General features: G+C 29.6%; 40 protein-coding genes (2 of these 40 cut by a window edge). 29 read left to right on the forward strand and 11 right to left on the reverse strand.

Going from position 1 to position 57,671, the window contains the following annotated elements; all coding sequences use genetic code 11:
• The 3 genes from mnmG to Lupro_RS08640 all read left to right on the forward strand — a co-directional run.
• A protein-coding gene (gene mnmG, locus Lupro_RS08630) for a tRNA uridine-5-carboxymethylaminomethyl(34) synthesis enzyme MnmG (RefSeq protein WP_068208776.1) crosses the window boundary here: on the forward strand, positions 1-493 show its 3' portion. It extends 1,379 nt beyond the left edge of the window; only the last 493 of its 1,872 coding nucleotides appear in the window; the start codon falls outside the window, past its left edge; it ends in the stop codon at positions 491-493.
• A gap of 54 nt (positions 494-547) precedes the next feature.
• On the forward strand, positions 548-1,408 hold the full coding sequence (locus Lupro_RS08635; RefSeq protein ID WP_068208790.1) for a class I SAM-dependent methyltransferase: 861 nt from the start codon (positions 548-550) through the stop codon (positions 1,406-1,408).
• A 226-nt stretch (positions 1,409-1,634) separates the two neighbouring features.
• A complete protein-coding gene (locus Lupro_RS08640; RefSeq protein WP_068208798.1) occupies positions 1,635-2,141 on the forward strand; it encodes an OmpH/Skp family outer membrane protein in 507 nt (168 codons plus the stop codon).
• A 221-nt stretch (positions 2,142-2,362) separates the two neighbouring features.
• On the opposite strand, the gene Lupro_RS08645 is transcribed toward Lupro_RS08640, so the two are convergent.
• From Lupro_RS08645 to Lupro_RS08660, 4 genes are all read right to left on the reverse strand, one after another.
• On the reverse strand, positions 2,363-2,692 hold the full coding sequence (locus Lupro_RS08645; protein WP_068208801.1) for a hypothetical protein: 330 nt from the start codon (positions 2,690-2,692) through the stop codon (positions 2,363-2,365).
• 13 nt (positions 2,693-2,705) lie between these two features.
• Complete coding sequence (locus tag Lupro_RS08650; RefSeq protein WP_068208803.1) at positions 2,706-3,254, reverse strand: HdeD family acid-resistance protein; 549 nt, start codon at positions 3,252-3,254, stop codon at positions 2,706-2,708.
• Positions 3,255-3,532: 278 nt separating this feature from the next.
• Complete coding sequence (locus Lupro_RS08655; protein WP_068208805.1) at positions 3,533-3,928, reverse strand: DoxX family protein; 396 nt, start codon at positions 3,926-3,928, stop codon at positions 3,533-3,535.
• Between the two features lie 10 nt (positions 3,929-3,938).
• Positions 3,939-5,081 (reverse strand): DNA polymerase III subunit, encoded by a 1,143-nt coding sequence (locus Lupro_RS08660; protein ID WP_068208808.1) that lies wholly within the window; start codon positions 5,079-5,081, stop codon positions 3,939-3,941.
• Positions 5,082-5,210: 129 nt separating this feature from the next.
• On the opposite strand from Lupro_RS08660, the gene Lupro_RS08665 reads away from it, so the two are divergent.
• The 3 genes from Lupro_RS08665 (at position 5,211) to dcm (ending at position 9,100) form a co-directional block, all read left to right on the forward strand.
• A complete protein-coding gene (locus tag Lupro_RS08665) occupies positions 5,211-6,398 on the forward strand; it encodes a phosphoglycerate kinase (protein WP_068208810.1) in 1,188 nt (395 codons plus the stop codon).
• 160 nt (positions 6,399-6,558) lie between these two features.
• Positions 6,559-7,596 carry an aldo/keto reductase gene (locus tag Lupro_RS08670; RefSeq protein WP_068208813.1) on the forward strand — a complete coding sequence of 346 codons (1,038 nt, stop codon included), beginning with the start codon at positions 6,559-6,561 and terminating at the stop codon, positions 7,594-7,596.
• 232 nt (positions 7,597-7,828) lie between these two features.
• Positions 7,829-9,100 carry a DNA (cytosine-5-)-methyltransferase gene (gene dcm, locus Lupro_RS08675; protein WP_068208819.1) on the forward strand — a complete coding sequence of 424 codons (1,272 nt, stop codon included), beginning with the start codon at positions 7,829-7,831 and terminating at the stop codon, positions 9,098-9,100.
• Here the strand turns inward: dcm and Lupro_RS08680 are convergent.
• The gene (locus tag Lupro_RS08680) at positions 9,046-9,756 is read right to left on the reverse strand and encodes a PmeII family type II restriction endonuclease (RefSeq protein WP_068208821.1); all 711 of its coding nucleotides are present in this window, start codon (positions 9,754-9,756) and stop codon (positions 9,046-9,048) included. The genes dcm and Lupro_RS08680 overlap by 55 nt on opposite strands.
• A gap of 19 nt (positions 9,757-9,775) precedes the next feature.
• Complete coding sequence (trpS, locus tag Lupro_RS08685) at positions 9,776-10,744, reverse strand: tryptophan--tRNA ligase (protein WP_068208823.1); 969 nt, start codon at positions 10,742-10,744, stop codon at positions 9,776-9,778.
• A gap of 79 nt (positions 10,745-10,823) precedes the next feature.
• Between trpS and Lupro_RS08690 the strand changes: the two genes are divergently transcribed.
• From Lupro_RS08690 to Lupro_RS08745, 12 genes are all read left to right on the forward strand, one after another.
• Positions 10,824-11,579, forward strand: a complete 756-nt coding sequence (locus tag Lupro_RS08690; protein ID WP_068208824.1) for a lysophospholipid acyltransferase family protein — start codon at positions 10,824-10,826, stop codon at positions 11,577-11,579.
• Between the two features lie 26 nt (positions 11,580-11,605).
• On the forward strand, positions 11,606-12,262 hold the full coding sequence (gene trhA, locus Lupro_RS08695) for a PAQR family membrane homeostasis protein TrhA (RefSeq protein ID WP_068208829.1): 657 nt from the start codon (positions 11,606-11,608) through the stop codon (positions 12,260-12,262).
• An 83-nt stretch (positions 12,263-12,345) separates the two neighbouring features.
• Positions 12,346-17,904 (forward strand): Ig-like domain-containing alpha-2-macroglobulin family protein, encoded by a 5,559-nt coding sequence (locus Lupro_RS08700; protein ID WP_068208831.1) that lies wholly within the window; start codon positions 12,346-12,348, stop codon positions 17,902-17,904.
• Between the two features lie 144 nt (positions 17,905-18,048).
• The gene (pbpC, locus tag Lupro_RS08705) at positions 18,049-20,388 is read left to right on the forward strand and encodes a penicillin-binding protein 1C (protein WP_068208832.1); all 2,340 of its coding nucleotides are present in this window, start codon (positions 18,049-18,051) and stop codon (positions 20,386-20,388) included.
• A gap of 67 nt (positions 20,389-20,455) precedes the next feature.
• Positions 20,456-21,199 carry a LytR/AlgR family response regulator transcription factor gene (locus tag Lupro_RS08710; RefSeq protein ID WP_068208835.1) on the forward strand — a complete coding sequence of 248 codons (744 nt, stop codon included), beginning with the start codon at positions 20,456-20,458 and terminating at the stop codon, positions 21,197-21,199.
• On the forward strand, positions 21,199-22,524 hold the full coding sequence (locus Lupro_RS08715) for a sensor histidine kinase (RefSeq protein WP_068208837.1): 1,326 nt from the start codon (positions 21,199-21,201) through the stop codon (positions 22,522-22,524). The genes Lupro_RS08710 and Lupro_RS08715 overlap by 1 nt, the downstream gene beginning before the upstream one ends.
• A 127-nt stretch (positions 22,525-22,651) precedes the next feature.
• Positions 22,652-22,882: a hypothetical protein gene (locus Lupro_RS13450; protein WP_144439124.1), complete on the forward strand. Its 231-nt coding sequence runs from the start codon at positions 22,652-22,654 to the stop codon at positions 22,880-22,882.
• Positions 22,883-23,214: 332 nt separating this feature from the next.
• Entirely contained in the window at positions 23,215-25,515 is a 2,301-nt protein-coding gene (gene porZ / locus Lupro_RS08725; protein WP_068208841.1) for a type IX secretion system anionic LPS delivery protein PorZ, read from the forward strand.
• On the forward strand, positions 25,516-26,232 hold the full coding sequence (gene recO, locus Lupro_RS08730) for a DNA repair protein RecO (RefSeq protein ID WP_068208843.1): 717 nt from the start codon (positions 25,516-25,518) through the stop codon (positions 26,230-26,232).
• Between the two features lie 2 nt (positions 26,233-26,234).
• Positions 26,235-28,688 carry a TonB-dependent receptor plug domain-containing protein gene (locus tag Lupro_RS08735; RefSeq protein WP_068208846.1) on the forward strand — a complete coding sequence of 818 codons (2,454 nt, stop codon included), beginning with the start codon at positions 26,235-26,237 and terminating at the stop codon, positions 28,686-28,688.
• Positions 28,689-28,823: 135 nt separating this feature from the next.
• Positions 28,824-34,553, forward strand: coding sequence for a DUF8202 domain-containing protein (locus Lupro_RS08740; RefSeq protein WP_068208848.1), 5,730 nt, complete (start codon positions 28,824-28,826; stop codon positions 34,551-34,553).
• A gap of 31 nt (positions 34,554-34,584) precedes the next feature.
• Positions 34,585-37,098, forward strand: coding sequence for a M14 family zinc carboxypeptidase (locus Lupro_RS08745; protein ID WP_068208850.1), 2,514 nt, complete (start codon positions 34,585-34,587; stop codon positions 37,096-37,098).
• 97 nt (positions 37,099-37,195) lie between these two features.
• Here Lupro_RS08745 and Lupro_RS08750 read toward each other — a convergent pair whose 3' ends face one another.
• The gene (locus tag Lupro_RS08750; protein ID WP_068208852.1) at positions 37,196-38,374 is read right to left on the reverse strand and encodes an acyl-CoA dehydrogenase family protein; all 1,179 of its coding nucleotides are present in this window, start codon (positions 38,372-38,374) and stop codon (positions 37,196-37,198) included.
• Between the two features lie 91 nt (positions 38,375-38,465).
• Here Lupro_RS08750 and rnpA point away from each other — a divergent pair, with 91 nt between their 5' ends.
• The 6 genes from rnpA to Lupro_RS13710 all read left to right on the forward strand — a co-directional run bounded on the left by rnpA (position 38,466) and on the right by Lupro_RS13710 (position 45,167).
• A complete protein-coding gene (gene rnpA, locus Lupro_RS08755; protein ID WP_068208854.1) occupies positions 38,466-38,846 on the forward strand; it encodes a ribonuclease P protein component in 381 nt (126 codons plus the stop codon).
• The gene (locus Lupro_RS08760; protein WP_068208856.1) at positions 38,839-40,476 is read left to right on the forward strand and encodes a S41 family peptidase; all 1,638 of its coding nucleotides are present in this window, start codon (positions 38,839-38,841) and stop codon (positions 40,474-40,476) included. The genes rnpA and Lupro_RS08760 overlap by 8 nt, the downstream gene beginning before the upstream one ends.
• A gap of 64 nt (positions 40,477-40,540) precedes the next feature.
• On the forward strand, positions 40,541-42,229 hold the full coding sequence (locus tag Lupro_RS08765) for a DUF6909 family protein (protein ID WP_068208866.1): 1,689 nt from the start codon (positions 40,541-40,543) through the stop codon (positions 42,227-42,229).
• Positions 42,229-42,834, forward strand: a complete 606-nt coding sequence (locus Lupro_RS08770) for a sugar transferase (RefSeq protein ID WP_068208873.1) — start codon at positions 42,229-42,231, stop codon at positions 42,832-42,834. Before Lupro_RS08765 ends, Lupro_RS08770 begins: the two co-directional genes overlap by 1 nt.
• A gap of 14 nt (positions 42,835-42,848) precedes the next feature.
• Positions 42,849-44,120 (forward strand): phosphoribosylamine--glycine ligase, encoded by a 1,272-nt coding sequence (gene purD / locus Lupro_RS08775; RefSeq protein WP_068208874.1) that lies wholly within the window; start codon positions 42,849-42,851, stop codon positions 44,118-44,120.
• 594 nt (positions 44,121-44,714) lie between these two features.
• Positions 44,715-45,167 carry a glycosyltransferase gene (locus tag Lupro_RS13710; RefSeq protein ID WP_227807435.1) on the forward strand — a complete coding sequence of 151 codons (453 nt, stop codon included), beginning with the start codon at positions 44,715-44,717 and terminating at the stop codon, positions 45,165-45,167.
• Here Lupro_RS13710 and Lupro_RS08785 read toward each other — a convergent pair.
• Both Lupro_RS08785 and Lupro_RS08790 read right to left on the reverse strand, forming a co-directional pair.
• Complete coding sequence (locus Lupro_RS08785) at positions 45,135-46,184, reverse strand: sensor histidine kinase (RefSeq protein WP_068208876.1); 1,050 nt, start codon at positions 46,182-46,184, stop codon at positions 45,135-45,137. The two genes, Lupro_RS13710 and Lupro_RS08785, sit on opposite strands and share 33 nt — an antisense overlap.
• Positions 46,174-46,875 carry a response regulator transcription factor gene (locus Lupro_RS08790; RefSeq protein ID WP_068208877.1) on the reverse strand — a complete coding sequence of 234 codons (702 nt, stop codon included), beginning with the start codon at positions 46,873-46,875 and terminating at the stop codon, positions 46,174-46,176. The genes Lupro_RS08785 and Lupro_RS08790 overlap by 11 nt, the downstream gene beginning before the upstream one ends.
• A 257-nt stretch (positions 46,876-47,132) precedes the next feature.
• Here Lupro_RS08790 and Lupro_RS08795 point away from each other — a divergent pair, with 257 nt between their 5' ends.
• Positions 47,133-47,924 carry a T9SS type A sorting domain-containing protein gene (locus Lupro_RS08795; RefSeq protein WP_158499559.1) on the forward strand — a complete coding sequence of 264 codons (792 nt, stop codon included), beginning with the start codon at positions 47,133-47,135 and terminating at the stop codon, positions 47,922-47,924.
• A gap of 74 nt (positions 47,925-47,998) precedes the next feature.
• Positions 47,999-48,715 (forward strand): 3'-5' exonuclease, encoded by a 717-nt coding sequence (locus Lupro_RS08800; protein ID WP_068208881.1) that lies wholly within the window; start codon positions 47,999-48,001, stop codon positions 48,713-48,715.
• Here the strand turns inward: Lupro_RS08800 and Lupro_RS08805 are convergent.
• A complete protein-coding gene (locus Lupro_RS08805) occupies positions 48,712-50,571 on the reverse strand; it encodes an ABC-F family ATP-binding cassette domain-containing protein (protein ID WP_068208886.1) in 1,860 nt (619 codons plus the stop codon). The two genes, Lupro_RS08800 and Lupro_RS08805, sit on opposite strands and share 4 nt — an antisense overlap.
• Before the next feature lie 82 nt (positions 50,572-50,653).
• Positions 50,654-55,066 (reverse strand): GEVED domain-containing protein, encoded by a 4,413-nt coding sequence (locus Lupro_RS13715; protein WP_068208889.1) that lies wholly within the window; start codon positions 55,064-55,066, stop codon positions 50,654-50,656.
• Positions 55,067-55,462: 396 nt separating this feature from the next.
• On the opposite strand from Lupro_RS13715, the gene Lupro_RS08815 reads away from it, so the two are divergent.
• The 3 genes in view from Lupro_RS08815 to Lupro_RS08825 are tightly spaced (each overlapping or abutting the next) and all read left to right on the forward strand, a layout consistent with a single transcriptional unit that may run on beyond the window.
• Positions 55,463-56,482 (forward strand): tetratricopeptide repeat protein, encoded by a 1,020-nt coding sequence (locus Lupro_RS08815; protein ID WP_068208891.1) that lies wholly within the window; start codon positions 55,463-55,465, stop codon positions 56,480-56,482.
• Positions 56,483-57,259: a lipoprotein insertase outer membrane protein LolB1 gene (gene lolB1 / locus Lupro_RS08820; RefSeq protein WP_068208894.1), complete on the forward strand. Its 777-nt coding sequence runs from the start codon at positions 56,483-56,485 to the stop codon at positions 57,257-57,259. It begins immediately after the preceding gene.
• A protein-coding gene (locus Lupro_RS08825; RefSeq protein WP_068208896.1) for a murein hydrolase activator EnvC family protein crosses the window boundary here: on the forward strand, positions 57,259-57,671 show its 5' portion. The gene runs 808 nt beyond the window's last position; the window shows 413 of its 1,221 coding nt (coding positions 1-413); the start codon lies at positions 57,259-57,261; the stop codon falls past the right edge of the window. The genes lolB1 and Lupro_RS08825 overlap by 1 nt, the downstream gene beginning before the upstream one ends.

Consider the following 57,671-nt stretch of genomic DNA (forward strand, 5'->3'; position numbering starts at 1 on the left):
GAGAATGGATAGGGTTATAGAAAAACAACAAAAAACAGATTTATTTGTAAAATATTTAACAGATACTAGTATTAAACCAGCCGAGATAAATCCAATTTTAGAAGATAAAAATACTGCTAAAATTTCTCAATCTATGAAGTTATTTAAGATAGCTGCTAGGCCACAATTAAATTTTAATGACCTTAGAAAATTAACCAAAGTTGAAGCTTTTATTGAGGAAAATAACATTGATAACGAAATAGTTGAACAAACAGAAATTCATGTAAAATATGCGGGTTATATTGCAAAAGAAAAAAATCAGGCAGATAAGTTAAACAGATTAGAAAATGTTGTTATACCATCAACTTTTGATTATTCTAAAGTAAAATCATTATCCATTGAAGCTCGTCAAAAGCTTACAAAAATAAAACCCGTAACTATTTCACAAGCAAGTAGAATTAGTGGAGTTTCCCCAAGTGATATTTCTGTTTTGTTGGTTTATATGGGAAGATAAGTTTTGATGTTCCACGTGGAACAGATTAATGATTTTTAAATTAAAGTTTATTAAATGATTACCCAAGAAAAAATTTATTTAACATGTGAAGACTACACTGTATCAAACAAAAAATTTGATTTGTTATACAATTCAGAATTTGAAATGCTTGAAACTTTTCCAAAACCTGTAGGTAAAGAATTAGCTTCTTACTATGAAAGCGAAAACTATATTTCACATACTGATTCTAAAAAATCTTTTATAGATAAGTTATATCAAATTATAAAAGGATACACTTTAACTAAAAAGTTAAACTTGATAAATTCTTTCAAAACAAAGCAAAAAAACTTATTAGATGTTGGATGCGGAACAGGTGATTTTTTATTGAATTGTAAAAATAACGGATGGAATGTAGTAGGAGTAGAACCAAACGAAAACGCGAAACGTTTAGCAGAAACCAAATTAAGCTTTCATAATATTTCAAAGATATATACAGATTTAACAGAAATCAAAACTAAAAAGTTTGACGTAATAACTTTATGGCACGTGTTAGAACATGTTCCAAATTTAGAAACATATCTTTTAAAAATAAAAGCAATGTTAAAACCCAATGGAATTTTAATTGTAGCAGTTCCAAATTTTAAAAGTTATGATGCACTTTATTATAAACAATTTTGGGCGGCTTTTGATGTGCCAAGACATTTGTGGCATTTTTCTAAAACAGCTATTCAAAAATTATTTTTTAAACAACAAATGCGTGTTGTAAACATACTTCCAATGAAATTTGATTCTTTTTATGTTTCTTTATTAAGTGAAAAATATAAAACAGGAAAAAGCAATTTTATGAAAGCTTTTTATGTGGGGTTTGTATCAAATTTAAAAGCATTAAAAACAAAAGAGTATTCTTCGTTAATTTACATCATAAAAAACAACTAAAAACTATTTTAAAGAGATTTAAGAGTGTTTTTACAGATTTTTATAGAGAACTATTGTAAACCCTTAAAATTATCTTTAACGCGTTATTATAAAGCCGTTTTTTATAAAAAAATATTATTACATCAAGGTAAATAATAAAAAATTCCAATAGTAGTAAATATTAAACTAAACTTGGATTTTTGTTTATATATTCGCAGAAATTTTTATCAATTTCAAAACACAAAATATGAAAAAATTATTAATTGTAATTGTTGCATTTGTATTTGCATCGTGTAATCAAACCAAAATAGCTTATATAGATATTGAAGTTTTAATGAAAGATTATGAAGCAACAAAAACATTAGAAATACAAATAAAGGAGAAACAAGAGAAAATGACTAAAGAATTAGATAGTATTGCAATGCCCTTTAAATTAAAAGTACAACAGTATTATCAAAAAGCTCAAAACATGTCTGCTCAAAAAAGAGCTCAAATTGAGCAAGCATTGCAACAAGAACAACAAATTATACAAGCACAACAACAACAAGCATCACAAGTATTGCAACAAGAAAATCAAGAAAACTACAAATCAATTACTAAAAAAGTTGATAGCTTGGTTGAAAGTTATGCAAAATCCAATGGTTATCAATTGATTTTTGGAACTTCAGGAAAAGGTACTGTTATGTATGGAGACGAAGCACTAAACGTTACAAAGGACGTTTTAAAAGTTTTAAACTCAGAATTTTCTAAATAATTTTATAACCTGTTAATACACAGGTGATTAAAGAGGATGTCTAAAAAGTGTCATTCTGAATGTAAATGAAGAATCTCCTTGAAATTAAACACTTATATATCAAGATGTTGAGATTTTTCACTTTGTTCAAAATGACAAGTATAATTGCTTTTCAGACAGCCTCTTTTTTTACGCCAATTTAATTTTAAAACATAGCAATTTAGTGAAAGAATAAATTTCTTTTATCTTTTTCTTTTATATTCGTAATCTTTACGTTCTAGCTCGTATCGCCTTTTAACTGTTTTTTTAAATTCATTGAGTAATTTTGTTACAATGGTAAGAATATCTTTTCCCTCTTCGGCAACTATAATTTTCTTACTTTTTAAATTAATTGAAGCACTTACTTTATAGGTAGATGATGAATGATCAAAAATAATTTCAAGTACTAAATCTTTATTATATTTTTTAAATAATTCATGAAAATAGGCACTTTTTTCTTCACAAATTTGTTCTACTTCATTGCGATAGCTATCTTCAACTTCTTTTAAATTTTTAAGTTTTAATTCAATCATAATAGTTAAATTTTTAGTAGTTAATATTAACTTTTCTAATTCGAAATCCGAACAGTATGGCTACAACTCCTAGGATTCCCATAGGAATACTTACGAGATATACAATACTAGCAATGGCAAAAACAGGATTTATTATAATTAACACGCTAAAAATAAGCATAATAACACCAAAAAAAAGTATTAACCACCACTCTTTTATTGCCATTTTTTTTAGTATCCATGAAAAAGTTATTTTTGAAATTGCACTAAACATAAGCCAAAAGCCAGTAAAAAATATCAATGCTTCAGCTGATAAATGTGGCTGTAGTATAAGAATAACACCTAAAATAGTTTCTAAAATGGCAAACATTAAATTCAATTTCCAGTCCTCAAAAAAATTTCGATTACGAACAGCAAAAACAATGTTTGATACCCCGTTAAAAGCAATAAGCCAGCCAAAAAATAATGTTAAAGTAATAAAAGTAGCAACTGGCTGAGATGCTATATAAAAAGAACTTGTAACCAATAATGCGCCCAAAAGAACAGGTATCCACCAATGTTTAATTTTAGTTGTTAATTCCATAATTTTTAAATTTTTAAATTATTATTATTTGTTTCCATTCAATTTTTATTCCACATAAAAAACAAGAAATATTTTCATTAGCCAATTAAAAAAGTAATGACAAATTGTCATTTAAAGTAACAAACAATTGTTAAAAATAATTAAATATAACAAATACAAATGTATTGACCTGAAATTTAGCGATATAACAATATTAATGGTATTTATTTCATTGTAGATGTTATCTTCCTTTATGGAGTAAGCATCATTTTATAACACAAGAAGAAATATTAAGTACATTAAGTTAATAAATAAATACCAATACTATTTAAAATAAAGTAAACGGTAATATTCATAGCGCCTTGATAATCTTTTGTTAAACGCTGACCAATTAAAAATTGTAATAATGTAATTGCAGAAATTTCTAAACCAATTTTTGCTATGGTTAAAGAGTTCTCATTAACTAAAAAATAAAGCCCAACTACTAATAAAATTAGAGCTATAATTTCAAATATTAAGATATTTAATAATAAGAGAGGTATTATTTTTCGAAGTACCGTTTTTTTAAAATGATTTGTATAGTATATAATAGTTCCTTTCCAATCACTTAATTTTTCAGTTACAGATAAGAAATAAGTGATAATAAAAAATAATAAAATTAATATTTCTACCGAATGACTATTAAAAAGAGACATTTATTAAGAGTTAAGATTCTTCTTTTACGTGTAAAAGACGTGTTAATTTAATTGATAAATCTAACAAAATTATTTTTGCATTACCATTTCTTTCAATGTGATAAATAGCATCACTAATTTCTTTAGTTATTTCTAAAATATTAGCGCTATGAACAAAAGGTGCAAAATTTTCTATTTTAAAACTAGGTGTTTTAGGTTGTAGATAAACTAAAGAAGCAGCATTGTAATTTAATAAAAGAGCTTGTCTAAAAAATTGTAAACAGTAGTTTAAAAAACGTTTTTGGGTTTCTCTACCGGTTTTTGAAATGGTTTCACTCCACTCAATTAATTGCTGAATAACAGCCGCATTTCCCTTTGCTTTAAAGGCAGCTCTTACCCAAATAATAAACCATTGTTCAAATTGCTCATCTGCATTATCATTGTGTAGTAAATGCAATGCTTTATTAAAATTTCCATTTGCTTGATTGGCAATTTGTTGAGCTATTGGTAAATCTGTTCCTTGTTTCTCAATCAATCCTTTTACTATTTCTTCTTCGGGTAATAGTGGGAAATGTAAAATTTGACAACGAGATTTTATGGTTGAAATAATTTGCTCTTCATTTTCAGCAACTAATAAAAAAACTGTTTTTTTTGGAGGTTCTTCTAGTAATTTCAACAATTTATTTGCTGCTGAGATATTCATTTTTTCAGCCATCCAAATAATCATTATTTTGTATCCACCTTCGTACGATTTTAATTTCAAAGCCTTTACAATTTCTTCAGCTTCATCTACACCAATTTGCCCTTGTTTATTTTCGATACCTATAGTTTGAAGCCATTCAAATAAGTTTCCATAAGGATTTAAATGAATAAAACTTCTCCAATCTTCTAAAAATAAGTTACTTACAGGGTGTTTTTTAATAATATCATTGGTTGCTACAGGGAAAGCAAAGTGTAAATCTGGATGTATTAATTTAGCACACTTTAATTCACAAGATTCTTTATGATCACTTGTGCTACACAAAATATATTGGGCATAAGCTATTGCCATTGGTAAAGCTCCAGAGCCTTCTTTTCCTACAAATAATTGCGCATGAGATACTCTACCATTGTTAGTAGATTTTATTAAATGGCTCTTTAGATGTTCTTGACCTAAAACTTCAGAAAAATTCATTAAAGCGAAAGTAAAACATTTTCAACAAATGAAATTCTAAATATTTTAATTTTTAATGAAATCGGTTTCGTAAAAAATTTAAAGTCTTAGTCTAAATTGAATTATATTTGTATTCCTAAATTTTTAATAATGAAAACAATGAATGAAATAAATTTTAAAGGAAAAAAAGCATTAATCCGAGTAGATTTCAACGTTCCTTTAAATGAAAATTTTGAAGTTACTGATGCTACAAGAATTCAATCTGCAAAACCTTCAATTCGTAAAGTTATAAAAGATGGAGGCGCAGTAGTATTAATGTCGCATTTAGGAAGACCAAAAGGAGTTGAAGAAAAATTTTCTCTAAAACATATAGTGAGTAAAGTTTCAGAAGTATTAGGCGTTCAGGTAAAATTTGTTTCTGATTGCGTAGGTGAAAAAGCTGAAAAAGCAGTAGCCGAATTAAAAATGGGTGAAGTATTGTTATTAGAAAATTTACGTTTTCATCCAGAAGAAAAAGCAGGAGATGTTAATTTTGCTAAACAGCTTTCTAAATTGGGCGATATTTATATTAACGATGCATTTGGAACTGCACACAGAGCACATGCTTCTACCACAATTATTGATCAGTTTTTCCCCAATAATAAATGTTTTGGTTTTTTATTAGCAAAAGAAATTGAAAGCATTAAAAAAGTACTGGAAGAAGGAAAAAAACCAGTTTTAGCAATTTTAGGTGGTGCAAAAATATCATCTAAAATTACTGTAATTGAAAATATATTAGATAAAGTTAACCATTTAATTATTGGGGGTGGAATGAGTTTTACCTTTGTAAGAGCACAAGGCGGAAAAATAGGCAATTCAATTTGTGAAGACGATAAGCAAAAGTTAGCACTTCGTATTTTAAAACAAGCTAATGAAAAAGGAGTTCAAATTCACCTTCCTGTTGATGTTGTTGCCGCAGATGCTTTTAGTAATGATGCAAACACACAGATTTGTGATATTAACAAAATTCCAGATGGATGGCAAGGATTGGATGCAGGACCAAAATCGAGAGAACTATTTAATGATGTTGTTTTAAAATCTAAAACAATACTATGGAATGGTCCTTTAGGTGTTTTTGAAATGGAAAATTTTGCAGGCGGAACTATTGCTTTAGGAAATTCCATTGCTGAGGCTACTAAAAATGGCGCTTTTTCATTAGTAGGCGGAGGAGATTCAGTAGCTGCTGTTAAACAATTTGGTTTTGCTAATAAGGTAAGTTACGTTTCTACAGGCGGCGGTGCAATGTTAGAAAGTTTGGAAGGTAAAACATTGCCAGGTATTGAAGCTATGTTAAAATAATAATTGATAATGTTACACGGAGCTTGTTCAAGTGTGTTTAACTATCTCATATAAAAACCACTTTCTATAAAATAGAGGGTGGTTTTTATTTATTTAACTTGTAGAAGTTGATATACAATCTAAAAATAGTACATTTGAAAGTTAAAAAAAGACGAATAAAATGAAATATACAACCATACAAAACACCAATATAAAAGTTAGTAAAATTTGCTTAGGAACTATGACTTTTGGTGAGCAAAATACTGAAAATGAAGCACACGAACAACTAAATTACGCACTAGAAAAGGGAATTAACTTTATTGATACCGCTGAAATGTATTCAGTTCCCGGAAGAAAAGAAACACAAGGAAGTACCGAAAGATTTATAGGAAGTTGGTTACAACATCAAAAAAGAGAAAATTTAGTTATTGCTACTAAAATTACAGGTCCAAGTCCAGGATTAAGTTATATTAGAAATAATATGGGGTTTTCTAATAGCGCAATTGATGATGCCCTAGAAAAAAGTTTAAAACGACTTAAAACCGACTATGTTGACGTGTATCAATTACACTGGCCAGAACGAAGTACAAATTTTTTTTCTCAACGAAATTACAAACATAATTTTAATGATAAATGGGAAGATAACTTCAAAGAAGTTATTGAAAAATTAGATTCGCTGGTAAAAGAAGGTAAAATTAGACATTACGGAGTTTCCAATGAAACACCTTGGGGTTTAATGCGCCATTTAGAAGAGAGTAAAAACAATAATTTAACCCGTTGTAAAACCATTCAAAACCCATATTCTTTATTAAACAGAACATTTGAAATTGGTTTAGCTGAAGTTGCTATGCGCGAAAAAGTAGGCTTGTTAGCCTATTCACCAATGGCATTCGGAATGTTATCAGGTAAATATTTAGATGGCAAAATGCCAAAAAACGCACGTTTAACATTATTCCCTGTTTTTTCAAGATACAACAGCAATGAATCTCGATTTTTAACTCAAAAATATGCCGATTTAGCGAAAGAATTAAACATTAGTTTGGCGCAATTATCACTAGCATTTGTAACACAACAACCATTTGTTACCTCTAATATTATTGGAGCAACCTCAATGGAACAGCTCAAAGAAAATATAAGTAGTATTCATGTAAAACTCACTGAAGAAACATTGAAAAAAATTGATGAAATTCAAGAGTTACAACCAAATCCAGCTCCATAAAAAGATAAAATAATATTTTGGGTGTTACCCTTCGGGTCAGACTTTTACTACTCGCTTTTTTGTTGTGAAAAACACAAAAAAGAGCTCAAATAATAGCCTGTGCTGAGCCCAGTTGAAGCATTCAATCCTTAATGCGAATTCGCATTCATATACTATAAATAAAATCTAAAATATAAAGGTTTATTCTATAAAATTTTAATAAATTTGTAACCATTGTTTAATGTTGTGTAATATGGTTATGAAAGATTATTATTCTATTTCAGAAGTTGCGAAAATTTTAGGTAAAAGTAAAGAAACTCTACGGAGATGGGATAGAGATGGAAAATTTATTGCCCTTCGTGAACCTATTAGTGAATATAGAATTTACAAAAAAGAACAAGTAAATGCCCTTTTAGAATTATTTTCTGGAGAAACAGAGGATACAATTAACAATTCAGTAACTCCTTTAAAAGAATATAAAGTTTTAGAATTATTTGCCGGAGCGGGAGGCTTAGCAATTGGTCTTGAAAAGTCGGGGATAAAATGTGAAGCATTAAATGAAATTGATAAATGGGCTTGCCAAACCCTTAGAGAAAATAGACCAAACTGGAATGTTTTAGAAGGAGATATTAGAAGTTTTGATTTTACAAAATATGCCAATAAAGTAGAAATTGTAACTGGAGGTTTCCCCTGTCAAGCATTTAGTTATGCTGGAAAAAAATTAGGCTTAGAAGACGCAAGAGGAACTTTATTTTATGAATTTGCTAGAGCTGTAAAAGAAGTAAATCCATTAATTTGTATTGGAGAAAATGTAAAAGGATTACTATCTCACGAAAAAGGGAAAACATTAGACGGAATGTTGTCAATTTTAGACGAAATAGGGTACAATGTTGTGCCTATTCAAGTTTTAAAAGCTGTAAATTATAGAGTTCCACAAAAAAGAGAGCGAATAATTTTGGTTGGAATTAGAAAAGATATTGAAATAAAATACGAATATCCAAAACCGCATCAAACTATTTATAATTTATCTGATGCTTTAAAAAAAGGTGAATTGTATAATTGTGATGTTCCAAAGTCTGAAGGCTCCAAGTATCCACAACATAAAAAAGAAATTTTAGATTTAGTTCCTCCAAAAGGATATTGGAGAAATTTACCCATAGAAATTCAAAAAGAATATATGGGTAAAAGCTTTTATTTAGGAGGAGGAAAAACAGGAATGGCGAGGCGTATTGGCTGGGATGAGCCAAGCTTAACCTTAACGTGTAGTCCTGCTCAAAAACAAACAGAACGATGTCATCCAGATGAAACACGCCCATTTACAGTTAGAGAATATGCACGTATTCAAACATTTCCTGACGAATGGAAATTTATGGGTTCTATCTCCCAACAATACAAGCAAATTGGGAATGCTGTACCTTGTAATTTAGGACAAGAAATAGGATATTCTATCGTGAAATTTTTAAATAAATATTATTCAAAAGTGAATAAATCAGAAGCTTCAATATCTTTAGCTAAAGTAGTATAGCCCTTTTTAAAAAAGTCTTCAGTATCAAGGTTTAAAATCATTGTATCTAAATTAGAAACTAACTTATTATAAAAAGTTGGAAACCCGGTTATTCTATGCCAAAACTCTTTACCAATTACCACTGGAAATTGTTGGTTAATTTTTTTATAATGTTGGCTTAGCTGCTCTTCATTTCCGTAGAGAACTCCTAAGATTAAATCTGAATTATTTAGGTGAATAGCATTTGTTCTTGCTAAGTTTGTAACGGTTGTAAATTTTTTAAGTAAAGGATTTACATCTTCTGAATTTATAGTGTTTGGGCCAGATTTTAATTGACACCATTTTTTCCTTCCATCAATTTTATCAGTGAATTCAATATCCATTCCTTTAATTAAAGAACCTTGAGCTAAATTTAATTCTACAAACATATTTTGGATTCTAGTTCCAAATGAAGTGTTTATAGACGTTCCTAATATTCTTGGATAATAAAGGGCTTTTGCAATTCCAATTGGTGTAAAATCATTTTCCAATATTTTAGATAAATATTTTACAATAATTGGGTTTATTTTATAAGATTTAAGTTTTGAGTGTGTTTTTAAAGAGTTTATTTTGTGGTTTTCAAAAATTTTATCTTTAAAGTACGTTGTTATTATTCCTAAAAGGTGATTTTCATTCATAACACAATTTTATAGATTTTTAATACCCCAACTTCATTCTCACTCTTTTCAAAACATCAGTTGCAACTTTACGTGCTTTTTCAGCGCCAATTTCTAGTGCTTTGTCTATTTCTTTAAGGTTATTTATATAGTGATTATAACGTTCTCTTTCCGCAGCATATTTATCAATTAATAATTCATAAAAAGCTTGTTTTGCGTGCCCGTAACCATAATTTCCACCTTCATAATTTGCTTTCATTTCAGCAATTTGGTTAGGAGAAGCCACTAACTTATAAAGCGCAAATAAATTACAAGTATCCGAATTTTTAGGTTCTTCCAGTGGTGTAGAATCTGTTTTAATTTTCATAATTTGCTTACGCAGTTGTTTGTCTGGTAAAAATAAATTAATGATATTACCACTAGATTTACTCATTTTACCTCCGTCAGTTCCAGGAACGTACATGGTGTTTTTTTGCAATTTTGCTTCAGGTAGAACTAAAATTTCTCCCATTTGATGGTTAAATCTATTTGCCACATCACGTGTCATTTCTAAATGTTGTAATTGATCTTTTCCTACAGGAACAATTTCAGCATCATATAATAAAATATCAGCAGCCATAAGCATTGGGTACGAAAACAAACCGGCATTTACATCTTCTAATCTATTGGCCTTATCTTTAAAACTGTGTGCCAATGTCAATCGTTGATATGGATAAAAACAGCTTAAATACCAAGAAAGTTCTGTTACTTCAGGAATATCACTTTGTCTATAAAAAACAGTTTTATTTATGTCCAAACCAAAAGCTAACCAAGCTGCTGCAGTACTGTACGTATTTTCACGTAACGTTTTACCATTTTTAATTTGGGTTAATGAATGCATATCTGCAATAAACAAAAACGATTCATTTTGTGGATTGTTAGCCATTTTAATTGCTGGAATAATGGCACCTAATAAATTCCCTAAATGTGGAGTTCCTGTACTTTGAACACCTGTTAAAATTCTTGACATGTACTTAAAAATTTGATAGCAAAAATACATATTTCAGAAAGAAAACAAGAATAATTTTAAATTACTACTTTTGAAGTCTATGAAATTTTTTAAATACTTTTTTTACATTGTTTGGCGTAGTTGGTTTTTAGGTTGGGTAATATTAACTATGATTCCAATATTTCCCGTATTAATTATAGTTACTTCTTCAGAAAAACTATATCCAACATTTTTTAAAATAGCCAGAGCTTGGGCAAATACAATCCTTTTTGTGATGGGTTTTAAAATTGAATTAAAAGAAGATCAAGTTTTAGAGAAAGATAAAAGTTTTATCTTTTGTCCTAATCATACTTCTATGATTGACATTATGGTAATGCTTTCAGTTACTAAAAATCCATTTGTTTTTGTTGGAAAAAAAGAGTTAGCAAAAATACCCATTTTTGGATATTTTTATAAGCGAAGTTGCATTTTAGTTGACCGAAGTAATTCAAGTAGTAGAAGAGCAGTATTTGAAGAGGTAAGACGAAGATTAAGTAATGGGTTAGATGTATGTATTTTTCCTGAAGGTTTAGTTCCCGATGATGAAAGTGTTATTTTGAGCGAATTTAAAAATGGCGCTTTTAAATTAGCTATAGAACATCAAATACCAATTGTTCCAATGACATTTTACGACTGTAAAAAAAGATTTTCATACACCTTTTTTAGTGGAGGTCCTGGAAAATTAAGAGTAAAAATTCATCATTTTATTAGTACAGAAGGACTTACTTTAAAAAATACAAATGCTCTAAAAAGGCAAACTTTTGATTTAATTTATAATGAACTAATTAAAGATTTAAAACAACAAGTTAATACTTAATTCACTCCTTTTATCGTTTATTTGAAATGGAAGAAAAAAATATTACATATTACGAACCAAAAGAAGAAAAACTCAATGTGATTTCACATGCTATTGGTTTGGTTTTAAGTGTTGTCGCATTAGTTTTACTGGTTGTTTTCGCAAGTCTTGAGGGAACCACAAAACACATTGTTAGCTTTAGTATTTATGGCGCTAGTTTAATTGTATTGTATGCAGCATCAACATTTTATCACTATGTTCAAAAACCGAAATTAAGGTATAGATTAAATGTTTTTGATCATTCGGCAATCTATATCTTAATTGCAGGAACTTATACGCCGTTTACATTAGTTGTGTTAAAAGGCTGGGTTGGTTGGACTATTTTTGGGGTTTCTTGGGGACTAGCTTTAACAGGAATTGTATTGAAGTTATTTTTTACAGGAAAATACGATAAAATTTCAACGTTTGCCTATGTATTAATGGGGTGGGTTGTTATTTTTGCTATAAAACCATTAGTTCAAAATTTACCTTTTGAAGGTTTAATGTGGTTATTGGCTGGAGGTGTTTTCTACACAGTTGGAGCTATTTTGTATAGTATTAAAAATTTAAAATACAACCATGCTATTTTTCATATTTTTGTGTTATTAGGTAGTTTTTCACACTTCATAGCCGTGTTTTTTTACGTTTTACCTATTAAGAAATAAAGGTTCTAAAAAAAGGCATTTTAACCTTTTTATAATTTTTTTTAGTATTTTCATAGAAAATTAGCTAAATAAAAAAAACTAAAATGAAATTTCAACATTTAATTTTTACACTTGTAATTAGTGTAATTTTCTCTTCTTGTAATAAAAATGCTTCTCAAAATACAACGAATAATATTTTTAAATTTAAAAAGTATATTAGTTACACAACTTCAGGGGTGGTTTCTGCTGCCGAACCTATTAAAATTGGTTTGGTAAATGAAGTAGATTCTTGGATTTCAAATAAAGAAATCAATAATAATATCTTAAAGATTTCTCCAGAAATAACAGGAAAATTATTCGTTCAAAATTCTCGAAGTATACTTTTTAAACCTTCAAAAAACTTAAAGCCAAATACAGAATATACTGTAACTATTAATTTAGATAAAGTATATAAAAATATTCCATCAGAATATAAGAGTTACACATTTAAATTTAAAACAATAGCACAAAATTTTAGTGTTACTACTACAAGTTTTCAATCGTATAGCAAAGAATGGCAATATATTGAAGGAATTATTAAAACAGCTGATGTATTATCATTAAACAATGCAAAAACGTTGATTGAAGCAACTCAAAACAACAAAAAACTATCCATTAAATGGGAGCTTACAGACTCTATTAGTAAACAATTTTTATTTAAAATAGATAGCGTTCAACGATTTGAAGATGATTCTGAGGTGCTATTGTCATGGACAGGAAAAAAAATAAATGTTGAAAATCAAGGAGAATCTACACTAAATATTTTAGGGAAAAATAATTTTTCAATTCTAAACATTGATGTAATTCAATCTCCTGAACAATATTTGAGTATTAATTTTTCGGACCCTCTTAAAAAACAACAAAATTTCAATGGCTTGGTTGCAATTAAAAATAGTAGAAACTTAAAATATATTGTTGAGGGTAATATCCTTAAAGTATATCCTAGAAACCGTATTGTTGGAACTGTAAATGTGGACATTTTTCAGGGAATTAAAAATATTGATGGTTATAAATTGAAGCATCAATATTTTAAAAAAGTTGCATTTGAGCAGCTAAAACCAGCAATTATGTTACTCAATAGCGGTGTTATTTTACCCAATTCAAACAATTTAAAATTTAATTTTAAAGCTGTAAATTTAAAAGCAATAGATGTTAGAGTTATTAAAATTTTTGAAGATAATGTATTGCAGTTTTTACAAACCAGTACTTTAGGAAGTACTAACAGATATGATATTAAAAGAGTTGGTAGAAGAGTAGCCAAAAAAACCATTACTTTAATTGATAATGAAATTGAAAATAATGGAAAATGGAAAGCGTATGCTATAGATTTATCTAAAATGATACAATCAGATCCTGGAGCAATTTACAGGGTTGAATTAAGTGTAAAACAAGCATATTCATTGTATACATGTGATGAAAATAAAGTAAAAACAATAGAAGATAACAATAATAACTATGCTGACAATCAGGAATATACAATAGAAGAAACCAAAAATTCAGATGAACTTGAAGAACAATATTGGGATAATTTAATTTACAGTTATAACGATAATTATTACAATTGGAACGATAGCAATAACCCTTGTAAAAAAGCATATTACGATAATGAAGACCGTATGGTCTCAGCAAATATTTTAGCATCAAACTTAGGTGTTATAGCCAAAAAAGGCGAAAACAAATCGTATTTTTTTATGGTAACAGATATTTTAACAACCAACCCTGTTTCAGAAGCAAAAGTTACTATTTACAATTACCAACAGCAAGAAATAGCACAAGCAATAACCGATAGTGAAGGAATTACAGGAATGGATGTTGACCATAATGCTTTTTTTGCAATTGTTTCAAAAGGAAAAAGTAAAACATATCTAAAGCTAGACGATGGTTACTCTTTATCCTTAAGTAAATTTAACGTTTCTGGAAAAAAATTACAAAAAGGACTTAAAGGGTTTTTGTATGCAGAACGCGGTGTTTGGAGACCGGGAGACTCTATTCATTTAACATTTGTTTTAAATGACAATACAAATCCACTTCCAAAAGAACACCCAATTAAGTTAGAAGTTACCGATGCACGTAGAAAATTAGTATTTAAACAAGTTAAAACAAAAATTTCAAACGGGTTTTATAAATTTATCATACCTACTTCAGATACGGATCCAACAGGTAATTGGAATAGTGTTGTAACTGTTGGAGGTGCAAAATTCACCAAACAATTAAAGGTTGAAACTGTTAAGCCTAATCGTTTAAAAATTAAAATAAATTTTAACAAAAAAGTATTATCTAATAAAAAACCAATTAACGGAAAATTAAATGTAGCATGGTTACATGGTGCACCAGCAAAAAATATAAAAGTAGAGGTAAATGCTAAGTTCACTACTAATTCTAGTGCTTTCAATAAAAAATATCCAACATATATTTTTAAAGACCCAACACGTGAATTTTCATCGGAAGAGGTAATATTATTTGACGGAAAATTAGATGCAAATGGTAATGCAATTATTAATAAGAAAATAAATTTAGAAAATAGAGCTCCTGGCATGTTAAAAGTAACTTTTTTAACTAAAGCTTATGAAAATGGAGGTGATTTTTCTATGGATGTTCTCTCAAAAAATTATGCGCCATACAGTTCTTTTATTGGTTTAAGGTTACCAAAAACGCAAGCTTATAGTTCGTATGATACAGCTGAAAATACCACATTTGATGTTGTTACAATTTCTTCCGAAGGAAAACCAATTGCAAGAAATAATATTGAAATACAAGTTTATAAAATTGAATGGCGTTGGTGGTGGAGTTCATCATACGATAATTTATCCTCATACAGCGGAAGTAGTTATCACAAGCCGTACAAAACATTAAAAATAAATACCAATTCAAAAGGTAAAGGTACTTTTACATTAAATATCCCCGATGATGAAGGTGGTCGATTTTTAATACGTGTACTCGATAAAAAAAGCGGACATGCAACAGGAACAACCACTTACTTTTACAAAAATTGGTGGAAACGACCTTCAAATAACCCAGAAGCATCTAAAATGTTGATATTTTCTTCAGATAAAGACAAGTACAATGTTGGTGACAAAGCGATTATTACGTTTCCATCAGGAGCAGAAGGAAGAGCTTTAATAAGTATTGAAAACGGTACAGAAGTGCTACAAACCATTTGGCAAAAAACACAAAAAGGAGAAACTAAAATTGAAATACCCATTACAAAGGAAATGACTCCTAATGTTTATGTAAATATTTCTTTATTACAGCCACATGCTTCAACAGCAAATGATTTACCGCTGCGGTTATATGGCGTAATTCCAATATTGGTTGAAGATCCTACGACACGTTTAAATCCAGAAATTTCACTACCAAAAGTATTAAAACCAGAAGATAAGTTTAAACTAAAAGTAAGCGAAAAAAACGGAAAACAAATGTCGTACACTATTGCAATTGTTGAAGAAGGCTTACTAGATTTAACTCGTTTTAAAACACCACAAATTTGGAATGCTTTTTACACAAAAGAAGCTTTAGGGGTAAAAACTTGGGATATTTTTGATGATGTAATTGGAGCTTACGGAGGAAGTATTGAACAAGTTTTTGCGATAGGTGGAGATGGAAATATAGAAACAGGGAAAGCAAAAAAAGCAAATCGTTTTAAACCAGTTGTAATTTATTTAGGCCCTTTTACATTGGAAAAAGGAAAAACAGCTATGCATACTATTAAAATGCCAAAATACATAGGTTCTGTTCGGGCTATGGTTGTTGCCGCAAATATTAAAACAGCTGCTTATGGAAAAACAGAGGCTACTATTCCAGTTCGTAAACCATTAATGGTGTTGGCATCAATACCACGCAAATTAAGTCCGGGAGAAAAAGTAACACTTCCTATATCCGTTTTTGCAATGTCAAAAAAAATAAAAAATGTAGAAGTTCATTTAAAGTTAAGTAATGGAATTAAAGTTGTTGGTGTAAACTCTCAAAAGATATCATTTACGAATCCTGATGAAAAAATGCTGTATTTTCAGTTAGATGTTTCTAAAACTAAAGGAATTGGTAAAATTGAAGTTATTGCTTCAGGAAATGGAGAAAAATCTTCTTATAAAGTTGAAATTGATGTAGTAAATCCAAACCCAATATCATCAAAAACAATAGCTATTGAATTGGAACCAAATAGTACACAAACAATAGGTTTTGATACTTTTGGAATGTTGGGAAGTAACTTTGCAAATATTGAATTTTCAACCTTGCCACCAATGGATTTTACAGGTAGGTTACAATATTTAATTCAGTACCCTCATGGTTGTGTAGAACAAACTACATCAAGTGTTTTTCCTCAATTATATTTAAGTAATATTTTTGATTTGCCTGTTCAGCAAAAACAAAAAATAACAAAAAATATTAAAAAAGGAATTGAAAAATTAGGGGATTTTCAAATTTCAAATGGCGGATTAAGTTATTGGATGGGGCAAAATTACGCCAATGATTGGGGAACAAGTTATGCAGGTCATTTTATGATTGAAGCGAAGAAAAAAGGATTTATTTTACCACTTACTTTTATGAGTAATTGGTTAAAATATCAAAAACAAACAGCACGTAATTGGCGACCAAGTTATCAAAATCACAATTCAGATTTTGCACAAGCTTATAGGTTATATACATTGGCACTAGCCAGACATCCCGATTTATCTTCAATGAATAGATTGCGAGAATTTAGCGAGTTATCAAACAATGCAAAATGGCGTTTAGCAGCAGCTTATGCTTTGGCAGGCCAAAAAGAAGCTGCAATTGAAATTGCGAATACAGCAACTATTAATTTTGAAAATAGTAAAGATAGTTATTATACTTATGGTTCAGTTGATAGAAATAGAGCTATGGCTATGGAAACAATGCTGTTGATTAAGAATAATGAATCTAGAGAACTGGCAAAATATATTGCTAAAAGGTTATCTTCTAACATTTGGATGAGTACGCAAACTACTGCTTATAGTTTGTTATCAATGGCTAAAATGGTTGAAATTAATGGAGGAAAATCAATAAAGTTAGCGTATGCTTTAAATAATAATACTCCTAAAAAAATAACTTCAAAATATGCAATTGCTCAACGAAAATTAGCCATAAAAGAAGGTAAAAATTCAATTTCAATTACGAATAACAAAGCAAATGTAGTATTTGTATCAATTTCAAATTCGGGAATTTTACCATTAGGTGAAGAAATTGTAGAAAAAAGAGGACTGGGTGTGCAAGTGACTTATAAAGATACACAAGGAAAAACAATTGATATTTCAAAATTAATTCAAGGAACTGAGTTTGAAGCACAGGTAACGGTAAGTAATTTAAAACCAGAAGATGTTCAAAATATTGCTTTAACAGAAATATTTCCATCTGGTTGGGAAATTGTAAATACACGTTTTACCAATTTTGGAAATACCGCTACTGGAAACACAAATTTTACAGATATTAGAGATGATAAAGTAAATTTTTATTTCAACCTAAAAAAGAAGGAAACAAAAACATTTAGTGTATTGTTAAATGCTTCATACTTAGGTAAATACTATTTGTATGGTTTACAGGCAGAAGCTATGTATGATAATGATTATTTTACACGAACAAAAGGGAAGTGGATTGAAGTTGTAAAGTGATAATTTCATTAACCTAAATTTATTTCAGGTTCTCATAATAAGTTATAATCAGTTGTTTAAAAATGTTGAACTATTGCTCAACAAGATTAGTATGATATTTTAATGATAAACTTCTAAGATTTATAGAATGGCTGAATTAGAACAATGAATTTTAAAAAAATACACAAATACAAATTAGCAATAGCTGCTATTTTAATAATAACTTATTATTTTTCGTTGCCAAAACAGTTATTTAACAGTCCAACTTCAACGGTAATAGAAAGTGAGGAAGGAGAATTATTAGGCGCTAGAATTGCAGATGATGGGCAATGGAGATTTCCTCAAAACGATAGTATTCCTAAAAAATTTGCAACCTGTATTATACAATTTGAAGATGCTTATTTTTACAAACACCCAGGGTTTAACCCAATTTCAATTGTAAAAGCTTTTTATAAAAATTTTAAAACTAAACAAATAAAAAGAGGAGGAAGTACCATAACGCAGCAAGTTATTAGACTTTCGAGAAAAAATAAAAGAAGAACATATTTCGAAAAATTAAAAGAACTTATTTTAGCAACACGATTAGAATTTCGTTACTCCAAAGAAAAAATTTTAGCACTCTACACTTCAAATGCACCATTTGGAGGGAATGTTGTTGGATTAGATGTTGCTTCTTGGCGGTATTTTGGACGTTTACCTAATGAATTATCTTGGGCTGAAAGTGCAACGTTAGCGGTATTACCAAATGCGCCAAGCTTAATTTATCCAGGCAAAAACCAACAAAAATTAGTTCTAAAACGGAACTATTTACTAAAAAAACTCTTTTTAAATAAAAAAATAGATTCACTAACGTATACATTAGCTATTCAAGAAAAATTACCAAAAAAACCATTTTCAATTCCTCAAATTGCGCCTCATTTGCTTCAAAATATAGCTAAAGATCAAAAAGGAAAACGAATTAAAACTGCTGTAAAAATAAGGCTACAACAATATGTAAATTCAATTGTAAAAACACATTATAATGAGTTAAGCAAAAATAAAATAAACAATATTGCAGTATTAATTTTAGATGTAAAAACCAGAAAAGTATTAGCTTATGTGGGTAATTCTCCAACTACAAAAAAGCATCAAAAAGATGTTGATATAATCCATAAACCACGAAGTACAGGTAGTATTTTAAAACCATTTTTATATGCAGCAATGTTAGATTCTGGAGATATTTTACCAAATACATTAGTTGTAGATGTTCCTACACAAATAGGAAGTTATCATCCAGAAAATTTCAACAAAAAATATAACGGAGCCGTTTTTGCAAGTGTTGCATTATCAAAATCGTTAAACGTACCAGCAGTTAGAATGCTGCGAAGTTTTGGACTAGATAGGTTTAGACAATATTTAAAAGAATTAAAATTAAAAGATATTAAATATAACGCAAACCATTATGGATTATCTCTAATTTTAGGAGGAGCAGAAAGTAATTTATGGGATTTATGTAAAAGTTATGCCTCTATGGCATCAACAGTAAATCATTATGACGAAACACAAGGTAAATATTATAAAAATGAATTTATAGAACCATCCTATTTGGTAAATTTCAAACCAAATTTTGGTGAGATTTCAACAGAAAAAACAATTTTTGACGCAGGCTCTATATACTTAACTTTTGAAGCGTTAAATAAAGTAAATAGGCCAGAAGGTGAACAGAATTGGCGATTTTTTAATAACTCAAATAAAATAGCTTGGAAAACCGGAACGAGTTTTGGGTTTAGAGACGCTTGGGCAATAGGAACCACAAAAGATTATACTGTTGGTGTTTGGGTTGGAAATGCTGATGGAGAAGGAAGGCCGGGGTTAGTAGGTATTTCTACAGCAGCACCAATATTGTTTGATGTTTTTAACATACTACCTAATAGTAATTGGTTTGAACCTCCTTTTGATGAATTGGTTAAAATACCTATTTGTAGTAAAAGTGGTTATAGAGCTAGTGATATTTGTGAGGTTAAAGACAGTGTTTTTGTGCAACGTGCAGGTTTAAAAACGGCTCCTTGCCCCTACCATGTTTTAGTTCATTTAGATAAAAATAAAGAATTTCAGGTAAACACTTCATGTGAAAAACAGTCAAATATAGTTCATAAAAGTTGGTTTGTATTACCTCCTTTGCAAGAATTTTATTACCAAAAACACCATCCTTTTTATAAAAAAATACCCAATTTTAGAAAAGATTGTTTAATCGATAACAAGAACCCTATGGATTTTATAACTCCAAAAGATAATGAAATAATATATTTTACAAAGGATTTTAAAGGTAACAAAAACAGTTTCATACTAAAGTTAGTACACTCAAACTATAGCATAAAAGTTTTTTGGTATTTAAATAAACAATTTATAGGCATTACTCAAAATATTCACGAAATTGAAATTCAACCAAAAACAGGAGAATATTTAATAACAACTATTGATGAACAAGGAAATGAAATAAATCGAAAAATTAAAATTAAGGATTAAATTTTTTAAGTTCAAAAACAAATGTTGTATCTTGCAATTTAATTAACTAAATGTCTGCCCTAAGAATATGCTACAAATATTACTAGTTGACGATGAGAAGGATGCTTTAGAAGCCCTTGAATGGAAATTAAATAATTATATAGATAATGTAGAGGTTACTACATGTAATTCTCCTATTGAAGCCATTAAAATTATTAATGAGCAAAAACCGGATGTTGTATTTTTAGACATTCAAATGCCTGAAATGGATGGTTTTACGATGATTGAAAAGGTAGATAATAGAGATTTTAATTTAATTTTCACTACAGCACATGATGAGTTTGCACTTAAAGCCATAAAAGTATCGGCTATTGATTATTTATTAAAACCTGTTGATAAAGATGAATTGCTTGCTTCAATGGATAAAATTAAAAAATCTAAAAAAGGAGATTTACTAGAAAATAAATTACAATTATTGTTAAATAATTTGAATGACAATAATCATGATAAAATTAATATTTCTGCCGATGGTAAAGTTTATCTTTTAGATAAAGATGATGTTATAATGCTGAAATCTGACAAAAGCTATACCACAATTTTCTTAAAATCTGAACAACAAATATTGGTTTCTAAAACATTAAAAGAAGTAGAAAAGAAATTTCAATTTTCAGAATTTTTTAGAGTTCATAATTCGTATTTAATAAACCTAAATCACATCAAAGAATATTTAAAAGGATTAGGCGGAGAACTTATTATGACAAATGGCTTAACAGCCAGTATAAGTAGAAATAGAAAGGCCGAATTATTTAAAAAATTATATCTGGATAAATAATGCTTTTAGATTTTCATTCTGAAATATTTTCGTGGATAAGAGGAGGTCTTTTCGTTTTATTCGTGTACCATTTTTTAATTTTTTTTCAAAATAGAAGTAAACTGTATTTATACTACAGTTTGTATTTATTAGCGTTAAGCATCTATTTTTTACAAGATATTGTTTCTGTAAATTTTAAAGAAATTTATCTTTATTTAAACTTTTCAATCCAATTTTTAGCATATGCAGCCTATGTAGAATTTGCGAGAGATTTGTTGGATACAAGAACTCATTTACTAAGATGGGATAAATATTTTGAAATTGAAATAAAAGTCCTGCTAGCACTTGCAGTTATTTTTGTTTCAATTCAATTCTTCTTTGGTTATGATTTCCAAATTAAAGCTTTTACTATTGTAGCGCCCCTTTTAACAGTTTTTACATTAATTTCATACTATATAATATATACTAGGATTGATGATAACTCTGCACGATATTTTATTTTTGGATCGTTAATTTATGTTGTTTTAGCAAATATTAGCTTTATTGAAGTCTTTACAGGGTTAGAATTTTTTACAGATTTAGGTGTTCAGCCTATGTTTTTTGTGTATTTAGGAGCAATACTACAGTGTATAATATTTTCTGTGATACTTGGTTTTATAATTAAAAGAATTGAACAAAAAAGCAAAAATGCAGAGGTAAGGTTGGCAGTAAAATTAAAGGAGATGGAAGAGCTTAAAATGACGGCATTACAAAGTCAAATGAATCCTCATTTTCTATTTAATTCATTAAACTCTATTAATAATTTTGTAATAAAAAATGAAGTAGAAAAGGCATCAGATTATATAACTAAATTCTCTAAGTTAATACGTGTTATATTAAATAGTTCATCAAGTACTACATCCACACTTTCAGATGAGTTAGGTATTTTAGCATTATATGTTAAACTTGAACAAATGCGTGTTACAGGAGGCTTTAATTATATAGTGAACATAGATAAAAATCTAAATTTAGACAAAATAAAGGTACCTCCGTTGTTTTTACAACCATTTATAGAAAATTCAATTTGGCATGGTATTATGAAAAAAAAGGGAGAAAAAACAATTGAGTTGACAGTAAAAAAAGTTCAAAATAATGTTTTGTGTACTATATTAGATAATGGTATAGGAATTAATAAAACAAAAACAATAACCCCTTTATCTGAAAGGCGTAAATTTTTTGGTGCAAGCGCTACTGAAAATAGAATTAGAATTTTATACAAAAATAAAGATGTTCATATTGAAACTAAGGATATTTCTTCTGGAGAAAAAACAGGAACTTTAGTGTCAATTAGCTTTCCAATATCTTAATAAGAAAACCATTTATTAAAATAAACGCACCATTTATACATCCTTTTGTTTAAATAGCAAATTTTAAACAAAAGTTGATTTTAAGTTAACTAAATTGGTAGTATAATTTTCTATTACAGTTAACAAAATGTCCATATTAAAATTTTCTATACCATCAGATTCTGAAATATTAAAAGATATTAATAACTCTTCTAATTCACTTAAGTTTATAGGTTTAGGCAGTGTTTGCCAAAATATTAAAGAAACCATATATATAAGAATGATAAAATTTAATAATGAAGATTTTATAAAAAAAGTGATTTATAAGAAGAAAGGAATTATATGGGATTTTAAATCTGTTGAGGATATTAACATCTAAAGTGTATACCAACCTTTAATTGTGTAAATTTCAGATTCATCAAAAATCCATTTATAATAAAAATCACACCATTTATACATTTTTTAACTTCATTTGTTTATTTATTAAAAAAGTTATCGTTTTCAAGCGTATATTTGTTTTGTATTAATGTCAAGAGGGGTTTTGGCACGATACATTAAAAACATTAAATAAGTCTTTGGGGTTGATTTATTTATTCCTTGAACATTGTAATTCGAAATACGATGTTCAAGGTTTTTTTTTGAGCTAAGTTTTAATTACTACTATAACTTTCTTTAATCCGTTTTTAATAAATATATTTGAATGTTAATAATATGAAAAAAGCAACTCAAATATTTATATTTCTTTTTACCAATATTATACTGTCACAGATTGACTATTCTAACCGTTGGGAAGATTTTTATTCTTATAATAATGTTAAAGATTTTATCAAAGTTGAAAATATAATATATGCAATTGTAGATAATGCTATTTTTACATATAATACAACTTCTAATGAAGTTGCTAAAATATCTTCAGTTAACGGACTTTCAGGTGATGTTACTACCAGTTTGTATTACAGTGAAACTTTTGACAAAATTATTATAGGGTATGAAACAGGAATGCTTGAAATAATTGATAATAAAGGAAATATTAGCATAGCAAAAGACATTGTAAATTTTAGTTATTCAGGAAATAAAGAAATTAATAATATTACAGCGTATGGTAATAAACTGTATTTATCAACATCCTTTGCAATTGTAGTTTATGATATTGAAAATTTACAATTTGGAGATACTTATTTTATAGGAAATCAGTCTTCTGAAATCAAAATTAATGAAATTAAAATTTTTCAGGATATAATATATGCAGCCACAGAAAAAGGTGTTTTTTCAGCTGATGTTACAAGTGATAATCTTATAGATTTCAATAATTGGGAACAATTTTTTTTAGGTGATTTTTCATCTATTGAAGTGTTTAATAATCAGCTATTCACCTCTAATAATCGTAATTTATATAAAATAGAGAATAACACACTTTTACTACAAAAAACATATTCTCAGCCTATAAAAAGCTTAAAATCATCTCTAGATTATTTAACAATAACTACACAAAGGAGTGTGTATGTTAATGATTTAAATAATTTTGAGGTAGTAAATTATACAGCAAATGCATCAAACACCTATTTTTATAATTTAAATACGGCAATTGTTGAAGATAATATATTGTATTTAGGCACTCAAGAATTTGGAATTTTAAAAAGTAATCTTCAAAATATTTCAAATTTTGAAGAAATTCACCCAGAAGGACCTGTTTCAAACTCTCCTTTTTCAATTGCTGTTAATGATAATAATTTGTGGGTAGTGTATGGCAGTTATACCTCGTCGTATAAACCGTTAGGAAAAAAATTTGGATACAGTCATTTTAATGGAGAAAACTGGATTAATACTCCTTATAATACAAATTATAACGTCAGAGATTTGGTGAATATAACTTTTGATCCATTAAATAACAATAAAGTTTATTTAAGTTCTTGGGGAGGAGGAATGTTAATTGTTGAGGATGATATAATTACAACACATTGGAACCATATTAATAGCGGGTTAGAAAAATTAGTTATTTCAAATCCAAATTATATTAGTATTCGAATCAATGGGGCTGCTTTTGATAAGGAAGGAAATTTGTGGATAGCCAATGCCTGGGTTGATGATAGAGTAAAAAAATACAGTAAAGAAGGTAATTGGTTTAGTTTTGATATGAGTTCAGTAATTTCAAACCCTGCCCTTGGGCTTAATGAATTGATAATTGATAAAACCAATAATATTTGGATTGGGTCTAGGCGTAATGGGGTTTTGGTTTTTAATGAAAATGGAGATAAAAAAAGAGCACTTACAACTGAACAAACAAAAGGGGCTTTACCTGATTTAAATGTAAAAACAGTTAAAGCAGACGGAAAAAACAGAATATGGATAGGTACCAAAAAAGGATTGGTAGTATATTATAATGCGGCAAATATATTTAACTCAACTATTGTTGAAGCAGAACCTATTATTATACTAGATGATGGTATTCCTAAAAAGTTGTTGGGAGACCAACCAATTAATACTATTGCTGTTGATGGAGCAGATAATAAATGGTTTGGTACAGAAACGGGAGGAACCGTACAAACAAGTCCTAATGGCACAATAACACTACAAAATTTCAACAAAGATAATTCTCCATTACCGTCTAATAATATTCTAAAAATAGCTATTGATAATAGCTCAGGGAAAGTTTATTTTGCTACAGATAAAGGAATTGTAGCTTTTAACAGCAATGTGTCATCTTACGGAGAGAATTTACCTGAAATTTATGCTTATCCAAACCCTTCAACAAAGAATAATGAATTTATTACAATTGACGGTAGAAACGGAACTCATCTCCCAAATAATACTAACATAAAAATTTTAGATACTGCAGGAAACTTAGTGTATGAAACCAATACAAAAAGCGGACAAGAATTATTTGGAGGTAAAGTAGTTTGGAATAAAACCAATTTAGCAGGTCGTAAAGTAGCATCTGGAATTTATATTGTGCTATTAATTACTAAAGATAATCTAGAAACCACTGTAGCTAAAATTGCTATTATCAATTAAATGATTGAAACCACAAAAGCAATAGTAATTAAATCTATAAAATATGGAGATACAAGTTTAATAGTAACTTGTTACACAAAAAATTGTGGTATCAAAACATATTTACTTAAAGGGGTTTTGAAATCTAGAAAAGCCAAAATAAAACCAGCCTATTTCCAGCCTTTAATGCAACTTAATTTAACGGTTAATCACAATAGTAAAGGGAGTTTAAATTTTATTAGAGATATAGAGATATTGCATTTTTATAATTCAATATACACAGATATAAAAAAACAAACTATTGCATTATTTTTAGCTGAAATAATATATTATGCAATTCGTGAAGAAGAACAAAATAGCACACTATATAAATATTTAGAAACTTCATTTTTGTGGTTAGACACGCATGACAATGTTTCAAATTTTCATTTACTGTTTTTACTAAATTTAACAAAATTTCTTGGTTTTTATCCTGAAACGAATCTAAGCAATAAAATTTATTTTGATTTATTAGAAGGTAATTTCACTAATTTTAACAAAGGAAATTTAGTCTCAGGAAATAATTTAATACAATTTAAAAAGCTGTTGGGCATAAATTTTGATGTGTTACATACAATTGATTTTAGCGCCACTAACAGACAAGCAGTTTTGTCTATTTTAATTCAATATTTTGAATTACATTTGGGAGGCTTTAAAAAACCAAAATCTTTAACAATTTTAAAAGCTGTATTTAGTTAATTATGAGGATTTTAGTGGTATTTTTTCTTTTTTTTATAACAGTTTCTGTAAAAGGTCAACAAGTTAAAGTATTGGATAGAGCAACAAACTTTCCAATTGAAAATGTTACCATTTATAACGATTCAAAAAACAAAATTGTGTATACCAACAAAAAAGGTATTGCAGATTTATCAATTTTCAACCCTTCTGATATAATTTCATTCAACCATTTATCTTGTTATGAATATGAAATTTTAAAAAAAGAGCTTAGTAAAATTGGTTTTGTAGTATATTTAACTAAAAAATCTGAGCAGCTAAACGAAATAGTTTTATCAGCTTCAAAAGGAGAAGAAACAAGAAGTAGAATAGCAGAACAAATAGTAGTAGCCTCAAGAGAAGAAATAAAAAAACTAGCTCCACAAACAACAGCTGATTTACTAGCAAACTTACCAGGAATTAAAGTTCAAAAAACACAATTTGGTGGTGGTAGTCCTGTTTTGAGGGGAATGGAAGCAAATAGAGTATTGTTAGTGGTTGATGGTGTTAGAATGAATAATGCTATTTATAGAGCAGGACACTTGCAAAATTCAATTACTATTTCACCAAATATTATTGATAGAGTTGAAGTTATTTTTGGCCCTTCATCTGTAATCTATGGATCAGATGCTTTAGGGGGTGTAATCCATTATTTTACTAAAATACCAAAAACCAGTAGTAAAAAACAAATAAACACTTCTTTTTATTCTCGTTTTAGTTCGGTGAATAGTGAATTTACTAACGAAGCAAACGTTGAAATAAGAAACAAAAAGTGGGCATCTTATACCAGTATTTCTCATAGTAAATTTGGAGATTTAAGAATGGGAAAAACACGAAATCATGGATTTAATAATTGGGGAAAAGTAGTTGAGTATTCAAATAATACAAATAGTTATTACAATGCAATTCCCGTACTAAATTCAAATAATAATATTCAAAAAAATACGGGATATAAGCAAACAGATATACTTCAAAAAATTGCGATACCTTTTTCAACAAAAAGCGAATTAATATTTAATTTCCAATACTCAGAATCTTCTAATATTAATAGATTTGATAAATTAAATGAATCTTCTGATGGTAATTTAAAATTTGCTGAATGGTATTATGGACCACAAAAAAGGTTGTTAATTTCATCACAACTTAAAATAAACCCCAATAAAAAGTGGATTCAAAAAGGAACAATTACAGCTGCGTTTCAAAACATTAAAGAATCTAGAGTACAACGAAAATTCACAAGTTTAAACCGATTTTATAGAAATGAAGAAGTTGACGTTTGGAGTTTAAATGGAGACTTTTTTGTGCCGTTAACAAAAGAAAATAATAGAATTTTATCGTACGGTTTTGAAGGGACTCACAATAAAGTAAATTCTAATGCTTACGGAAAAACCTTAAATGTGGTTGGCAATACAATTATTGGTTTTAGTGATGATTTTAAAGCGCAATCAAGATACCCAGATGGAGGAAGCACCTATACTAGCTTTGCTTCTTATGTAAATTACAGACAGGATATTAATAAAAAAGCAACATTAAATACGGGAATTAGACTTGTAAACACTTATTTAAGCGCAAAATGGATTGATGATACATTTATAACATTGCCAAATTTTAATATATCGTTAAATAACTCAGCAGTTACAGCAACAATTGGTTATGTGTATAAACCAACAACTAATTGGCAATTAAATAGTGTAATAGCATCTGGGTTTCGATCACCAAATATTGATGATATAGGGAAAATTAGAGAAAAATCTGGAGATGTAACCATACCAAATATATATTTAAAACCTGAATATATTTATAGCTTTGAAACAAGTGCCTTAAAATATTTTAATAATAAAACATTTCAAATAGGGCTAGATATTTATTATACACTTTTAAATAATTATATTACAAGAGATTATTTCAGCATAAATAATTCGGAAACAATTATGTACGATGATGAAGAAGGGAATGTAGTAGCCAATATTAATAAAGATAATGCCTATATAATTGGAAGCACTTTTAGTTTTAGAGGAAATTTAAATTCTCTTTGGTTCACTAGAGGATCTGTTACTTATACTAAAGGAAAAGCGTATGACACCAAACTACCTTTATCTTCAATTCCACCTTTGTTTGGTTTATTTGAAATTGGCTTAAAAAAAGAGCGTTTACAAGCTAGTTTAAATTGGAAATTTAATACAGAAAAACGACTAAAAGATTACAATTTAATTGAAGGAAAAGATAATATTGAACAAACGCCATTTATTGATGCTACCAATAGTTATTTTGGAAACCCTAGTTGGAATACCTTTAATTTTGGAGCCAACTATAAAGTAAATTCAGATTTAACATGTTATGTAAATATTGATAATATTTTTGATATACACTACAAAGAATTTGCCTCCTCAATTAGTTCTCCAGGAAGAAATTTTTCATTTTCATTTTTACTTAGTATTTAAGCTCATTTTTAAAAACAAGGGTAATTACAGGTAAATTATTAATAAAAACACGCTATTTGTCTATTAGTTATTGAAAGAATGTTGATTTTTAATATTTTTTCACTATTTTTGTAAATCCCATTAAATGAACGACATATGTATTTTAAACCCCTAAACCTCAGTAAAATACTTTTTGGTATAACTTTTTTAGTTTCATTAAACTTTTTTTCACAAACAGTTATTCATACTGCAGATTTTGAATCAGACCTTAGTGGTTGGAGTCAAGCAGGAGGTGATGATTTTGATTGGACAAGAGATGCGGGAGGTACGCCATCCTCTAACACCGGTCCATCAACAGGGGCAAGTGGGTCTTATTACATGTATACAGAATCTTCAGATCCAAACTATCCATCTAAAGTTGCTTATTTTGTAAGTCCATCCTTTGATTTAGCTGGTATAACAAACCCTACCTTTGTTTTTTACTACCATATGTATGGATCTGGTATGGGAACTCTAGACGTAGAGATAAGTACAGATGGAGGATCTACCTACCCAACCAATTTATGGTCTCAAACAGGAGAAGTACAAACAAGCAGTAGTGATGATTGGTCACAAGTTACATTAGATTTAACAGCATATATTGGGGAAACAATATATATAAGATTCAAAGGCACTACAGGTAGCTCTTACAGAAGTGATATGGCAATTGATAATGTATCGTTAACAGTTACTTATTCTGGACCAGAAATAAACGTAGTTGGTAATGGAACTAATATACCAGATGGTAATACAGCAATATCAGCATCTGACGATACTGATTTTGGAAGTGTATATTATTTAAATGGGACAATTACAAAAACATTTACAATTGAAAATGTTGGTACATCCGATTTAGATGTTTCTTCAATAACAAGTAGCAACGCTTTATTTGTTGTAAGTAATATAACTTTACCTGTAACAATAGCTAGTGGTAATTCTGTTACCTTTGATGTTACTTTTGATCCTAGCACAGTAAGTACTCAAACATCAACAATAACTATAAATAACACAGATTCTAACGAAGACCCTTATACGTTTGATGTTGAAGGATCTGGAGTTGATTATTGCGCTTCAAGTGGTACGACAACTTATGAGACAGGGGTTACATTGGTTTCATTTAACACTATTAATAATGCTGATGGCCCGTTGAAAGATGTTGGATATGAAGATTTTACAGCAATTTCTACATCGGTAATACAAGGGTCATCTTATAATTTAACTGTAAATGTAAATACAGACGGAGATTATACCATTTATGCATTCGTATGGATTGATTGGAATCAAGATGGTGATTTTGATGATGCTGGCGAAACTTATGATATGGGGTATGCAACTGATGTTTCTGATGGTGCAACATCACTTAGTCCGTTATCCATTACTGTACCAACAGGGGCAACACTCGGCTCAACAAGAATGAGAGTTTCTGCAAAGTACAATTCAGATCCAACCAGTTGTGAAACAGGTTTTGATGGAGAGGTAGAAGATTATACGGTAGATGTTACATCTCCTGCACCTGCACCTGAAATACAAGTTTTAGGAAATGCAAATAATATACCAGATGGAGATCTTACAACTTCAGCTTCTAATAATACTAATTTTGGTGATGTAGACACAGGAAATTCTGTCAGTAAAATATTCACCATAGAAAATATAGGGGATGCAGATTTAACCATTGGAACCACTGTGACATTAGCTACAGGAACTATTTTTACAGTTACAATACAACCAGCAACAACAACTATAACTTCTGGAAACTTTACAACCTTCACGATTACGTTCTCTCCTGTTACAGTAGGTGCTTTTACAGATGTTGTAACTATCTCAAATAATGATTCAGATGAAGATCCTTTTACATTTACTATTGCAGGAAATGGATTAGCTCCTTTAGCTGCAGGTCCAGGAGGTGTAACTAATGGATTGTATTTATGGCTTAAATCAACATCTGGGTTAGGATATACCAATGGCCAAAGTGTTTCCCTTTGGTCAGACCAAGCTAGAGGTGCTGATGCAACTGTTAATACTGCTGGCCAAGAACCTACTTACAGAGATGATGCAGCATATAATGTAAACTTCAACCCTGTAGTAGATTTTGATAATAGTTACAATCCAGTTGCGATTGATAGTGATTTCTCATATGATGACACCACAACTCAATTTTTAGAAGGAACTAGTGGTTTGTATACGCAAGATATGTTTGTGGTACTAATACCAGATACTACCGTTAATTCAACCTTTGGAAGTATGGATGTTTTTTGTGGAGATGAAGATATTTCCTCCAATCAAACAGATGCAACAGGTATAGGTTTTGGAGCATATTCGATACGTTTTGATAGTGAAGTTATTTCGTATGCTATTGGAACTACTTCGGAAGACGGAAGTGGAGGAACAGAAAACGGTTATGGAGTTGCAGAAACAGGAGGAGCTTCATACGACAATGTAGGAATAATAAACGCTAGAAATAATACAGGATTAACACAACAAGAGTTATACTATAACGCTACGAATATTGAAACTACTCAAAATGACGTTGCAGATTTTTCAAATGTAAACGATTCAAGATATTGGATAGGAAGAAGTGAAGGTTGGGAAGCAAGTACAGATGCTCGAATTGTTGAAATTATTACTTACTCCTCTAGAAAAACAGATGCAAGTTTAACAGATGAAAGAAATAAAATTCAATCGTATTTAGCTATTAAATATGGTATTACGTTGGGTGTAAATGGCACAACACAAGATTATGTAGATTCTGCAGGAAATGTTATTTGGGATCAATCTGCCAATGCGGGCTATAATTATGATATAGCGGGAATAGGTAGAGATGATGATTCAGCATTAAATCAAAAACAATCTAAAAGTGTGAATAGTGCATTTGATGGTACAGGTCAAATAAGAGGTTTGGTTACCATGGGTTTAACAGATATTTACACCACAAACAACCAAAACATTAGCAACAATCCTACCACTTTTAATGATAAAGAGTTTTTAACTTGGGGGAATAATAATGGGAATTTAGATAACGCACCTAATGTTATAAATGTTGATATGAGTGCGGGAATATCAGGTTTATCTACTCCTGTTACGTTTACTGGAATGGAAAGGGTTTGGAAAGTAACAGAACATGGAGGAGATATTCCTTCAGTAAAAATTTCAATTCCTACAAGTGCAGTGCGTAATATTTCTCCTCCAGGAAGTTACTTTATGTTTATTTCTGATACAGGAGTTTTTAGTCCTACAGCCGATTATAGAATAATGACAGAAGTAGGAAGTAATTTAGAAACCGAATATGATTTTGATGGCATTAAATATATTACTTTTGGCTATGCACCTGAAACACGAGTAGTGCGTTCTATTAATTTTGATGGTATTCAAGATTATATAGATATGGAAGATGCGTTGGATGTAAATCCATCGCAATTCACCATTTCTGCATGGGTAAAAAGAGGAGCGGGATCAACCAATACCTCTATTGTTTCTAAAAGAGATAATCCTTTTACAGAAGGATATGATTTTAAAATTAACTCTTCTAATCAGTTTGAAGTAGTTTGGAAAAACGGTAGTACACACACCATTACGTCAACTACGGTAATTCCACAGGATGAGTGGCATCACGTAGCTATTATCTATAGCGGAGGAACGGCAAATTTATATATTGATGGAGTTTTAGATACATCTGTTTCATCTTTAACAGATCCAGTTAACACCTCGCAATCTTTTTATATTGCTGCTGCAGGTAAAAATACACCAACAGCATTTTTTGAAGGTAATATAGATGAAGTTAGAATTTGGGATGTAGCTTTATCAGTAAATCAGTTGCGTTATATTATGAACCAAGAAATAGAAGATAATGCTAGTTTTATAAACGGAACAATTATTCCACAAACTATTACTAAAAATGAAGTAGCTTCAATTCCTTGGGCAAATTTGGCTGGATATTACCCAATGTCTGCTTATGCTTATACAAATACAATAGATGATTCAGGAAATAAAAATCAAGGAGCTTTAAGAAATTTAGATACCGTAGATTATCAAACAGCACCTCTTCCATACGAAAGTACAGCTAATGGAAGTTGGGATACTGCTGCTACTTGGTTGAATAATTCAGTCCAAACCTTACCTAATGAGAATTCAATTGTTGATGGTTCCAAAATAACTTGGAATATTGTAGAAACCAATAACAATGTTAATATTATCAGAGATGTAACAGTATTAGGATTAAAAAACAATGCGAATGAACTTTCTGTTAATGCAGATAATTCTTTAACAGTATCTCATTATTTATTAATAGATGGAGTTATAGATTTAGATGGAGAATCTCAGTTAATACAAACTACAGGTAGTGATTTAGATGCTGCAAGTACAGGTTATTTAGAACGAGACCAACAAGGAGTAGGTAATTTATACCGTTATAATGATTGGTCTTCACCAGTAGTTTCAGATTTTGTTGCTAAAACGTATACCGTTGCAGATGTTTTAAAAGATGGTACAAATGCTAGTAACCCTGTTAACATTTCATTTGTAGGAGGGTATAATGGAGCTGTGGGGCCACCAATTCAAATTGCTGAATATTGGATATACAAATATGTTAATGACTTATTTGATGATTATAGTAAATGGGTACAAATAGGTAGTACAGGAACCTTAAAAGCAGGAGAAGGATTTTTAATGAAAGGAACAGGATCTGCAGCAGACCAAAATTATGTATTTGTTGGCAAACCAAATAATGGTACTATTACCTTAACGGTAAACGACAATAATGATTACTTAGTAGGAAACCCATATCCATCTGCTTTAGATGCAAATCAATTTATAGCAGATAATGCAGGAAGCATTACAGGAACGCTCTATTTTTGGGAACATTATGGAGGAAATACACACAATTTAAAAGATTATCAAGCAGGATATGGAGCTTATAATTTATCAGGAGGTGTAGCAACAACTGCAGATCCTGATGTAAACCAAACAGCTCCTACTTCACCAAAAACACCAGCTAGATATGTTGCTGTAGGACAAGGATTTTTTGTACAAGGTAATGCAACATCGGGAGCAAAAAGCATTGTTTTTAATAATGGACAACGAGCTTTTCAAACGGAAGATGTTACTAACTCAATTTTTATGAAGACTGCAAAATCTACAAAAACAGCTTCCAAAATAACAGCAGATTCTGATATGCGACAAAAATTTAGAATTGGATTTAATGTAGGAGGAAATGGACATAGGCAATTATTGCTTACCATAGATGATAGAGCAACTGATGGTGTAGATTGGGGATTCGATGGAGAAATATATGATTTACTGAGTAATGATATGTATTGGACTATAGATTCAAAAAAATATGTTATCCAGGCAACGAATAAACTTAGTTTAGATAAAGAAATTCCATTGGGAATTCAGTTAAAAGAAGATGGTGTAGTAAATATTAATGTTGATGAATTTGTAAATGTAACAGAAAACACTTCAATTTATATTAAAGATAATTTTACTGGTGAAACATATAATATTACAAATCAGCCTTTTGAAATCAATTTAAAAGCAGGAGAATATGAAGATAGGTTTGTACTAACATTCCAACCACGGTTAAAAACACTAGAAGAAATAGCCTTGGAAGAAGGTATTCACATTTTTATGAATAATGCTATTTCTGAAATACAAATAAAGAAAATTGTTGATACTGAAATACTCAATATAAGTATATTTAATTATCTTGGACAGGAAATACAAACTTGGAAAACAAATTTAAATGAAAGGTTTATTTCATTACCAATTAATAATGCTACTTCAGGAATGTATATAGTACAAATTAATACAACCACTGGTCAAATCACAAAAAAAATAATTGTACAAAAATAATTAAATTAGAAATTTATAACAAACTAGCTCAATGAAAATAAAATTACTATTTGCAGCTTTTTTTTGTGCTTTATTTTTTGCAAATGCACAAACAAATAAAGACCTAGCAGATAAATATTTAAAAAAGAGAGGTGAACTAGCCTTTACTTTCACAGCCAATAATATACATGAAGTAAAAAAGCTTTCCTCAATTATTTCTTTTGACCACGGACAAAACAGAAATAATCCTTTAACAATAAATGCTATAGCAAATAAAAAGAATTTTAATAAATTTTTAGAATTCAATTTACCTTTTACGGTTAATAAAAAATTAAATGAGCCCAAAAAGGTTAAAATGTATGATACCAAAAATAATGTGAACGCTAAAGCTACAGCGTATACATTAACATTCCCATTAAACGCCTATCCAACGTATGCAGATTACGCACAACAAATGGCAGATTTTGCAAATGATAATCCTACAATTGCACAATTGGTAAATATAGGTCAATCAGTTAATGGGAAAGATTTACTTTTTATAAAATTATCAGATAATGTTGGTACGCACGAACAAGAACCACGATTATTATTAACATCTTCTATGCATGGCGATGAAATAGCAGGGTATCCAATGATGCTTTCTTTAATAGATTTTCTTATTACCGCATATAATGATGTAGCAAACCCAAGACATACCGAAATAAAAAATTTGGTAGATAATTCTGAAATATGGATTAACCCAATGGCTAACCCTGATGGTACTTTTTACGGTTCAGCTACGTACACAACAGTTAGTGGAGCACGTAGAGCAAATGCAAATGCAATTGATTTAAATAGAAATTATCCAGATCCAAAAGACGGACCTAATCCTGATGGTAATGCCTATCAGGTTGAAACATTGGCTTTTATGTCAATGGCAGATAGTTATCATTTTGTAATTGGAGCAAATTTTCATGGAGGTGCAGTAGTAGTTAATTACCCTTGGGATACTTGGACTGCTGCTGAAGGTTACCATGCTGATGATGACTGGTATCAATTTATAAGTCGGGAATATGCTACAAATGCTCAACTTGATAGCCCTTCTGGATATATGACTTATTTAAATAATGGTATAACTCATGGAGCAACTTGGTATAGAGTTGCCGGAGGACGTCAAGATTATATGAATTATGATAAACATGTAAGAGAGCTTACAATTGAATTGAGTGACGTTAAATTAATTCCAGAGGCTGAAATCCAAAATCATTGGAATTACAATAGAGATGCCTTAATAGATTTTTTTAAAGAGGGAATTTACGGTTTTACAGGGTTAGTTAAAGATGCTTCTACAGGAAACCCAATAAAAGCTAAAATAACAATTGTAGGAAGAGATGATCAAGTAAATAGTAGAAATTCTTGGGTTGAAACAGAATTACCAATAGGAGATTATTATAGACCAATAAAAGCAGGAACCTATGATATTTTATATGAAGCAGATTGTTATCAACCTTATACGTTAACAAATCAAACAATAACAGATTTACAAACAATTGTTTTAGCAGATGTTTTATTAACACCTGTTACAGCAACTACTCCAATAAATTTTGTTACTTCAAGTATTACGAATACAACAGCAACCATAGGTTGGGATGATGCAGGAGTGAGTTCTTACGACATTCAATACCGAGTTAGTGGATCTTCAACTTGGATAAACACATCATCAGTAACAAACTCATTGGATTTAACAGGATTAACCGCTTCAACTACTTATGAATATCAAGTTAGAAGTATATGTAATTCCAGTACATCCAATTATAGTACTTCAACAACATTTACAACCTTAGCAGTTAATTATTGTGCTGCTGCAGGGAATAGTATTGTAGATGAATTTATTAGCAATGTTCAGTTAGGTGGAATAGACAATAATTCTTTAGCATCAACAACTTCTGGATATTCAGATTATACAAGCTCCGTTATTTTTCCAGATTTGAATTTAAATTCTACAAATAATACAATTTCAGTTACTAAAAACTGGACTGGAACATCCTATACTGAAGCTGTTGCCGTTTGGATAGATTTTAACAAGGATGGAACTTTTGATGTTTCCGAAATGGTTTTTGATGACCCCTCCTCTACAACAACTCCAGTAGTAAGTCCAAATTTCACTATACCTGGAACAGCAGTATTAGGAACTACTAGAATGAGAGTTATAATGAAATATTACGGTGGGGCAGGAAGTAATATAACTGATCCGTGTGAAAACACATTTTCTTATGGAGAGGTTGAAGATTACACCGTTAATATTGTAGACACAACGTTAGGTATTGAAGATGAAATATTAAATACATTTCAATTATACCCAAATCCGGTTTCATCAGGAGAAATTACGCTAAAAATGCCAAATGATATTTATGAGTTTACTGTTACAATTTCAAATATGTTTGGACAAAAAGTGTATGTTGAAGATGTAAAAACAATAACTAATAATAAACATACAATTAATACAAACGCTATAAAAACAGGTATTTATTTGGTAACTATAAATACAGATTTAGGAAAAGCAACAAAGAAATTAGTAATACAATAAAGAAATTAAGACTATAAATATTTATAGAATGATAATCTAAAAAGAGGTTTCAAAATAATTGAAACCTCTTTTTAGATTAATAAAGCCTAAGTGAATTTTATTTAAAAGCAGGAATTCCTGTAATATCCATTCCTGTAATTAACAAATGAATATCGTGTGTTCCTTCATAAGTGATAACACTTTCTAAGTTCATCATATGACGCATAATAGAATATTCACCCGTAATACCCATAGCTCCCAGTACTTGACGAGCTTCACGAGCTATTTTTAAAGCCATTTCAACATTGTTTCTTTTTGCCATAGAAATTTGTGCCGCAGTTGCTCTACCGTCATTTTTTAGTGTTCCTAAACGCCAAGTTAATAATTGAGCCTTAGTAATTTCTGTAATCATTTCGGCTAATTTTTTTTGTTGTAATTGAAAACTTGCAATAGGTTTTCCAAACTGAATACGTTCTTTGGCATATCTCAAAGCTGTATCATAACAATCCATTGCTGCACCAATAGCTCCCCAAGCAATACCGTAACGAGCAGAATCTAAACATCCAAGAGGAGCGCCTAAACCATCTTTATTAGGTAAGATATTTTCTTTGGGAATTTTCACATTATCAAAAATTAATTCTCCCGTAGAAGAAGCTCTTAAACTCCATTTATTATGAGTTTCAGGAGTTGAAAAACCTTCCATACCACGTTCAACAATTAGTCCTTTAATTCGTCCATCTTCATTTTTAGCCCAAACAACAGCAATATCAGCAAAAGGAGCATTTGAAATCCACATTTTTGCGCCATTCAACAAGTAATAATCACCCATATCTTTAATATTGGTAACCATACCTCCTGGATTTGAACCGTGATCGGGTTCTGTTAATCCAAAGCAACCTAAAAACTCACCACTTGCTAATTTTGGTAAATATTTTTTTCGTTGTTCTTCATTGCCATATTTCCAAATAGGATACATTACCAATGAAGATTGCACAGAGGCAGTAGAACGAACACCAGAATCTCCACGTTCAATTTCCTGCATAATTAACCCATACGATATTTGGTCTAAACCAGCACCGCCATATTCTTCAGGAATATAAGGCCCAAAAGCACCAATTTCAGCTAAACCTGAAACTATAGAAGTTGGAAATTTTGCATCTTGAGCGGCTTGCTCTATAATTGGAGAAACCTCTTTTTTTACCCATTCTCTTGCTGCATCTCGTACTAATATATGCTCTTCAGTTAACAATTCATCTAATTGATAATAATCTGGAGCTTGAAATAAATCTTGTGACATTTGCTATTTTATTTTAATGGTTTACAAATTTAGTAATTATAGTCCTTTTAATTTTAAAAATTAAAATCTTTTATTCATTACATTTGCAATAATGAGATATACCTTAGGAAAAGAAGAAAAATTAAAAAGTAAAAAGGCAATAGAGCAATTATTTGCTGAGGGAAATCGGTTAAATTCATTTCCTATACAGTTGATTTATTTAAAAAAGAAACATCAATCAGAATTTCCTATAAAAGTTGGTTTTACCGTACCAAAACGCTCTGTTAAATTAGCGGTACACAGAAATAGAATTAAAAGAGTTATGCGTGAAGTATATAGAAAAAACAAGCATCTTTTTTCTAATAATTTGAAAGAACACTATATTTTTATGTTTATTTATAGTGCAAAAGAAGAATTGAAATATGAAGATTTAGAGTTTTCAATAAAGAAAATTAGCACTAAATTTTTAAATAAAATTATTAAAAATGAATAAAATTAAAAAAGTATTTATTGGATTTTTTGTAGGTGTTTTTATGTTTATTTTTGTTGGATTTCAATCTGATTTTTTTGAAATAGCAAAACAAATAGATATTTATACAACACTATTTAAAGAGTTAAATATGTATTATGTTGATGAAATTAATCCTGCAAAACTCACTAATAACGCCATTAATCATATGCTTTCAAACCTTGATCCTTATACTCGGTATTATGATGAGCAAGGGGTTGAAAGTTCACGTATTGCGTCTGCTGGAGAATATGGAGGTATTGGCGTTATTTCTAGATATGAAAACAACACATTAACAATTCGGGAGGTTTTAAAAAATTCACCCGCAGAAAAAGAAGGGGTTAAGCCAGGAGATCTAATTTTAAAAATAAATGATGTTTTTGTTAAAGATTATAAAGAAGAAGGAATTTCTACTTTATTAAACGGATTGCCAAACACCAATGTTAAACTTCAAATTGAACGTCAAAATAAAAAAATTGAAATAGAAATCACCAGAAATAAAATTGAAATAAACCCCGTTCCATATTTTACAATATTAGCTACTGATGTTGGCTATATTTCTTTTACAAAATTTAATGACAAAGCTGCTTCTGAAGTAAAAAAAGCAATTTTGGAATTGAAGGAGTTAGGAATGAAAAAATTAATTATAGATGTTAGAGATAACCCTGGAGGTTTACTAAATGAAGCAGTTAAAATCACTAATTTTTTTATTCCTAAAGATAAAATAGTTGTAACAACCAAGGCAAAAGTTGCTAAATGGAGTACTACATTAAAAACAAGATTAACAGCTTTAGATTTAAATATACCAGTAGTAATTTTAGTGAATAACCGTTCAGCTTCAGCCTCAGAAATATTAGCAGGATCGTTGCAAGACTATGATAGAGCTGTTATTATTGGAGAACGTTCTTTTGGTAAAGGATTGGTACAACGTTACAGGAAACTTTCGTATGGTACTCAAATGAAAATAACCATAGCTAAATATTATACACCAAGTGGTAGATGTATTCAAGAGCTAGATTATACGAACAGAGATGATAAAGGAAATATCCCAAAGTTTTCAGATGCAGGGAGAAAATTATATAAAACAGAAAAAGGAAGAACGGTTTATGGAGGAGGAGGTATTTTACCAGATATTGAAATAAAAAAAATAAAGACAACAGAAACTACAAAAACATTATTAAAATCGAATGCATTTTTTAACTATGCAACTAATTATTTTTACAGCCATCCTTCAATAGTAAAACCTTCAAAATTTAATTTAACGGAATCAGACTATTTATTTTTAAAAACATATTTAAATAATCATCAAAGTGAATTTGAAACCAAAACAGAAACGGAATTTAAAAAAGCAAAAGAACAAGCAAATTCAGAAAAACTAGCTAAGAATTTAACTAAAAGTTATCAGAATCTTTTAGAAACAATACACGTAGAAAAGTTAAAAGAATTAGACAAGAATAAAGAAGAAATTTTAAATAAATTAACGGAAGAAATAGTAAAACGGTATTACTACAAAGAAGGGGTGTATATGCAAAAAGTAATATTTGACAAAACGATTTTACAGGCAATTACTATTCTTAACAATACTAAAAGGTACAATTCTATATTAAAAAATTAAAATTATAGTTTTTGAAATATACAACAAACAGATAAATTGTATCTTTGCATTCCAAAATTACACTATGTCACATTCAAAAATAAAAGGGAGAACAAGAGCTCAGGAATCATCAAATGCAATAGAGCGTTTGTATATTTCAATGCGCCATTTATTTAGTAGAGGTTTTTACAAACCAATGGGTATATCTGGTGATGCATTGCGAGAATCTTTGTTATTACTTAGGCCTGAAATATACGGTTCAATAGCTGAAGAAAAAGTAGAGTTAAGTGGTTTAGTATATGTTATTGAAAGGCTTCCTGCAGGGATAGAAGAATGTCAATTTGTTAATTTAACTGCAGATGAAGGATATTCAAATTCTCACTTTAAGCCAATTGTTCCGCCAAAAAGAAGAAGGAATTGTTTTAGAATAGATAAAGATCAAATGAATATTGAGGTAACTAGAGGTAGATCAGAAATTTATGATATTTTAACACACCTTACCTTTTTATTTATAGAATCTCACAAAATAGCATATAAAGTACTTATTAATGAAGGAAATTCTACAATAAGAGAGTGGAAAAAAATAGAAGATGTTGTTTTAAATAATAAAAAACTATCAAGAGACGAGAGAGATGTTATGTTGGCGCATATGGCCAATGTTTTAGGTAGAACTTTTGAAGAAGTACAACGTGTTCATACAGAATTAAGTGAAAAAAATAATCCAGATCGTTTTTTTCAAATTATATATTGGTTGGGCAACCTAGCAATTAATGAAAAAGTTCATAATTTAAAAAGAGCTATTACTTTTAGCCCAGTACTACGAGAAGGTATAGGCCATCATATTTACGGAGAAATATGGGCAAACAATATAAAAGATATTTTAAATAATAAAAACTTATTAGAGCGCCCAATTCATATTATTAGTGCAAATATGCATAGTGTAATGAATTCTATTTATGCACCAATTGTATTGCCAAAACAAATTAAAGACAATAATATAATATCACTATTTGAGTTATTAAGTAATGATGATAATGAAGACTTAAGGAAACAGGTAATGGACTATGCTGCTAAAAATGGGCTTACCTATGTTAAGGACACTTCAGGAACAAACATAAATGTCCAAATTATTGATACTGAAATGATTGATATTAGTAAAACTCAATATACAATTAGCAATACTGAAGAAGGTAAAGTAAAACCAGTTTTAATTGTTATGGATTATGCCTTTGGTGAGCAGGCTTATGAAACTATGGATGAACTTTTAAAGCCCTATTTATGTGATAAAAACATCAAGCATCATTTAAATGTAGAATCTATTTCTATTATGGGAAAAGCAGGTATTTTAGATGGCGAAAAGGGCGATATAATGATACCATCATCTCATATTTTTGAAGGAACAGCAGATAATTATCCACTTAAAAATCAACTAAAGAAACAAATGTTTGAAGGTCTTGGGCTTGGAGTTTATACAGGAGCAATGGTTACTGTTTTAGGAACTTCACTTCAAAATAAAGATATCTTAAAATTCTTTCATGATTCTACTTGGAATGTTACTGGACTTGAAATGGAAGGAGCGCATTATCAAAAAGCAATACAAGCAGCATCTAAAATTAGAGGAAATATTTCTAAAAAAGTAAAAGTAAGATATGCATATTACGCATCAGACAATCCATTAAAAACAGGAAGCACCTTAGCATCAGGAGGTTTAGGAACCACAGGTGTATTGCCAACGTATGTAATAACTCAAAAAATATTAGAACAAATATTTTAGTGGTTTTAATTGAAAAAAAAAGATACATATTTCCAAAAACAATTTTTGATATTATTTTTTCAATTTTAGTCATTGTTTTTATTTTAAGTTGGCTTATACCAATTGTAGCCTTATTAATTTTTTTAGAATCAAAAGAGAAGACTTTTTTTACTCAAAAAAGAGTTGGAAAAAACGGGAAAACTTTTAATATATTGAAGTTTAAAAGTATGAAAGGAACCCCACCTGAAAATGACCCACTATTATCTAAGGATGAAGCAGCTCGTATCACTAAATTTGGTAAATTTATACGGAAATATAGAATTGATGAATTCCCCCAATTTATAAATGTTTTAAAAGGTGAAATGAGTATTGTTGGTCCTAGACCAGAGCGTCACGTATTTTTAGATGAAATAATGAAACATATCCCAAAATACAAGAAAATGCAAAACTTAAAACCAGGGATTACATCACTTGGTCAAATAAAATATGGTTATGCAGATAATTTGGATCAAATGTTAAAAAGGGCGAGATATGATTTGGTTTATTTAGATAATTTATCTTTTGTAACAGATATTAAAATAATTTTGAGTACTATTATTATAGTAATAAAGGGAAAAGGCAGGTAAAATTAAAGAAGATTATGAATGTATTAATTTTAGGATCAGGAGGAAGAGAGCATGCTTTTGCATGGAAAATAGCACAAAGTAACCTATTAAATAAGTTGTTTATTGCTCCTGGAAATGCGGGGACAAAAAAGTTAGGGGTTAATTTAGATTTAAACCCAACCAATTTTGAAGCTATAAAACAAGTAGTTTTAAAAAATAATATTAAATTGGTTGTTGTGGGGCCTGAAAATCCGTTGGTAAAAGGAATACACAACTTTTTTTTGAATGATGCTAACTTAAAAAATGTTGCTGTAATTGGCCCTCAAAAAGAAGCTGCTCAATTAGAAGGAAGTAAAGAGTTTGCCAAAGAATTTATGGTACGACATAAAATTCCTACAGCAGCATATAAAAGTTTTACCAATAAAAATTTAGAAGAAGGTTATTTATTTTTAGAAACTCTAAATTCTCCGTATGTTTTAAAAGCCGATGGTTTAGCAGCTGGTAAGGGAGTATTGATTTTAGAAGACTTGCAAGAAGCTAAAAATGAACTTAAAGAAATGTTAACCAATCAAAAATTTGGAACTGCAAGCAATAAAGTTGTTATCGAAGAATTTTTAGATGGTATAGAATTGAGTTGTTTTATTTTAACTGATGGCAAAAGTTATGTTAATTTACCAAACGCAAAAGATTACAAACGTATTGGAGAAGGCGATATAGGTTTAAATACTGGCGGCATGGGAGCCATTTCTCCAGTTCCATTTGCAAACACTTCATTTATGCAAATTATTGAAGACCAAATTATTAAGCCAACAGTGAAAGGCTTACAAAAAGATAATTTAACATACAAAGGTTTTATATTTTTTGGAATTATTAAAGTTGGAGATGAGCCAAAAGTAATAGAATACAATTGTCGTATGGGTGACCCAGAAACAGAAGTTGTTATTCCTCGTATTAAAAGTGATTTTTTAGAGCTATTAATAGCTACAGGAAATAATAAACTACACACCAAAACTATTGAATTTAAAAAAGAAAGTGCCGCTACTGTAATGTTGGTTTCTGGAGGGTATCCTGAGTCTTATGAAAAAGGAAAAATTATTGAAGGAATTGATGCAATTGAAAATTCAATTGTTTTCCAAGCAGGAACAACTACAAATAATAATAAAATTGTAACAAATGGAGGTAGGGTACTTACAATTACCTCTTATGGTTCTAATTTTAAAGAAGCATTGAAAAAATCATATCAAAATATAAAAAAAATAAGTTTTGATAATATGAATTACAGAAAAGATATTGGTTTTGACTTGTAAAAAAAAATTCTTGTTGCGCCATTAAATTGGGGTTTAGGTCATGCTACTCGTTGTATACCTATTATTAATGCTTTAATTAAAGCTAAATACGAACCCATTTTAGCAAGTGATGGAGGTGCTTTACTATTACTTCAAAAAGAATTTCCTTCATTAAAAAGTTATGTACTGCCTTCCTATAATATTAAGTATTCTAATAAAGGGAAAAACTTACTAATTAAGTTATTTTTAAGTATTCCTTCAGTAATTTCAGCAGTTAAAAAAGAACGAAAAACAGTTAATTTATTAATTGAAACAGAAGGTATTACTGGAATTATTTCAGATAATAGATTTGGAGTTGTAAGCTATAAAATACCTTCGGTATATATAACTCATCAACTACGAGTATTATCAGGATTAACTACTTTTTTTACTTCAAAAATACATCAAAAAATAATTGAGCAATTTAATGAATGTTGGATTCCAGATATTGAAAATAAATTTAATTTTTCAGGTGATTTAGGACATATAGACAATCAAAATATTAATATTAAGTACGTAGGGTTATTAAGTAGATTTAAAAAGGAAAATTTAGCTATTAAATACGACTTATTAGTTTTGCTGTCTGGTCCAGAACCTCAACGAACATTGTTAGAAGTAAAACTATTATTAGAATTAAAAAGTTATAAGGGGAATATACTTTTTGTTAGAGGAACATTATTAAATTTAGCTAAAATAACCAAACCAGCGAATTTTAAAGTAATTAATTATTTACTATCAGAAGAATTAGAAGAGGTTATTAACCAAAGCAAGGTAATATTAGCACGTTCAGGGTATTCAACAATTATGGATTTGGCAGTTTTAGGTAAAAAAGCTTTTTTTATTCCTACTCCCGGTCAATTTGAACAGGAATATTTAGCCAATATTTTAAATCAAAAATTAATAGCACCCTTTGTTACACAAGAAGAATTTACAATTGAACACTTAAAGAGGTTAGATGAATTTTCGGGATTTCAGCTACAGAAAATAACTTTTAAGTTAGATTTTTTCAAGCTTTTCGAGGGTAAATGAAAATTCAGAACCTTTTTTAAATTTACTTTTAACAAAAATCTGTTCGTTATGAGCTTCAATAATATGCTTAACTATTGAAAGCCCTAAGCCAGATCCTCCTTGTTCTCTAGATCTACTTTGATCTACTCTGTAAAAACGCTCAAAGAGTCTTGCTCTATGCTCTTTTTTTATACCCTCTCCATTATCGGTAATTTTTACAATAATTTTATCTTTTTTAAAATGTTCTACACTTACTAAAGTAACACCATTAATTTTTCCATATTTTATTGAATTAACCAATAGGTTTGTTAGCACTTGTTCAATACGTTTAATATCGCCTATAACCATTATGGGGTATTCATAATGTTTATCAAAAAATAAAGAAATATTTCTTTTTTTAGCTTTCATTTCAAGTAAGTCAAACACATTTTGAATTAACTCAATAATGTTAAAAGATTGTTTGTTTAAATCTAAATCTGCCGATTCTAATTTAGAAATCAAGTCTAAATCTCTTACTATTTCAATAAGCCTATCAACACCTTTGTTGGCTCTTTCTAAGTATTTTTGACTAATTTTTTTATCGTTTATTGCACCATCAGCTAATGTTAACAAGTAACCTTGGACAGTAAATAAAGGTGTTTTTAACTCGTGAGAAATATTTCCTAAGAATTCACGGCGATAACCTTCGCGAAGAGTTAAACTTCTAATTTGTTGTTGTTTTAATTCAGCAAATTTTTGCACTTCCTTTGAAAGTGTTTCAACATCTGAAGTAATAGGTGTTTTGTTAAAATCAGAAGAGTCTAAAAGAGATACGCTATTATATATTTTTTTTATACGTTGAAAAATAAATTTTTCAAGTCTGTATTGTATTATTAGAAAAGTAAATACGAAAACAACAACTAAATAGAATAATATGTATGTTGGTTTAATTAAAATATTAGAAAATGAATAGGTAAGTATAAAGAGAATTATCGAAGTGAAAAAAGTGATGTAAAATGATGACCAAAAAGCAAATGTATATGTTTTTTTAATTTTCATCAATTACAAATTTATACCCAACTCCTTTTACAGTTTTAAAATAATTATCACCTATTTTTTCACGTAGTTTTCTTATATGTACATCTATAGTTCTTCCGCCAACCACAACTTCATTTCCCCAAACACGATCTAAAATATCATCACGCTTAAACACCTTATCTGGTTTTGAAGCTAATAATGAAAACAATTCAAATTCTTTTCTTGGCAGCGAAAGTTTTTTACCGTCTTTAATTACCACATATTCTTCTCTGTCAATAATAATACTACCAACACTTACTTTATTATTTAAAGAAACAGGAGTTTTATTTAAATTAATTCGGCGTAACAAAGCGTTAATTTTACTCACTAATAGCTTTGGTTTTATTGGTTTTGTAATATAGTCATCTGCTCCAACATTAAAACCAGCTACTTGCGAATAATCTTCTCCTCGTGCTGTAAAAAATGTAATTAGAATATTTTCTAACCCTTTAGTATTTCTTATTTTTTCACAAGCCTCAATACCATCCATTTCTGGCATCATTATATCTAAAATTATTAAATGAGGAATTACTTTTTTAGCAATTTCAACGGCTTCAACACCATTTTTAGCTGTAAAAATTTGATAACCTTCATTTTTTAAATTGTACCCAACAATTTCTAAAATATCTGGTTCGTCATCAACTAATAATATTTTGATTTCAGAGTTTTTCATTTAGAATAAATATAATATTCAAAAGTACACATAAAAAATGATTTCTAGTTAAAGTTAGTAAATTTCAGGTATTTATAACAATTTAATAACTCTAACATTACAATTTTATAACCCTAATCTTACAGTCTGTTAGTTGTTTTATGCGTTTTGTTAAGTTAATACAATATTTGGTTTACATTTACGTTAATGGCGTTTTTTTAGCAATTTTTTTATTTATTTTTGATAAAAATTAATCGAAACTACTAATAAATAAAACTATGAAAAAAAACTATTTTCTTTTAGTCATGTTTTTTATGACCACATTTTGTTATACACAAACAATTTTTATTAATGAGATTCATTATGATAATACTGGTGCAGATGTAGATGAAGGATTTGAAATTTCAGGGCCTGCAGGCACTGATTTAAATGGGTATACGGTTGAACTGTATAATGGAAATGGAGGAGGCTCTTACGATACAGTTAATTTATCGGGAATTATACCAAACCAGCAAAATAATTTAGGGACGCTTTGGTTTTCCGTTACTATATTGCAAAATGGATCACCTGATGGATTGGCACTAATAGATAGTGATGGAACAACAGTAATTCAATTTCTAAGTTATGAAGGTGTTATTACCGCAACTGATGGCCCTGCAAACGGCATGTCATCAACTGATATTGGAGTTTCGGAGGGTAGTTCTACCGCTATAGGAGAATCTTTACAATTGATTGGGGAAGGATCTCAATATTCTGATTTTACTTGGACTGGCCCAATTGCTGCAACTAATGGTCTAGTAAATACAGGGCAAACATTACCTGTTACTAGAAACCAAATAATTGGTTTTGCAATGTATCCAAACCCAGTAAGTGACGGTAAATTTGTTATTTCTTCAAATAGCGGAGAAAATAAACAAATTGAAATTTATTCTATGATAGGTAAACGAGTGTATACCAAAACAGTTAAAGCTAATGAAATTATTGATATTGTTAATTTAAATTCAGGAATTTATTTGCTACGAGTTCAAGAAAATAATAAAATTGCTACTCGTAAATTAATAGTTAACTAACTAAATTACAACATATTTTCAAGGAGCATCTCAATTTTGAGATGCTTTTTTTATTATATTTAACGAAAAAAACTATGAGCGCGAAAATAAATTTTGAAAACATCCTTTTTTTAGATATTGAAACAGTACCTGAAGTAGAAAATTTCACAGATTTATCTAAAGAAAAACAAGAATTATTTACGGTAAAAACTCAGTATCAACGAAAAGAGGATTTTTCTCCTGAAGATTTTTATGAAAAGGCTGGTATTTGGGCTGAATTTGGCAAAATTGTATGTATTTCTGTTGGGTATTTTACTAATTTTAATTCTGAAAACAGGGTTTTTAGAGTTACATCTTTTTATGGCGAAGAAGTAGATATTTTAATTAATTTTAGAGACTTGTTAAACCGTCATTATAATAAACCTCAACATATATTATGCGCTCATAACGGAAAAGAATTTGATTTCCCATACATTGCACGTAGAATGATTATTAATCAAATTAATTTACCAGAAAAACTAAATTTATTTGGTAAAAAACCTTGGGAAATACCTCATTTGGATACTATGGAGTTATGGAAGTTTGGAGATTATAAACATTTTACTTCTTTAAAGCTACTAACTTCTATTTTAGGGATTCCCTCTCCAAAAGACGATATTGAAGGGAGTGAAGTAAGTGCGGTTTTTTATAAAGAAAAAAACATTAAACGTATTGTAAAATATTGCGAAAAAGACACTATTGCAGTTGCACAGTTATTATTGCGCTTTAATAATGAAGCACTAATTGATGATTTAAATATTATAAATGTTTAATCATTTATTTTTGCAGAAAGTTCAAACCAACGCTCTTCGTTTTTATCAATTAGAGTATTTATTTTTTGAAGTTCAACGGATAATTCATTAATTTCTGTACCGGTTATTGCTTCTTCTAAAAATTTAGTTTCAATTTCTTTTTTCTCAGTTATCAACTTTTCAATGACACTCTCAATAGCTTCGAGTTCTTTTTTTTCTTTAAAAGATAATTTAATTTTGGTTGAAGTATTTACACGTGAATCTACTTTTTGTGTTTGAGTGCTATGTTCTTTAGGTTTTGAATCTTCATAAGCTCTATAATCAGAATAATTTCCCGGGAAATCTTCAATTTTACCCTCACCTCTAAATATAAATAAATGATCCACTATTTTATCCATAAAATACCTATCGTGAGAAACGACTAATAAACAACCAGGAAAATCTAATAAGAAGTTTTCCAATACATTTAATGTTATAATATCTAAATCGTTTGTTGGTTCATCTAAAATTAAAAAATTTGGGTTTTGAATTAAAACAGTACATAAATATAGTCTTTTACGTTCTCCACCACTTAATTTTTCAACAAAATCGTATTGTCTTTTTCTATTAAATAAAAAGCGTTCTAGCAATTGAGCTGCTGAAATTTTTCTTCCTTTTGTTAACGGAATATATTCGCCATATTCTTTAATAATTTCAATAACTTTTTGACCAGGTTTTGGGTTGATACCATCTTGCGTATAATACCCAAATTTTATGGTTTCACCAACTACAACTTTACCGCTATCAATAGGTAATTTTTGAGTTATAATATTTAAAAAAGACGATTTTCCTGTACCGTTTTTACCAATAATTCCAATGCGTTCACCACGCTTAAAAACGTATTCAAATTTATTTAAAATTTGTAAATCTCCAAACGATTTTGAAATGCTATGTAATTCTAAAATTTTAGAACCCATGCGTTCCATATTTATTTCTAATTGAACTTGATGATTGTCTCTTCGTTTATGGGCTTCTTCCTTAATTTTATAAAAATCGTCAATTCTAGATTTAGATTTGGTGGTTCTAGCTTTTGGTTGTCTCCTCATCCACTCTAATTCTTTAGAAAATAAATTTTTAGCTTTAGAAACAGAAGCCTTTTCAACGGCAATACGCTCTTCTTTTTTTTGCAAATAATAAGAGTAATTGCCTTTGTAAGTGTAAAATTCACCATTGTCTAATTCAACAATTTCGTTACAAACTCTTTCTAGAAAATACCTATCATGGGTAACCATAAACAGGGTTATTTTTTCTTTTTTAAAATAGTTTTCTAACCACTCAATCATTTCTAAATCTAAATGATTTGTAGGTTCATCTAAAATTAATAAATCAGGTTTATGAATAAGAATTACAGCTAAAGATAAGCGTTTACGTTGACCACCAGAAAGCGAACTCACCTTTTGAGATAAATCCTCTAATTTTAATTTAAATAATATTTGTTTGTACTGTGTTTCAAAATCCCAAGCATTGAGTTGTTCCATTTTTTCAAAAGCTTGTTGATATGCTTTTTCATCAGAAGGATTTTTAAGTGCATGTTCGTATGCTGAAATTACTTTTAATGTATCATTATCTGAATTAAAAATAGTTTGCTCAACCGTTAAATTATAATCTAAATTTTCTTCTTGAGATAAATATTCAATTTTTAACCCTTTTCTGGAAATTACTTGCCCAGTATCTGAACTTGCAACACCTGCAAGTATGTTTAATATTGACGTTTTCCCAGCGCCATTTTTTGCAATAAAAGCAATTTTTTGATCTTTATTTATTCCGAAGGAAATGTCACTAAAAAGTTCTACTTCTCCAAATGCTTTTGATATGTTTTCAACCGACAGGTAATTCATTCAATCTAAATTTTGACAAAGCTACATAAAAAAACCTGAGAATAAACTCAGGTTTTTTTAATCATTTTACTAATGTGTGAAGTTATTGTTTTACGAATTTTTTGGTAGTTATATTAATACCATCATTGATGTTAATCAAGTATACACCCGATTTAAGTTTACTAACATCAATTGCTCCTGTAATGCTTCCAGATTTTACAGTTTGACCTAAAATATTAGCAATAATATAAGTTGCTTTTGTACTGTTAGGCACTATAATTGTTAAGAAGTTCCCTTTTACAGGGTTAGGATATATTGAGATAGTAGAATTAATTGTAGTTGCAGCAAAATTAATAGCGGCCGCTCCAATTACAACGGTATAATCTTCTACTTCTCCATAAGTAAAGGTTTCACACTCGGTAGGAATAGCATTGTATTTCATAGAAACACGCATTCTTGTACTTCCTGCAGTTGCAGTTGCAGGAATAGTAAAAGTACCACTTACCGGAGTTGTTTTTGTGGCTACATTAGACCATACTTGCTCACCAGCATCAGCAAAATCACCATCTTGGTTGTAATCAATCCAAACGCTATACCCTTCGCTATATACAGTAGCTGTCCAAGTTGGAGTTATTGTAATAGTTACCGTTCCAGAAATATTGGTTGAAAGTGCTGTGAAATCACTGTAACCATTTCCGTTTCCAGATGCATTATTTATGGTTCCAATTTGTACATTCCCAATATACTCATCAGTTACAGTAGTTCCTTTAGAAGCACAATATGTCAATGCTTGATTTAAAGTGGTAATAGTTGCGGTATTACTACTTACAGAATTGTTTCCTGCAGCATCTTTTGCTGCTACAGTAAAACTGTACGAAGTAGCAGGAGTTAATCCTGTTGCTTGGTATGTAGTACCTGTAACTGAAGCTAAAAGTGTTCCGTTTTTATATACATCATAACCAGTTACAGCTACATTATCAGTAGCACTAGACCAAGATAAATCGGCTGTAGTTGCTGTAGCATTACTAGCTGTTAATGTTGGTGCAGTTGGAGCTTGAGTATCTACAACAGCATCAATTAAGTTAATCGTATAATCTTCAACTTCACCATAAGAGAAGGCTTCACATTCTGTAGGAATAGCATTGTATTTCATAGAAACACGCATTCTTGTACTTCCTGCAGTTGCGGTTGCAGGTATGGTAAATGTACCGCTTACAGGTGTTGTTTGAGATGCTGCTTTAGACCATATTTGTTCTCCGGCATCGGCAAAATCACCATCTTGGTTGTAATCAATCCAAACGCTATACCCTTCACTGTACACAGTAGCTGTCCAAGTAGGAGTAATAGTTATTGTAACAGAAGTACCTTTGTCAAGATCTGTTGAAATAGCTGTAAAATCACTATACCCGTTTCCATTACCTGAAGCGTTGTTTATAGTTCCAATTTGCACATTTCCAATATATTCATCAGTTACGCTATTTCCTTTTGAAGTACAGTAAGTAACTGTTTGGTTTAACGTAGTGATAGTAACGGTATTACTATCAGCAGAAATATTACCGGCAGCATCTTTAGCTCTAACTGTAAAGTTATATGTTGTTCCAGAAGTTAACCCTGTTGCTTGATATGTAGTACCTGTAACTGAAGCTAAGAGCGTTCCGTTTTTATATACATCATAACCTGTTACCGCTATGTTATCAGTAGCACCAGACCAAGACAGATCTACTGTTGTAGTGGTAGCATTGCTGGCTGTTAATGTTGGAGCAGTTGGCGCAGTTGTATCGACAGTTGTGGTAGTAATGGTTGCAGTATTACTATCAGCAGAAATATTACTGGCAGCATCTTTAGCTCTAACTGTAAAGCTATATGTTGTTCCAGAAGTTAACCCTGTTGCTTGGTATATAGTACCTGTAACTGAAGCTAAGAGCGTTCCGTTTTTATATACATCATAACCTGTTACCGCTACGTTATCAGTAGCACCAGACCAAGACATATCTACTGTTGTAGTGGTAGCGTTGCTGGCTGTTAGTGTTGGCGCAGTTGGCGCAGTTGTATCTAAAGGAGTAACTGAAGCCGCATTACTACCAACAGAAACATTGCCAGCAGCATCTTTAGCTTTTATAGTAAAACTATACGTAGTTCCTAGTGTTAACCCTGTTGCTTGGTATGTAGTACCTAGAATTGAAGCTAAAAGTGTTCCATTTTTATATACATCATAACCAGTTACAGCTACATTATCAGTAGCACTAGACCAAGATAAGTCTACCGTAGATATAGTAACATTACTTGCAGTTAATGTTGGCGCAGTTGGAGCTTGAGTATCTGCAGTAGCGTCAATTAAGTTAACCGTATAATCTTCAACTTCACCATAAGAGAAGGCTTCACATTCTGTAGGAATAGCATTGTATTTCATAGAAACACGCATTCTTGTACTTCCTGCAGTTGCGGTTGCAGGTATGGTAAATGTACCGCTTACAGGTGTTGTTTGAGATGCTGCTTTAGACCATACTTGTTCTCCGGCATCGGCAAAATCACCATCTTGGTTGTAATCAATCCAAACGCTATACCCTTCACTGTACACAGTAGCTGTCCAAGTAGGAGTAATAGTTATTGTAACAGAAGTACCTTTGTCAAGATCTGTTGAAATAGCTGTAAAATCACTATACCCGTTTCCATTACCTGAAGCGTTGTTTATAGTTCCAATTTGCACATTTCCAATATATTCATCAGCAACACTATTTCCTTTTGAAGTACAGTATGCCACAGAGTTATTTCCGTATTCTAATCCTACACCAACAGCGTAAAAAGAATTTGTAGTTGCTATTACTTCGGGAGAACCAATTCCATATAAATCTTCGGCAGATTGAATACCGAAAGTTCTAGCATCAGCATACGTAGAGTTGGCAGACATATATGTGCTTTCTATTCTGAAGGCTATTTGTGCAGCTTTATCTATACCAATACCTGTAACACTATAAACACTTCCTATATCATTTGTGCCAGATTTTCCAACAGATAAGATATAAAACCAGTGATTTAATACACCAGAATTGGTATGAACACCACAATAATCATTTGTTGAAGAAGGCGTACAGTTTGGATTTATCCAGTTAATACCTCCATAAGTATCAGGTTGTCCTTCAGCTTTTGGGTTACTCATAGATCGTAAAGAAGCACTTGTAGTTCTTCTTTCTATATCTTCACCAATTAACCAAATAGATTTTTCAGGAGCAGCAAAAGACTCAACAGATGCAGCCCAAATATCAGAAAAAGCTTCGTTCATTGCTCCAGATTCTTTTTGGTAAGCTAAATTTGCCGTATTTGTACAAATTGCATGTCCAATCTCGTGCGCTGCAACATCTAAAGATGTTAAAATATCAAAATTTCCGTTGCCAACAGTCCCGTCAGAACTGCCATCACCGTAGGTCATTCTAGATCCATCCCAAAAGGCATTATCATAAGCTACATTGTAGTGGATATAACTATTTATAGCTGCTCCAGCACCATCAAAACTATTTCTGTTATGTTTAGTAAGCCAGTAATCGTAAGTCATTTCAGCTCCCCAATGTGCATCTAATGCACCATTGTCTTTTGCGGTATTATCCCATTCAGCAGCCGTCCAATTATTATCGTTGTCTGCAAAATCAACAGCTGAGGCATAGTTGGTACTTTCATTTAAGTCGTAAGTATGCACTCCATTACCTCTAGTGTTATCGCTTAAAATATAACCACCTGTGCCGGTTACAGTTTCAATACTTCTAGTACCACTATATCTTGTTGCGGCACTTCCTACAACTAAAATTTTATCAGCAATGTTAACTGTTTTTTCTTTTAAACCAGCTTTTTTATATTTCTTACCAAATTTATTAACATGTTTAATAATAGAGTTGTAAAATAAAATATCGCCATTTTTTGCATCGACATATACAAAACCTCTACTAATAGGTTGAGTAGCATAAATATCAAATTTAAAAGCCAATTTATCTTCTTTTTTACCAATAAGATAACCCGGTAATATTACAAGTTCACCTTCAGGTTTTTTATAATTAATAAGTCTGGCATTTCTGGTATCTTGCCACATATAGGAAGATGCACCAATACTTGCAATAGCCCTTTGTAAAGCTATTCCTTTAGAAATTTTAGGGGTAATATTTAAGTTTTCAATTTGGTAAAACTCTCCTGAAAGAGATTTAATTTCACCATTTTTGATATGAACTATAGGAGTTGCAAAATCTACTTTAATATTTTTGTAATATTGTTGATATCTATCGTGTGTAAAACCCAACTTATCACTTTCACTTTTGATAAAAATAATTTTATCTTCACCCCTTTTGTTTAAATGCTCTTTAAATAAAAGGTCTTTTTGGTTAGCTCTATAAACTTTGCCGAGTTTAACTCTTAATTGGCTAGGTTTGGCAATTGGAACTAATTCTTTTTTTTGCGCATTAATTTGGCCTATAAATAGGAAAAAACTAATAAAAATTAATAGCAATTTTTTTTGAAAATAATTTTGTTTCATATTTTAATAAATTTAAGAATTAATAATAGAGTATAAATATAATTAAAAAAACCATTTACTATAAAAAACCAACCATTTATTATAAAAAATTAACCGTTTATAAGTTTTAAATATTTAATTTTAATCTTTTTTAAAGCTCTACACATTAATTTACAATGGTATTAATTTGTATTTTTAAACAGCGTACTAAAAACCACAAATAAAGTAAGGATAAATCCTACTTTAAAAAGATTAGTATTTAAAGGTATTTGCTAATAGTAAGAAGTAAAATTATTTTTTTATCACCACTATAATTTTAAATAACCAGAAGTATAAACGTAGTTGATTTTTTAGGATGTTAAACTACAGACAATAAACTAAAAAGAAACCTTTTATGTAGGTTTTAATATGTGAATTATGGTAAAAATATACAGATTTTATATGGTTGATGTTAAAGAATTGTATATTGCACATTGTATGAAAAACAAAAAATTTGAGAACTATTTGTTGGTTGTAATTATGTTAATTTCAAACTTTTCTTATGCGCAAAAAATGGATAATATTGAAGAAAAGAATTTGAATTTCCAATCCTATTTTTTTGAAGCATTAAAACAAAAAGCAATTAAAAATTACAGTAAAGCAATAGTGAACTTAGAACAATGTTATGAAATAGATTCTTTAAATATTGCGGTAGATTTTGAGTTATCAAAAAACGAATTATTATTAAAAAATTATGCAGAAGCTATTTTTTTTATTAATAAAGCATTGGAAAAAGAACCTAAAAACAGCTATTTATTAAAGCATAAAGTAGCAATTTATAAAGCTCAACGTAATTTTAAGGATGCTATTGAAATTCAAAAAAGAGTTGTTGAAATTCAACCAAATAACATAGATGAATTACTACTACTCTATTTTCAAAATAAAGACTATATAAAAGCTGAAAAATTAATTACTGAAATAGAAAAAAAAGCATTTTCTACTCAAAGAATAAAGAGCTTAAAAAAATATCTTGAAAATATAAAATTACTTAAAACAACAACAAATATTAAAATAAAACCATCTCTAAAAGATATTGATATTAAAATTTTAAAAGTAGCATACAACCAAAATAAAAATTATAAAATATTGGTAGAAATTTTAAAAAGAGAAGTTAAAAATGAACTTTTTGAGGCTTTGTATAATGATAGTCAACAAGCATTAGAATTATTTCCTGCGCAACCATATTTATATAAAATGAATGGTTTAGCATTGAATAAACTCAGAAAATATAATGAAGCAATTAACGTTTTAACTCTTGGCATTGATTTTGTAATTGACAATACAATTATGGAGGCAGATTTTTATGAAGAACTTTCTAAAAGTTACAAAGGGCTAAATAACATGAATAAAGCTTTAAAATTTATGCAAAAGGCGAAAGATTTAAGAAATCAAAATTAAATGAAGTACAATTTAAAAATAGCAATATTAATTTTATTGGTTATTACTTCTTGTAAAACAAATAAAAAAGTTATTAGTACAAGTAGTGTTGCTAAAATTTCAACAAAAAAAATAATTAGTAAACACTATAGTAATGATTTTAATCAAAAAACAATAAATGCTAGATTAACAGTAAGATATAGAGATAAAAATACAGCTATAGCCATTGGTGTTAAATTGCGCTTAGAGAAGGATAAAACAATATGGATGAGCGCTACAAAACTAGGAATACCTATAGCTAAAATTAAAATTACTCCAAATAGAGTGGTTTATTATGAAAAAATAAAAAGAACTTATTTTAATGGAGATTTTTCGTTATTAAGTAAATGGTTAGGCACAGAGTTGAATTTTAAAAAGGTTCAAAATATATTATTGGGTCAGGCTGTTTTAAATTTAAAAAAAGGAAAATATAATTCTAAAATAAGCGGTAATTTATATCAATTATCTCCAAGAAAGAAAAAGGAGTTATTCGGAATTTTATTTTTTATAAATCCAACTAATTTTAAATTAAACAAACAAGAAATTCACAGTCCCAAAAAGAAGCAATTATTATCAGTTTCTTATTCAAATTACAAAGAAATTAACGAAGAGCAATTTCCTAAAAATATTAAGATACTAGCTACGGACAACAAAAATTTAACAACAATAAAAATGGAGTATCGTTGGGTTGAGTTTAATAAAAAGTTAACATTTCCATTTTCAGTGCCTAGAGGGTATAAAGAAATTAAATTAAAATAATGAGGTGTAAATTACAGTACGTTTTTTTTATTTTTATACTAATATTTAGCATTGATGTTTCTGCTCAAAAAACAAAACGTCAAATACTTGAAGCGCGCAGAATTCAGAATAAAAAAGATCAAATTTATATCAATGCACTTCTTTCAAACACTAAAAGAAAAGAGAAAAATTTACTAAACGAGTTAAAAGATTTAAAGGCTAAAATTAAATCAAGAGAAAATTTAATTTCAACAATAACAAAAGAATCTAATGAGCTTGCAAATGAAATTTATTTAAATCAATTACAAATTAATAAAAACAAACGAAATTTAGAGCTTTTAAAAAAGAATTATGGTGATATGATTTTTCAATCATACAAAAGCAAATCTCAAAATAGTAGAATTATGTTTTTGCTATCATCAGAAAACTTTTA

Source organism: Lutibacter profundi, assembly GCF_001543325.1.
Taxonomy (GTDB): domain Bacteria; phylum Bacteroidota; class Bacteroidia; order Flavobacteriales; family Flavobacteriaceae; genus Lutibacter; species Lutibacter profundi.

Coding starts and splice junctions, on each gene's coding strand:
- Lupro_RS08635 (WP_068208790.1), top strand. CDS start 548: ATGATTACCCAAGAAAAAATTTATTTAACATGTGAAGACTACACTGTA.
- Lupro_RS08640 (WP_068208798.1), top strand. CDS start 1,635: ATGAAAAAATTATTAATTGTAATTGTTGCATTTGTATTTGCATCGTGT.
- Lupro_RS08645 (WP_068208801.1), bottom strand. CDS start 2,692: ATGATTGAATTAAAACTTAAAAATTTAAAAGAAGTTGAAGATAGCTAT.
- Lupro_RS08650 (WP_068208803.1), bottom strand. CDS start 3,254: ATGGAATTAACAACTAAAATTAAACATTGGTGGATACCTGTTCTTTTG.
- Lupro_RS08655 (WP_068208805.1), bottom strand. CDS start 3,928: ATGTCTCTTTTTAATAGTCATTCGGTAGAAATATTAATTTTATTATTT.
- Lupro_RS08660 (WP_068208808.1), bottom strand. CDS start 5,081: ATGAATTTTTCTGAAGTTTTAGGTCAAGAACATCTAAAGAGCCATTTA.
- Lupro_RS08665 (WP_068208810.1), top strand. CDS start 5,211: ATGAAAACAATGAATGAAATAAATTTTAAAGGAAAAAAAGCATTAATC.
- Lupro_RS08670 (WP_068208813.1), top strand. CDS start 6,559: ATGAAATATACAACCATACAAAACACCAATATAAAAGTTAGTAAAATT.
- dcm (WP_068208819.1), top strand. CDS start 7,829: ATGGTTATGAAAGATTATTATTCTATTTCAGAAGTTGCGAAAATTTTA.
- Lupro_RS08680 (WP_068208821.1), bottom strand. CDS start 9,756: ATGAATGAAAATCACCTTTTAGGAATAATAACAACGTACTTTAAAGAT.
- trpS (WP_068208823.1), bottom strand. CDS start 10,744: ATGTCAAGAATTTTAACAGGTGTTCAAAGTACAGGAACTCCACATTTA.
- Lupro_RS08690 (WP_068208824.1), top strand. CDS start 10,824: ATGAAATTTTTTAAATACTTTTTTTACATTGTTTGGCGTAGTTGGTTT.
- trhA (WP_068208829.1), top strand. CDS start 11,606: ATGGAAGAAAAAAATATTACATATTACGAACCAAAAGAAGAAAAACTC.
- Lupro_RS08700 (WP_068208831.1), top strand. CDS start 12,346: ATGAAATTTCAACATTTAATTTTTACACTTGTAATTAGTGTAATTTTC.
- pbpC (WP_068208832.1), top strand. CDS start 18,049: ATGAATTTTAAAAAAATACACAAATACAAATTAGCAATAGCTGCTATT.
- Lupro_RS08710 (WP_068208835.1), top strand. CDS start 20,456: ATGCTACAAATATTACTAGTTGACGATGAGAAGGATGCTTTAGAAGCC.
- Lupro_RS08715 (WP_068208837.1), top strand. CDS start 21,199: ATGCTTTTAGATTTTCATTCTGAAATATTTTCGTGGATAAGAGGAGGT.
- Lupro_RS13450 (WP_144439124.1), top strand. CDS start 22,652: ATGTCCATATTAAAATTTTCTATACCATCAGATTCTGAAATATTAAAA.
- porZ (WP_068208841.1), top strand. CDS start 23,215: ATGAAAAAAGCAACTCAAATATTTATATTTCTTTTTACCAATATTATA.
- recO (WP_068208843.1), top strand. CDS start 25,516: ATGATTGAAACCACAAAAGCAATAGTAATTAAATCTATAAAATATGGA.
- Lupro_RS08735 (WP_068208846.1), top strand. CDS start 26,235: ATGAGGATTTTAGTGGTATTTTTTCTTTTTTTTATAACAGTTTCTGTA.
- Lupro_RS08740 (WP_068208848.1), top strand. CDS start 28,824: ATGTATTTTAAACCCCTAAACCTCAGTAAAATACTTTTTGGTATAACT.
- Lupro_RS08745 (WP_068208850.1), top strand. CDS start 34,585: ATGAAAATAAAATTACTATTTGCAGCTTTTTTTTGTGCTTTATTTTTT.
- Lupro_RS08750 (WP_068208852.1), bottom strand. CDS start 38,374: ATGTCACAAGATTTATTTCAAGCTCCAGATTATTATCAATTAGATGAA.
- rnpA (WP_068208854.1), top strand. CDS start 38,466: ATGAGATATACCTTAGGAAAAGAAGAAAAATTAAAAAGTAAAAAGGCA.
- Lupro_RS08760 (WP_068208856.1), top strand. CDS start 38,839: ATGAATAAAATTAAAAAAGTATTTATTGGATTTTTTGTAGGTGTTTTT.
- Lupro_RS08765 (WP_068208866.1), top strand. CDS start 40,541: ATGTCACATTCAAAAATAAAAGGGAGAACAAGAGCTCAGGAATCATCA.
- purD (WP_068208874.1), top strand. CDS start 42,849: ATGAATGTATTAATTTTAGGATCAGGAGGAAGAGAGCATGCTTTTGCA.
- Lupro_RS08785 (WP_068208876.1), bottom strand. CDS start 46,184: ATGAAAATTAAAAAAACATATACATTTGCTTTTTGGTCATCATTTTAC.
- Lupro_RS08790 (WP_068208877.1), bottom strand. CDS start 46,875: ATGAAAAACTCTGAAATCAAAATATTATTAGTTGATGACGAACCAGAT.
- Lupro_RS08795 (WP_158499559.1), top strand. CDS start 47,133: ATGAAAAAAAACTATTTTCTTTTAGTCATGTTTTTTATGACCACATTT.
- Lupro_RS08800 (WP_068208881.1), top strand. CDS start 47,999: ATGAGCGCGAAAATAAATTTTGAAAACATCCTTTTTTTAGATATTGAA.
- Lupro_RS08805 (WP_068208886.1), bottom strand. CDS start 50,571: ATGAATTACCTGTCGGTTGAAAACATATCAAAAGCATTTGGAGAAGTA.
- Lupro_RS13715 (WP_068208889.1), bottom strand. CDS start 55,066: ATGAAACAAAATTATTTTCAAAAAAAATTGCTATTAATTTTTATTAGT.
- Lupro_RS08815 (WP_068208891.1), top strand. CDS start 55,463: ATGGTAAAAATATACAGATTTTATATGGTTGATGTTAAAGAATTGTAT.
- lolB1 (WP_068208894.1), top strand. CDS start 56,483: ATGAAGTACAATTTAAAAATAGCAATATTAATTTTATTGGTTATTACT.